This is a genomic window from Streptomyces sp. NPDC091289, assembly GCF_044757365.1.
Classification (GTDB): Bacteria; Actinomycetota; Actinomycetes; order Streptomycetales; family Streptomycetaceae; genus Streptomyces.
The window spans coordinates 1-54675 of sequence record NZ_JBIVUT010000019.1 but is presented as its reverse complement, the minus strand read 5'-3'; the positions used below and the strand labels follow the sequence as shown (position 1 = coordinate 54675).

57 protein-coding genes, 1 tRNA gene and 1 riboswitch (1 of these 59 only partly in view) are annotated in these 54675 nt (G+C 68.4%); of the genes, 26 read left to right on the top strand and 32 right to left on the bottom strand.

Features of this window, described 5'->3' with window-relative positions; all coding sequences use genetic code 11:
• From ACIQPT_RS24895 to ACIQPT_RS24875, 5 genes are all read left to right on the top strand, one after another.
• A protein-coding gene (locus ACIQPT_RS24895) for an SEC-C domain-containing protein (protein WP_401158598.1) crosses the window boundary here: on the top strand, positions 1-394 show its final stretch. Its footprint begins 611 nt before the window's first position; only the last 394 of its 1005 coding nucleotides appear in the window; its start codon lies beyond the left edge, outside the window; it ends in the stop codon at positions 392-394.
• 222 nt (positions 395-616) lie between these two features.
• Positions 617-2146 carry an ATP-binding protein gene (locus ACIQPT_RS24890; protein ID WP_401158596.1) on the top strand — a complete coding sequence of 510 codons (1530 nt, stop codon included), beginning with the start codon at positions 617-619 and terminating at the stop codon, positions 2144-2146.
• Between the two features lie 66 nt (positions 2147-2212).
• The gene (locus ACIQPT_RS24885) at positions 2213-5167 is read left to right on the top strand and encodes a Z1 domain-containing protein (RefSeq protein ID WP_401158594.1); all 2955 of its coding nucleotides are present in this window, start codon (positions 2213-2215) and stop codon (positions 5165-5167) included.
• A 45-nt stretch (positions 5168-5212) separates the two neighbouring features.
• A complete protein-coding gene (locus ACIQPT_RS24880; protein WP_401158592.1) occupies positions 5213-6151 on the top strand; it encodes a NaeI family type II restriction endonuclease in 939 nt (312 codons plus the stop codon).
• 6 nt (positions 6152-6157) lie between these two features.
• The gene (locus ACIQPT_RS24875) at positions 6158-6616 is read left to right on the top strand and encodes a very short patch repair endonuclease (protein WP_401158591.1); all 459 of its coding nucleotides are present in this window, start codon (positions 6158-6160) and stop codon (positions 6614-6616) included.
• Here the strand turns inward: ACIQPT_RS24875 and ACIQPT_RS24870 are convergent.
• Positions 6551-7852 (bottom strand): DNA cytosine methyltransferase, encoded by a 1302-nt coding sequence (locus ACIQPT_RS24870; protein WP_401158589.1) that lies wholly within the window; start codon positions 7850-7852, stop codon positions 6551-6553. The two genes, ACIQPT_RS24875 and ACIQPT_RS24870, sit on opposite strands and share 66 nt — an antisense overlap.
• Before the next feature lie 98 nt (positions 7853-7950).
• Positions 7951-8604, bottom strand: a complete 654-nt coding sequence (locus ACIQPT_RS24865; protein WP_401158587.1) for an HNH endonuclease — start codon at positions 8602-8604, stop codon at positions 7951-7953.
• 199 nt (positions 8605-8803) lie between these two features.
• Between ACIQPT_RS24865 and ACIQPT_RS24860 the strand changes: the two genes are divergently transcribed.
• Positions 8804-9895 carry a DNA cytosine methyltransferase gene (locus ACIQPT_RS24860; protein ID WP_401158584.1) on the top strand — a complete coding sequence of 364 codons (1092 nt, stop codon included), beginning with the start codon at positions 8804-8806 and terminating at the stop codon, positions 9893-9895.
• Here the strand turns inward: ACIQPT_RS24860 and ACIQPT_RS24855 are convergent.
• The 4 genes from ACIQPT_RS24855 to ACIQPT_RS24840 all read right to left on the bottom strand — a co-directional run bounded on the left by ACIQPT_RS24855 (position 9781) and on the right by ACIQPT_RS24840 (position 14556).
• Complete coding sequence (locus ACIQPT_RS24855) at positions 9781-10548, bottom strand: protein NO VEIN domain-containing protein (protein ID WP_401158582.1); 768 nt, start codon at positions 10546-10548, stop codon at positions 9781-9783. The two genes, ACIQPT_RS24860 and ACIQPT_RS24855, sit on opposite strands and share 115 nt — an antisense overlap.
• On the bottom strand, positions 10529-12364 hold the full coding sequence (locus ACIQPT_RS24850) for a DEAD/DEAH box helicase (protein ID WP_401158581.1): 1836 nt from the start codon (positions 12362-12364) through the stop codon (positions 10529-10531). Before ACIQPT_RS24850 ends, ACIQPT_RS24855 begins: the two co-directional genes overlap by 20 nt.
• Positions 12361-13788, bottom strand: a complete 1428-nt coding sequence (locus tag ACIQPT_RS24845) for a transcriptional regulator (protein WP_401158579.1) — start codon at positions 13786-13788, stop codon at positions 12361-12363. Before ACIQPT_RS24845 ends, ACIQPT_RS24850 begins: the two co-directional genes overlap by 4 nt.
• A gap of 96 nt (positions 13789-13884) precedes the next feature.
• Positions 13885-14556, bottom strand: a complete 672-nt coding sequence (locus ACIQPT_RS24840) for a hypothetical protein (RefSeq protein WP_401158577.1) — start codon at positions 14554-14556, stop codon at positions 13885-13887.
• Positions 14557-14792: 236 nt separating this feature from the next.
• Here ACIQPT_RS24840 and ACIQPT_RS24835 point away from each other — a divergent pair, with 236 nt between their 5' ends.
• Entirely contained in the window at positions 14793-15614 is an 822-nt protein-coding gene (locus ACIQPT_RS24835) for a helix-turn-helix domain-containing protein (protein WP_401158575.1), read from the top strand.
• A gap of 12 nt (positions 15615-15626) precedes the next feature.
• Here the strand turns inward: ACIQPT_RS24835 and ACIQPT_RS24830 are convergent, their stop codons facing one another.
• Positions 15627-16208 carry an ATP-binding protein gene (locus ACIQPT_RS24830; protein WP_401158573.1) on the bottom strand — a complete coding sequence of 194 codons (582 nt, stop codon included), beginning with the start codon at positions 16206-16208 and terminating at the stop codon, positions 15627-15629.
• A gap of 252 nt (positions 16209-16460) precedes the next feature.
• Between ACIQPT_RS24830 and ACIQPT_RS24825 the strand changes: the two genes are divergently transcribed.
• Together ACIQPT_RS24825 and ACIQPT_RS24820 are read left to right on the top strand one after the other, a co-directional pair.
• A complete protein-coding gene (locus tag ACIQPT_RS24825; RefSeq protein ID WP_401158571.1) occupies positions 16461-17309 on the top strand; it encodes a helix-turn-helix domain-containing protein in 849 nt (282 codons plus the stop codon).
• Positions 17310-17312: 3 nt separating this feature from the next.
• Positions 17313-17519, top strand: a complete 207-nt coding sequence (locus ACIQPT_RS24820; protein ID WP_401158569.1) for a DUF397 domain-containing protein — start codon at positions 17313-17315, stop codon at positions 17517-17519.
• Between the two features lie 156 nt (positions 17520-17675).
• Here the strand turns inward: ACIQPT_RS24820 and ACIQPT_RS24815 are convergent, their stop codons facing one another.
• The 3 genes from ACIQPT_RS24815 to ACIQPT_RS24805 all read right to left on the bottom strand — a co-directional run bounded on the left by ACIQPT_RS24815 (position 17676) and on the right by ACIQPT_RS24805 (position 20916).
• Positions 17676-18524 (bottom strand): helix-turn-helix domain-containing protein, encoded by an 849-nt coding sequence (locus ACIQPT_RS24815; protein WP_401158567.1) that lies wholly within the window; start codon positions 18522-18524, stop codon positions 17676-17678.
• A 26-nt stretch (positions 18525-18550) separates the two neighbouring features.
• Positions 18551-19303: a DUF6879 family protein gene (locus tag ACIQPT_RS24810; RefSeq protein ID WP_401158565.1), complete on the bottom strand. Its 753-nt coding sequence runs from the start codon at positions 19301-19303 to the stop codon at positions 18551-18553.
• A gap of 242 nt (positions 19304-19545) precedes the next feature.
• Positions 19546-20916 (bottom strand): hypothetical protein, encoded by a 1371-nt coding sequence (locus tag ACIQPT_RS24805; RefSeq protein ID WP_401158834.1) that lies wholly within the window; start codon positions 20914-20916, stop codon positions 19546-19548.
• Between the two features lie 194 nt (positions 20917-21110).
• Between ACIQPT_RS24805 and ACIQPT_RS24800 the strand changes: the two genes are divergently transcribed.
• The 4 genes from ACIQPT_RS24800 (at position 21111) to ACIQPT_RS24785 (ending at position 23147) form a co-directional block, all read left to right on the top strand.
• A complete protein-coding gene (locus ACIQPT_RS24800; RefSeq protein WP_401158564.1) occupies positions 21111-21458 on the top strand; it encodes a hypothetical protein in 348 nt (115 codons plus the stop codon).
• A gap of 238 nt (positions 21459-21696) precedes the next feature.
• Positions 21697-21939 carry a DUF397 domain-containing protein gene (locus ACIQPT_RS24795; protein WP_401158562.1) on the top strand — a complete coding sequence of 81 codons (243 nt, stop codon included), beginning with the start codon at positions 21697-21699 and terminating at the stop codon, positions 21937-21939.
• Between the two features lie 90 nt (positions 21940-22029).
• Entirely contained in the window at positions 22030-22479 is a 450-nt protein-coding gene (locus ACIQPT_RS24790; RefSeq protein WP_401158560.1) for a hypothetical protein, read from the top strand.
• A 50-nt stretch (positions 22480-22529) separates the two neighbouring features.
• A complete protein-coding gene (locus ACIQPT_RS24785; protein WP_401158559.1) occupies positions 22530-23147 on the top strand; it encodes a hypothetical protein in 618 nt (205 codons plus the stop codon).
• Between the two features lie 34 nt (positions 23148-23181).
• Here ACIQPT_RS24785 and ACIQPT_RS24780 read toward each other — a convergent pair whose 3' ends face one another.
• The 4 genes from ACIQPT_RS24780 to ACIQPT_RS24765 form a co-directional block, all read right to left on the bottom strand.
• Positions 23182-23796, bottom strand: a complete 615-nt coding sequence (locus tag ACIQPT_RS24780; RefSeq protein ID WP_401158558.1) for a DUF3995 domain-containing protein — start codon at positions 23794-23796, stop codon at positions 23182-23184.
• Positions 23797-24060: 264 nt separating this feature from the next.
• Positions 24061-24567, bottom strand: coding sequence for a hypothetical protein (locus tag ACIQPT_RS24775; protein WP_401158557.1), 507 nt, complete (start codon positions 24565-24567; stop codon positions 24061-24063).
• Positions 24560-26389, bottom strand: a complete 1830-nt coding sequence (locus ACIQPT_RS24770; RefSeq protein ID WP_401158556.1) for an alpha/beta hydrolase — start codon at positions 26387-26389, stop codon at positions 24560-24562. Before ACIQPT_RS24770 ends, ACIQPT_RS24775 begins: the two co-directional genes overlap by 8 nt.
• 8 nt (positions 26390-26397) lie before the next feature.
• Complete coding sequence (locus ACIQPT_RS24765) at positions 26398-26853, bottom strand: hypothetical protein (RefSeq protein WP_401158555.1); 456 nt, start codon at positions 26851-26853, stop codon at positions 26398-26400.
• Positions 26854-27080: 227 nt separating this feature from the next.
• Between ACIQPT_RS24765 and ACIQPT_RS24760 the strand changes: the two genes are divergently transcribed.
• Complete coding sequence (locus tag ACIQPT_RS24760) at positions 27081-28037, top strand: endonuclease/exonuclease/phosphatase family protein (RefSeq protein ID WP_401158832.1); 957 nt, start codon at positions 27081-27083, stop codon at positions 28035-28037.
• Positions 28038-28105: 68 nt separating this feature from the next.
• Here the strand turns inward: ACIQPT_RS24760 and ACIQPT_RS24755 are convergent, their stop codons facing one another.
• On the bottom strand, positions 28106-28612 hold the full coding sequence (locus ACIQPT_RS24755) for a nucleotidyltransferase domain-containing protein (RefSeq protein ID WP_401158553.1): 507 nt from the start codon (positions 28610-28612) through the stop codon (positions 28106-28108).
• Positions 28613-28864: 252 nt separating this feature from the next.
• On the opposite strand from ACIQPT_RS24755, the gene ACIQPT_RS24750 reads away from it, so the two are divergent.
• Positions 28865-29416, top strand: a complete 552-nt coding sequence (locus ACIQPT_RS24750) for a hypothetical protein (protein ID WP_401158551.1) — start codon at positions 28865-28867, stop codon at positions 29414-29416.
• 310 nt (positions 29417-29726) lie between these two features.
• Positions 29727-30149: an Ig-like domain-containing protein gene (locus ACIQPT_RS24745; protein WP_401158550.1), complete on the top strand. Its 423-nt coding sequence runs from the start codon at positions 29727-29729 to the stop codon at positions 30147-30149.
• Here ACIQPT_RS24745 and ACIQPT_RS24740 read toward each other — a convergent pair.
• From ACIQPT_RS24740 to ACIQPT_RS24730, 3 genes are all read right to left on the bottom strand, one after another.
• A complete protein-coding gene (locus ACIQPT_RS24740; protein WP_401158548.1) occupies positions 30146-30742 on the bottom strand; it encodes a hypothetical protein in 597 nt (198 codons plus the stop codon). The genes ACIQPT_RS24745 and ACIQPT_RS24740 overlap by 4 nt on opposite strands.
• 30 nt (positions 30743-30772) lie before the next feature.
• Entirely contained in the window at positions 30773-31288 is a 516-nt protein-coding gene (locus ACIQPT_RS24735; RefSeq protein WP_401158546.1) for a hypothetical protein, read from the bottom strand.
• Positions 31289-31464: 176 nt separating this feature from the next.
• Entirely contained in the window at positions 31465-32295 is an 831-nt protein-coding gene (locus tag ACIQPT_RS24730) for an alpha/beta fold hydrolase (protein WP_401158544.1), read from the bottom strand.
• Between the two features lie 122 nt (positions 32296-32417).
• Between ACIQPT_RS24730 and ACIQPT_RS24725 the strand changes: the two genes are divergently transcribed.
• Positions 32418-32732: a hypothetical protein gene (locus ACIQPT_RS24725; protein ID WP_401158542.1), complete on the top strand. Its 315-nt coding sequence runs from the start codon at positions 32418-32420 to the stop codon at positions 32730-32732.
• Positions 32733-32936: 204 nt separating this feature from the next.
• On the opposite strand, the gene ACIQPT_RS24720 is transcribed toward ACIQPT_RS24725, so the two are convergent.
• Positions 32937-34451: a DUF445 family protein gene (locus ACIQPT_RS24720; protein WP_401158541.1), complete on the bottom strand. Its 1515-nt coding sequence runs from the start codon at positions 34449-34451 to the stop codon at positions 32937-32939.
• Positions 34452-34593: 142 nt separating this feature from the next.
• On the opposite strand from ACIQPT_RS24720, the gene ACIQPT_RS24715 reads away from it, so the two are divergent.
• Complete coding sequence (locus ACIQPT_RS24715) at positions 34594-35841, top strand: SGNH/GDSL hydrolase family protein (RefSeq protein ID WP_401158539.1); 1248 nt, start codon at positions 34594-34596, stop codon at positions 35839-35841.
• A gap of 103 nt (positions 35842-35944) precedes the next feature.
• Here ACIQPT_RS24715 and ACIQPT_RS24710 read toward each other — a convergent pair whose 3' ends face one another.
• The 4 genes from ACIQPT_RS24710 to ACIQPT_RS24695 form a co-directional block, all read right to left on the bottom strand.
• Positions 35945-36655, bottom strand: a complete 711-nt coding sequence (locus tag ACIQPT_RS24710; protein ID WP_401158831.1) for a DUF1707 domain-containing protein — start codon at positions 36653-36655, stop codon at positions 35945-35947.
• A 151-nt stretch (positions 36656-36806) separates the two neighbouring features.
• Positions 36807-37874 carry an ATP-binding cassette domain-containing protein gene (locus ACIQPT_RS24705; RefSeq protein ID WP_401158537.1) on the bottom strand — a complete coding sequence of 356 codons (1068 nt, stop codon included), beginning with the start codon at positions 37872-37874 and terminating at the stop codon, positions 36807-36809.
• A gap of 50 nt (positions 37875-37924) precedes the next feature.
• Positions 37925-38803, bottom strand: a complete 879-nt coding sequence (locus tag ACIQPT_RS24700) for an ABC transporter permease (protein WP_401158535.1) — start codon at positions 38801-38803, stop codon at positions 37925-37927.
• Positions 38796-39596 (bottom strand): ABC transporter permease, encoded by an 801-nt coding sequence (locus ACIQPT_RS24695; protein ID WP_401158533.1) that lies wholly within the window; start codon positions 39594-39596, stop codon positions 38796-38798. The genes ACIQPT_RS24700 and ACIQPT_RS24695 overlap by 8 nt, the downstream gene beginning before the upstream one ends.
• A gap of 196 nt (positions 39597-39792) precedes the next feature.
• On the opposite strand from ACIQPT_RS24695, the gene ACIQPT_RS24690 reads away from it, so the two are divergent.
• The gene (locus ACIQPT_RS24690; RefSeq protein WP_401158531.1) at positions 39793-42165 is read left to right on the top strand and encodes a transglycosylase domain-containing protein; all 2373 of its coding nucleotides are present in this window, start codon (positions 39793-39795) and stop codon (positions 42163-42165) included.
• A 23-nt stretch (positions 42166-42188) separates the two neighbouring features.
• On the opposite strand, the gene ACIQPT_RS24685 is transcribed toward ACIQPT_RS24690, so the two are convergent.
• The 3 genes from ACIQPT_RS24685 to ACIQPT_RS24675 all read right to left on the bottom strand — a co-directional run bounded on the left by ACIQPT_RS24685 (position 42189) and on the right by ACIQPT_RS24675 (position 43398).
• A complete protein-coding gene (locus tag ACIQPT_RS24685; protein ID WP_018488630.1) occupies positions 42189-42509 on the bottom strand; it encodes a multidrug efflux SMR transporter in 321 nt (106 codons plus the stop codon).
• A 38-nt stretch (positions 42510-42547) separates the two neighbouring features.
• Positions 42548-42606: riboswitch (guanidine-III (ykkC-III) riboswitch) on the bottom strand.
• 65 nt (positions 42607-42671) lie between these two features.
• The gene (locus tag ACIQPT_RS24680; RefSeq protein ID WP_042498713.1) at positions 42672-42974 is read right to left on the bottom strand and encodes a co-chaperone GroES; all 303 of its coding nucleotides are present in this window, start codon (positions 42972-42974) and stop codon (positions 42672-42674) included.
• 103 nt (positions 42975-43077) lie between these two features.
• Complete coding sequence (locus ACIQPT_RS24675; RefSeq protein WP_401158528.1) at positions 43078-43398, bottom strand: DUF3618 domain-containing protein; 321 nt, start codon at positions 43396-43398, stop codon at positions 43078-43080.
• 142 nt (positions 43399-43540) lie between these two features.
• On the opposite strand from ACIQPT_RS24675, the gene bcp reads away from it, so the two are divergent.
• From bcp to ACIQPT_RS24655, 4 genes are all read left to right on the top strand, one after another.
• The gene (bcp, locus tag ACIQPT_RS24670) at positions 43541-44008 is read left to right on the top strand and encodes a thioredoxin-dependent thiol peroxidase (protein ID WP_401158526.1); all 468 of its coding nucleotides are present in this window, start codon (positions 43541-43543) and stop codon (positions 44006-44008) included.
• Between the two features lie 212 nt (positions 44009-44220).
• Positions 44221-45717 (top strand): glycine betaine/L-proline transporter ProP, encoded by a 1497-nt coding sequence (proP, locus tag ACIQPT_RS24665; RefSeq protein WP_401158524.1) that lies wholly within the window; start codon positions 44221-44223, stop codon positions 45715-45717.
• 113 nt (positions 45718-45830) lie between these two features.
• Positions 45831-46835: an HNH endonuclease gene (locus ACIQPT_RS24660; protein WP_401158522.1), complete on the top strand. Its 1005-nt coding sequence runs from the start codon at positions 45831-45833 to the stop codon at positions 46833-46835.
• A gap of 45 nt (positions 46836-46880) precedes the next feature.
• Positions 46881-46967 (top strand) — tRNA-Leu (locus tag ACIQPT_RS24655).
• 60 nt (positions 46968-47027) lie between these two features.
• Here the strand turns inward: ACIQPT_RS24655 and rdgB are convergent.
• The 4 genes from rdgB to ACIQPT_RS24635 form a co-directional block, all read right to left on the bottom strand.
• A complete protein-coding gene (gene rdgB, locus ACIQPT_RS24650) occupies positions 47028-47630 on the bottom strand; it encodes an RdgB/HAM1 family non-canonical purine NTP pyrophosphatase (RefSeq protein ID WP_401158520.1) in 603 nt (200 codons plus the stop codon).
• 43 nt (positions 47631-47673) lie between these two features.
• Positions 47674-48063, bottom strand: coding sequence for a hypothetical protein (locus ACIQPT_RS24645; protein ID WP_401158518.1), 390 nt, complete (start codon positions 48061-48063; stop codon positions 47674-47676).
• 123 nt (positions 48064-48186) lie between these two features.
• Complete coding sequence (gene rph / locus ACIQPT_RS24640; RefSeq protein ID WP_401158517.1) at positions 48187-48924, bottom strand: ribonuclease PH; 738 nt, start codon at positions 48922-48924, stop codon at positions 48187-48189.
• Positions 48925-49085: 161 nt separating this feature from the next.
• Positions 49086-49376 carry a glucose PTS transporter subunit EIIB gene (locus tag ACIQPT_RS24635; protein ID WP_078625861.1) on the bottom strand — a complete coding sequence of 97 codons (291 nt, stop codon included), beginning with the start codon at positions 49374-49376 and terminating at the stop codon, positions 49086-49088.
• Positions 49377-49539: 163 nt separating this feature from the next.
• Between ACIQPT_RS24635 and ACIQPT_RS24630 the strand changes: the two genes are divergently transcribed.
• Together ACIQPT_RS24630 and ACIQPT_RS24625 are read left to right on the top strand one after the other, a co-directional pair.
• Positions 49540-50799: a PTS transporter subunit EIIC gene (locus tag ACIQPT_RS24630; RefSeq protein WP_401158516.1), complete on the top strand. Its 1260-nt coding sequence runs from the start codon at positions 49540-49542 to the stop codon at positions 50797-50799.
• A gap of 289 nt (positions 50800-51088) precedes the next feature.
• On the top strand, positions 51089-52354 hold the full coding sequence (locus ACIQPT_RS24625) for a PTS transporter subunit EIIC (RefSeq protein WP_401158514.1): 1266 nt from the start codon (positions 51089-51091) through the stop codon (positions 52352-52354).
• Positions 52355-52466: 112 nt separating this feature from the next.
• On the opposite strand, the gene ACIQPT_RS24620 is transcribed toward ACIQPT_RS24625, so the two are convergent.
• Together ACIQPT_RS24620 and ACIQPT_RS24615 are read right to left on the bottom strand one after the other, a co-directional pair.
• Complete coding sequence (locus ACIQPT_RS24620) at positions 52467-52976, bottom strand: GNAT family N-acetyltransferase (RefSeq protein ID WP_401158512.1); 510 nt, start codon at positions 52974-52976, stop codon at positions 52467-52469.
• A gap of 43 nt (positions 52977-53019) precedes the next feature.
• A complete protein-coding gene (locus tag ACIQPT_RS24615) occupies positions 53020-53772 on the bottom strand; it encodes an MBL fold metallo-hydrolase (RefSeq protein WP_401158510.1) in 753 nt (250 codons plus the stop codon).
• Positions 53773-53996: 224 nt separating this feature from the next.
• On the opposite strand from ACIQPT_RS24615, the gene ACIQPT_RS24610 reads away from it, so the two are divergent.
• Positions 53997-54530, top strand: a complete 534-nt coding sequence (locus ACIQPT_RS24610; RefSeq protein WP_401158507.1) for a type II toxin-antitoxin system PemK/MazF family toxin — start codon at positions 53997-53999, stop codon at positions 54528-54530.
• Positions 54531-54675: the final 145 nt, after the last annotated feature.

Below are 54675 nucleotides of genomic sequence, written 5' to 3'. Positions count from 1 at the left end.
CGCGGAGCTGGGCACCTACCGCACGGCCCTCTCGCGCCCGTTCCCGGTGGCCGTCCTGCACTGGCCCGCGCAGGAACTCCGCGAACTCCTGACGGCGTACCCGGCGTTGACCGAGGAGTACGTGGACCGCGCGACCCACCTGTCCCGCCTGGAGACCGCACTCCGCGACCTCCACGCCACGGGCACCCCGAACCTGGGCATCGTCACGGGCACGGTCCCCTCGTACGAGGCCTTCGCCGCCTCGGAAGCCGCCTCCCCGGCCGACCCGGGCCTCCTCCCCCAGTACGCCACCACCCTCGCCGCCCGAGGCCGCGCCACCCCTTGGCCCCCGTCGCGCACGGCCGCCTGCTGGTGCGGGTCGGGGGAGGCTTATGGGGGGTGCCACGGGGGGTGAGCCGCCCGGCACTTCGGCCGGATCTCAAGGCCCGGGACCACGCACGACGGATGCGGGGTTCCGGGCCGAGCCGTCCGAGGACCCGCCGACGGCAGGCCGGACGAAGCAGTTCACGCAACGATTCCCGAACGTCCGAGCCTTTCCCATACGATCACATTTCAACAATCGTCCCAGGGCCGACGTCCCCACACGGGCCCCGTCGCAGTGTGCGAGGAAATCTTCATGCCGCCCTATCAGCCCTCCGCGGACTGGCAGTACGAGATCCCGACGTCGGGGAGCAAGCGCCTGCCACCCGCGGCCCGTTACGTCGAGTCGCTGACGCACCAGGGATACGGCTTCGAGGCGGCCGTCGCCGACCTCGTCGACAACTCCATCGACGCGGGCGCCCGTAACGTCGTGGTCAGCTTCCTCAGGGACGACGCGCGGCTCGTGGGGCTGCTCGTGGTGGACGACGGCTCCGGCATGAACGACGAGGCGCTCGACACCGCCATGACGGTCGGCGGACGCCAGGAGTACGGGGACAGCGCGCTCGGCCACTTCGGCGCCGGTCTCAAGGCGGCCTCGCTGTCGCACGCCGACTCCCTCACCGTGATCAGCCGCACCAAGCGCAGTCCGTCGACCGGACGCCGCTGGCTGACGGCCCGTGCGCGGGCCGACTTCACGTGCGACATCGTGGACCCCCGCTACTGTCAGGCGCTCGTCGACCGCTACGACGGCCTGATCGAATGGCACGGCACGATCGTCCGTTGGGACCGGGTCCGGGCCTTCGAGACGATCACCACCGGTCAGGCCGACCGTTTCCTGAACGACGCCATCGAGAAGCTGGAGACCCACCTTGGGCTCCACCTCCATCGCTTCCTGGCCCGCGACGACTTCAACGTCGACATCGTCGTCGAGGATGTGACGACGCGGGAGGAGCTCGATCACCGGGGCGTCGAGCCGATCGACCCGTTCGGCTACCGGGTCTCCGGCCGGCCCGGCTACCCACGCACCTTCACCGCCCCGGTGGAGGGTGTCGGCGAGGTCGCGCTGACCGCCCACATCTGGCAGCCGAAGTCGCCGTTGGTGAGCTTCCGGGGCATCGGCCCGCTCGCCGAGCGCCAGGGGTTCTACCTCTACCGCAACGACCGGCTCGTCCAGGCGGGCGGCTGGAACAACACCCGCAGCCCCGAGGGCCACCTCGCCCTCGCCCGTATCGCCGTCGATCTGCCCGCCGAGGCGAACGACGTCTTCAGCCTCACGGTCAAGAAGGACGGCGTGACCGTCACCCCGGCCTTCGCCCGCGGCCTGGAACAGGCGACGGACGGCGCCGGGAACGACTTCGCGGCCTACGTCAAGGAAGCGGTGGCGACGTACCGGGAAGCGGCCCGGCGCGCCACCGAGCCCCAGCGCAAGGCGGTCCTCCCGGCGGGCAAGGGTCTGGACCCACGGCTGAAGCGGACACTGCGCGACGAACTGCCCGAGCTGGAGGGCGAGGACCCGATCACGTTCCGCTGGGACAGCCTGCACTCCGACCTGTTCTTCGAACTCGACCGCGAGGAACGGGTGGTGAAGCTCAACAAGGAGTACCGCCAGGTCTTCAACGGCGGGCGCCGGGGCGGCCTGAACGACGCCCCGGTGGTGAAGAGCATGCTCTACCTCATGGTCAACGAGATCTTCCAGAAGGAACGGGTCCGGGCCACCCACCTCGACAACATCGCCCTGTGGAACAGCGTCCTGGTGACGGCCGCGCGCTGCGAACTCGCGCGCTGACCGCTTCCCGTCCGAGCCGCACCCGCGCCCCCGCCCCCGCCCTCGCCCGAGGAAGAGATCCGCCATATGTCCGACCACCTGCTCCATCTCCACGGAGACGTTCTCGCCGCGATGCGCCGGGGGCCCAGGAACTTCGCCAAGCTGGCCTTCGCCCTCTCCGAGGACGACGAACCGGCCGACACGGAGCTGGGCGGCTTCCGGGACCGCATCACGGGCGCGGGCCCCGGCGACGAACTGACGGCGCTGTGGAACCGGACGCTGACCGGCTGGGATCTGGCGGAGCGGGCGGACTGGTCGACGGCCCCGTCCCGTACGGACGAGCGGCGCGCGGACGCCTACGACCGCCTCGGCTTCGACGCCGGCCTGCGCAAGGTGCTGGACCACGCGGTCCCGGTCTTCAAGGAGCCCGGCCCCACGATCATCAGCACCACGCCGACGTCGTGGTACTCCCGCGACACGGCCGCGGTCCGGTCCTTCTACTGGACCGCGTACGAACAACTTTTGCGCCGCAAGGGCTGGTCGGACGCCGCGGTGGCCGGGCTCGACGAGGCGAGCCACGCCGTGGTCGAACGGCTCGCGGACCCGACGCGCCCCGACGCCTACGGCGCCCGGGGCCTGGTCGTCGGTTACGTCCAGTCCGGCAAGACCGCCAACTTCACGGGCGTCACGGCCAAGGCGATCGACGCGGGCTACCGCCTCGTCATCGTCCTCGGCGGCACCCTGAACCTGTTGCGCGGACAGACCCAGCGTCGCCTGGACATGGAGCTGATCGGCCAGGAGAACATCCTGCGCGGCGCGGACCCCTCCGACCCGGAGGCCCTGATCGGCGTCGACTACCAGGACGACGAGGACTGGCCGGGGAAGTTCGTGAGCCACCACGGCCGCCCGTCCACGCTCGGTGCCTTCGACATCGAGCGCCTCACCACCCGGGACGACGACTACAAGAGCCTGGCCACCGGGATCCGCGCCCTCGAATTCGACAAGCAGGTCCGCACCCAGCCGCTGTACGCGCCGGACAACCTCCACCGCGCGGCCGCCCGGGTGATGGTGGTGAAGAAGAACAAGTCCGTCCTGAGCAAGCTCATCAAGGACCTCAAGAAGATCGGCGGCCCGCTGCTCTCCGAGATCCCGACGCTGATCATCGACGACGAGTCGGACCAGGCGTCCGTCAACACGACGGACCCGAAGAAGTGGGAGGAGGGCAAGGTCACCCGTACGGCGATCAACGGCCAGATCTCCCAGTTGCTCGGACTCCTCCCCCGCGCCCAGTACGTCGGGTACACCGCGACGCCGTTCGCCAACGTCTTCGTCGACCCGGGCGACGGCGACGACATCTTCCCGCGCGACTTCCTCATCTCCCTGCCGCGCCCGACCGGTTACATGGGCGTCCAGGACTTCCACGACCTGGACCGCACCGACGAGTCGGCCGTCGGGAGCGCCGAGCAGGCGCACGTACGCGGCATCTACGACGACGCCCACGGCGACCGGCTCGCGGAGGCCCTCGACGCCTTCGTCCTCACGGGCGCCCTCAAGCTGTACCGCGCGGCCCACGGCGTCCCCGAGAGCCACTTCCGGCACCACACGATGCTGGTCCACGAGTCCGTACGCATGGCCGAACACGCGGCCCTCGCCCTGCGGATCAGCTCGCTGTGGCACCGGGCCGCCTACACGAGCCACGAGGGCCATGCCCGCCTGGCGGCCCTCTTCACCTCGGACTTCCAGCCCTTCGCCGACGACGGACTGCCCACGCCCGCGTCGTACGAGGAACTGCGGCCGCACGTCTCCCGCGCCCGCCAGCTGATCAACTCGGGCGGAACGCCGGTGCTCGTCGTCAACGGCGACACCGAACGCGACTACGACCAGCCCGACCTGGACTTCGACCGCACCCCGAACGTCTGGAAGATCCTCGTCGGCGGTACGAAGCTCTCGCGCGGCTTCACGGTCGAGGGCCTGACGGTGACGTACTACCGCCGCAGGACCCAGCAGGCCGACACCCTGATGCAGATGGGCCGCTGGTTCGGATTCCGCCCCGGCTACCGCGATCTGGTACGCCTCTACATCGGCCGCGCGGAACCGGCGGGCAGAACCAGAACGGTCGACCTGTACGAGGCGTTCGAGGCGATCTGCCGCGACGAGGAGACGTTCCGCGCCCAGCTCACCCGCTACGCCACCCTGATCGACGGCAAGCCCCAGGTGACCCCGGCCCAGATCCCGCCCCTGGTCTCCCAGCACCTCTCCTGGCTGAAGCCGTCCGCCCGCAACAAGATGTTCAACGCGGAACTGGTGGAGATCCGCTCCCCGGGCGAATGGGTCGAACCGACGGCGTACCCGACGGCCCCGGCGGACCTGCGCCACAACGCGGAGGTGTGGCGGCCGGTGCTGGCGTCGCTGGATCCCGACCCCCGAGTCTTCGTCACCCTGTCCGACGGAGACCAGGGCAGTTACACCCGCTATCCGGCCAGAACGGCCGTACTCAGCCACAGTCGCTTGCTCGGCATCATGCGGGAACTAGCCTGGGGCAGGCCCGATCTGCTCGCCCCGCACCTGGAGTACCTGAGCGATGCCAGCGACGCCGGCTGCGCGACAGACGACTGGGTTCTGATCCTTCCCCAGACCTCCGGCGTCACCAGTGTCCGGGCGGAGATGCCGGGTACCGAGCCGCTCACTCTCGTACAGCGCAAGCGCAATGCGCTGGGAGTGTTCAACCGCATCTCCGGTGTCTCTCACCGTCAGTCCGCTGAACGGATCGCCGGCCGGCGGCCGCTCTGTGACGACGACCCGTTCGCCACCCAGCTCCACCAGCCACGGCGAGGGGCGCTGCTTCTCTACCCAACGGTGGACCCCTCGCTCGGAGCCCCGGCGAACCTGGTCACGCATGGAGCCATCGATCCGGCCAAGGTGGTGATGGCAGCAGCGTTGATCCCCGCTGCTGGATCCCAGGGCAAGCAGGAGACCGGTGTCCGGTTCCGGGCCATCGACTCATCGCGGCCGGGTGAGGCTGTCATCAACACCGTGAGATAACAGTCCAGACGCCAAGGAGATACCCAGCACAGCAGGAGCGGCAGCATGGCGAAACTCGTTCTTCCCGATCTGGGAGAAGCCTGCACAAACCCGAAGAAGTCTCTGCATCCGCTTGTCTCGCCAGAAGAGGACACAGAGCTCCAGTCGGTGCTGGGCTGGTTCCACAGTCATCCTGTCGCCGAGCTGTACACGGAGGCGATCAGGAACGCGATCGACTACGTGCTCGACGGCGGGCGCACAGGACGCTTCGACCTGATGTTGCCGACAGTCCATTCCGGTGAGCGCGCTTCGGTCGGCGCGAAGCTGGAGTACGAAGTCCTGCGGGTCTTCGGCCTGCCCAAGGTCAAGCCGCTGGACACGCTGGTCAACGACGTCCCTGTGGACATCAAGGCCACCATCACGAGCAATTGGACTATTCCCTCAGAGGCTCACTGCCAGTTGTGTCTCTGCACGCAGATACAGCTGTCGAAGAACCGGCACCGGACTCTGCTGGTCCGCACACACACCTCCTGGCTTCAGCACGGGGAGAACAAAGACGGAAAGCGAGGCCTGGCGGCCCAGGCGCGCGACCAGTGGAGCGTCCCGGTATACGACTGGACGCCGCTTCCGGTTAATCCACTCCGCTATCTCACCGAGGAACAGGCTGCCGAGGTTCTTGCCGAACGGCCCGGGCAGGTAAGACGTCTGGTCAAGATGTTTCAGTATCTTGAAGGCCACGTCATTCCGCGTAACGTTATTCTGACCGTCGGGGCAGGGAAACACGACCCGATGCGACGCGCGAGACAAGCCCGTGATTCCGCCAGGCAAGCGGGCCTGGACCTCCTGTGCGGCGATTCAACGGAATGGCGCGATGCGGCGGCGGCTCGCGGCTACACGATCCGTCCGGGAGAGTGGATCGCGTTGCGGCGCGAGGAGCAGACTCAGGATCAGCATTCCGCTTCAGCGACCCCCGAGGCGGCCCCCAACGAAACCGAGGAGGAATGACCCCTGTTGTCCACGCCAGATGAATGGACACCCCCAGAGGGTTCATGGGCGTCGTCGGCCGCACGACGGCGGAACATGCAGGCGATCCGGAGCAGGGACACGAAGCCGGAACGCCTGATCCGCAGGCTCGTTCACGCGAACGGCCTGCGCTATCGGGTGGCCGCAAGGCCCTTGCCGGGCCTTTGCCGGACCGCTGACCTGGTCTTCCGTCCGGCGAAGGTGGCCGTATTCATCGACGGCTGTTATTGGCACGGCTGCCCGGAACACTACGTTTCCCCCAAGACCAACCCGGGTTACTGGTCAGAGAAGGTAGCCAGGAACGTAGCCCGTGACCGGGACACTGACGAACGGCTCGCCGCTGCCGGCTGGCTCGTCCTGCGGTTCTGGGAGCATCAGAGCTCAGACGCCTGCGCCCTGTCGATCATCAGAGCTGTCCGCGAGCGACGGACCGACCTGCCCGGGTAGCGGTTTCTGCAGCGGTGCGGCATTCAGCGCGTCTCGCTCGTCGGCCGCGCGCAGCACATCCGCGATGGCCTGGCCTACGGCGGCGGCGACAGGCGGCGGGAAGGCGTTTCCGACCTGCCGGTACTGGGCGGTCTTTCCGCCCGTGAACTCCCAGTCCGCCGGGAACCCTTGAATAATTGCCGCTTGCTCCACGGTCAGCATGGGGCCCTTCTCTCCGAACAGATCGCGCCCCTGACTCTTCTTCGCTACTCCTTGTTCGTGATTGTTCGCCACGCCCATACCGGAGACTCCGAGAGTGTCCCAGGCGGCCTTGGCCCTGCTGGGGCCGAGGTCAGCACCACCGTGCTTCTTAGACCCTCCGACCAGAGTCGGAGCGATTCCCCCGTCCTTCTTCTCCAGGGCGGCCTTGGATGCCTTCCGCAACCATCGATCGAGTGACTTACGAGCCAGTTCCCCTACCTTCCCATCCACCGAAAGATAGGGGTCATAACGCTCCTGCATACTCTTCTTCAAAGCATCAAATACACTGCACACGCCACCCGCAGGGGTGGGCCAAACGAACTTGATATCACCCAGCACATCTTTGCGGATAGCTACAAGTACTGCTCGCGGACGCAATTGAGGTACACCGAAGTCGCTAGCTTCCAGGACTTCCCATTCACAGATTTCGTAGCCCATGCCAGCGAAATCTTCCTCAATCCCTGTTTCCGGCCTCTTCGCCCGGCCGCCCGCAAGGCGCGCCTCAATATAGGTCCGGTAGTCCACAAACTTTGCGTCCTTGATCCCACGGACGTTTTCAATCATCACCGCTTTAGGGTGCAGCTCGTCAACCAGTGCCAGCATCCGCGGGAAGAGATCCCTCTCATCATCCTTCCCCAGTTGCTTCCCAGCATGCGAGAAAGGGGGGCAGGGAACGCCACCCGCAAGGAGGTCAAGGTCGCCGCGCCGCAGCTGCCGCCCAAGGAATTTGACCGGCTTCTTGAGACTGGAGTCGGGGTGCTCGTCTGACGGAATAGGACGGAAATTATTGACGTCATCAGAAATGACATCGCAGTATTGCCGCTCCCAGCTCCAGTTCCGCAGGTGCTTGATGTTCCATTCCAGCGTCTCCACGGCATGCTTGTCGATCTCGACGAGCGCGAGATGCTTGAAACCTGCCTGGTGGAGGCCGATGGCCTGTCCGCCGGCCCCTGCGCAGATCTCGATGGAGATGAGCGGACGATCTTTAGGGGCCACGGGGCGCCTCCTGGTGCGACTGATACAGACACGCAAGTGTCGCATCCGCCAGTGACACCAGGGGCCCCCATAGACGAGCCCCGTCCCTTGCGACCCGTTCAGCTCTCCATCAGGCCCCGCAGGTCGTTCTTCATCTCATCCCTGAGCACAGCAGGCAGCTGCCTGTACATACCCCAGGCACGGTCTACAGGCCGCAGGGGCCTGGCATCAGCCCCCATCCACTCCAGCAGTTCGCGCTTCTGCGCGAGCGGAAGCGCCTTGATCCGGGTCCACACCTGGCCAGCATCCATCTGCACGCCAGTGAGGTTCTTGACCAGCTCGTTACACCGGGCGCACTCGGTGAGGAGGTCCTCAGCTCCTGCGGAGCTGCCCGAAGCGTGCGGATTCACATGCCCGAGAGTGAGCCGGGCCGCGGAACCCGGTTCGCCCGGATAGGCCTCGGCCGCACCGACCCCACAGCGCCGGCACCGGTGAAGATCCCGCTCAAGCACGAACCGCCTCGTCTTCGCGCTGATCTGCCGCAGACCGGCCGCCCGGTGCTCCTTCTCCCAGACCGGTGCCCCGATCGCCTCAAGGAAGAGCTGGTCAGGCTGAAGACTGGGCTTGTCGAGATTCGTCCTGATCACCCAGCCAGCGGGCCGGAGATCGCGCATCCTGCGGTCGACCTGCTCAGCGCCAGTGATCGCGATACGCAGCGCCGCCTTCGAGAAGGTGTTGCCGACGCCGACCTCGTCCCGCAGCCAGAGGGCCACCCGGACCCTCGTACCAAGCGCTCCGTCGCGCCAGTCCAGACCATCAGATGCCACTAGATATCCACCTAATCAATTCGAACGTACGAATGAAACATGACTCTTTCGAGTGGCGAGATTACCTTGCCGCCACTTGCCGCGGCAAGTGGCGGCAAGCTCGTGCTGAACAGAGCTCTGCTCGTCACCCGAAGATCGGAACCACATGACCAGGACTGCTGACCCAGGCCTGCCGCCTGCCGCGACCAGCTGCGTCGAAATCTGCGCCGGAGCAGGAGGCCAGGCCTTGGGACTCCACCGTGCGGGCTTCGAGCACACGGCTCTCGTCGAGCTGGACCCTGACGCGGCACAGACGCTCCGGTTGAACCGGCCCAGCTGGAACGTCGCTCAATCCGATGTCCGTGACATCTCCGCGAAAGACCTCGCCATGAACGGCCAAGAGGTCGGATTGCTGGCAGCAGGAGTGCCGTGTCCGCCCTTCTCGCTGGCGGGTGAGCAGCTGGGGCCCGCGGACGAACGGGACCTGTTCCCCGACCTGCTCCGGCTCGCCGCTGAGCTTCGCCCACGTGCGGTGATGGTGGAGAACGTCAAGGGCATCCTTCAGGCGAAGTTCGCCGGCTATCGCGCGGAAGTGATCAGCGTACTGACCCGCCTGGGCTACACGGCCGACTGGCGGCTCCTGCGCGCCTGCGACTACGAGGTTCCACAGTTGCGGCCCCGTGCTGTCCTGGTGGCGATGCGCCCGGATGTGTTCCAGCGGTTCCGCTGGCCCTCCCCGACCAGCAGCGCCGAGACAGCGCCCGCGGTGGGCAGCGTCCTCTACGAGTCGATGGCTTCCGACGGCTGGGAACTGGCCCGGCAGTGGGCCGACGGTGCGATGACCATCGCACCGACCCTCTGCGGAGGCTCCCGCAAGCATGGAGGCGCTGACCTCGGGCCGTCTCGCGCCAGAAAGGCATGGGCACAGCTCGGTGTGAACGGATCCAGCGTCGCCGATGAACCCCCGCAGCCGGGGGCGGCGCTTCCCGTCCGGCTCACCATTCGGCATATGGCCTTGCTGCAGGGGTTCCCAGACGACTGGCATTTCGCCGGGAACAAGACCTCCGTCTACCGCCAGGTGGGCAATGCCTTCCCGCCGCCTGTGGCGGAAGCGGTAGGCCGAAGCCTGGCCGCCGCCCTTGATCAGACCGCCACCGCTTCGCGATCCTGCATGCCCCAGACCCCACGGCTGCCACATGACCCGCCGGGCAGCACGCTCTTCCCGCCTTCCATGATCAAGCCGGGCTTCAATGCCTGAGGCGGCACGACCAGCCGTGCTGACTCCCACCTGCCGCAAGATGACCGGTCATACGGAACCGCCGAGCTCAGCCACGACCGGCTGACGGTGGCGACGCTCAGCGCGGCCCCGCGCTCGCCTACAAGGACAGCGCCCATGATCCATCCAGGGTCAGCGCTCATCACCTCACTTTCATGACGAGTCAGGTGGACGACGAGGCGGGTCGGATCCGTCGTCGCCTTCACTTCAAGATGTATTTGCTCGTCAGACGGGGTCAGGGCGCCGATGTCGTAGCCAAAGGCATCTGACACCGCTGAAACGTGCTCCACCGCCGTCATGCCCTCTTCCCGCAGAAGCGCAAGCAGGCATCTCTCCCCCGCGGAGCCGATCGCTTTCCTCCTTTCGTCATCAGCCGCATTCCATAAGACGCGGGGAACGAGGGCGCTGTTCAGCGGAAGGCGTTCCCCGACATCTACGACCGGACGGCCTGCTGCGGTGATCAGATCCGTTCGGCGCAGCCATTCCAGACCCTCGGCGTACTGAACAGGGGTGAGATCCGCGTAGCGAGGGTGATGGGTGAAGAGCGTGCGCACCCGGGGAACGTCGGCAACCCGCAGATACTTCAGCCAGCGCAGGGCCGCCTCGCGGGTGCCGTCACCGGGCAGCGACGGCATCGACATGCCTCAGCAGCGCTCGCACGTCCGCCATGTCCATACCTCCAGCGACCGGAGCCTCCTCCTGGAGGTCAGCGAGCTGCTGGACAGATGGGTCATCAAGGATCCTGCCCATGAACTCCAGCTTCTGTTCGAGGCGCAGAGCGACCACCTCATCTACCGTTCCGCGCGAAGCCAGCACCGTGACGTTGGTTTCCGTGCCTGGCGCGAGCCCGAGCCGGTGGATACGGTCCAGGCTCTGCAGGAACCGGCCCGCCATGAAATCCCGGTCCACGTAGACCGCGTCGTGGCAGACATGGTGAAGGCTGATTCCCTCCCCCAGGGTTGCCGGGTTGGACAGCAGCACCGAACAGTCAGGGTCCTCACGGAAGCGGCGGATCTCCTCCGCCCGGTCGGGAGTTCCTCCGTGCACCACGGCCGGCTGGTAGCCCGCGAACATCCGCTCCATGGTGCTGAGGCTGCGTACGAACGTCGTCCAGACCAGCGTCTTCCGCCCTTGCTCAGCGTTGGCCGCGACGATGCTGAGCGCCTCCTGGTACTTCGGGGACAACTCGTAGCTGGGGAGGTCTCTCATCAGGGTGTAGAGAGAGTCCCCGTGCGGGACATCCAGCGGGGGCACCTGATAGGTCAGCGGTTCGTACCGGCTGGTGCCCTCAGCGAGCAGTGCGGGACTCGTCGCCGCCATCAGAAGCCGCAGCATGGCCTTGCCCAGGGCGTCGAAGTCATCGCGCGCCGCTTCGGCGCGAGCCGAATACCGCCCCACAAGTGCGTCGTAGATCTCCTGATGCAGGCTGGGCATGTCGACGTACCGGATCTTCGGGTCGAAGGGCGGCAGTCCGAGTTCCGATTTCGTGGTGCGGGTGAACAGCGGGCGCAGCACCTGGCTCGCGTACGCCAGGTCGCCGCCGGCCACAGCGCCTGTGACGACGCGGCGACCGTGTCCAGGCCAGACGAAGGAGAGCAGGTTCTCCAGGTCCCGGGCGCCGTTGGGCGCCGGTGTACCTGTCAGGATGAGGCGGCGCCTGCTGAGCGGGCCGAGCGCCATGCAGGCGGAACCGTAGATGCCCCGCGTTCCCAGCTTCATGCGGTGCGCCTCGTCCAGGATCACCATGGACGGCGTCGCTCGCAGCCAGGAAGCCAGCGCTGCCAGCGAACGGTCGAGCCGCTCATAGTTGATCACCATGATCTCCGCGGTGGCATCGGGGCTGCTGCCCATCACGCCGAAACGGAGCGGCTCCTTGAAGCAGACAGAGTTCTCGAACTCCCATGATTCATAAGCCGATTTAGGGCTCACAACAAGCAGCCTGAAGGCTTCTCCGCGCTCTCGCATCGCGGCGAAGACCGCCAGCCCCACCCGGGTCTTGCCGGCCCCCGGCACACTGAAGTTCGCCCCGTGGCGGAGGGACAGCAGCCGGGCGATGTCACGCTGCTGGAAGTCAGTGAGGGGCGCGTCCCACTCGGCTCCGAGAAGTCCCGCGATCTCCTCCTGAGTGACGGTCTGGCGGGAGCCGTCGTCGTCCCCCTCCAGCTGACGCTGGGCCGCGTCCGCATCATCCAGAACCCCACCGACCAGCTGGGCGAGTTCGTCGTCCCACTCGACGTCCTCAGGCGACGGCCAGGTCCCGAGTTCGCCAATGCCGACCAGGAACGCCTCAAGCTCGATTTCCGCGGACAGCGGGCTCCGCTGCCCGCCGCCGGGGAACCGGGCAGTCAGCTGGGCAAGGTCAGACTGGCGCCCCTCTTGAGCGCGGAGGACCGCCCGCGTGCGGGTTACGTCGAAGGCGATCCGCAAAGACGGTTCTCCCTGGCCTGTCACGCCCCGTCCTCCTTGCGTGCTGCGTCGAGCAGCCAGGTGACCCCGTCCCCGGGTTCCTTGATACTGCGGGCCGCCTCCGCTGCCAGCTTGCCCAGGCTCTCGCGCAGCTTGAGTACCGCTTCGTCGAAGATCTCCTCGTCAAGGCTCCGTGACGCGCGGGAGAGAACCAGGTCGGTGATGCACTGATCGATATCGTGGCAGGCATCCACAATCCGGTCAGGCGCTGCCTGCTTCCTCTTCCGGACCCGGGCGTCCTTTCCCGCAGGTTCCAGCGCCTCTTCAACCGCCGCTTTCACCGCCGTGATGGTTCTGGCAGCCTCGCTGACCTGTTCCAGCGATGCACTGTCGCCAGCAGCCTCCACCGCCTTCACCCTGAGAACGGAGTCGGTGAGCGCCCGCGCCTCAGCGACCTTGGGGTCGGCGGCGCGGACCGTACGGTTCAGCCCCGGGATCGCCACCGTCGCGGCAGGAGCGGCAGCCGGCGCCTGAGACCTGACGGCCTCGGGGAGACGGGTATCGAGGTACCGCGACTTGAAGTCCGGTTCGATAAGCCGCACATCAGTCTTCGAGAATCCGAGAATGATCGCGGTCAGCCGGCTCTCCTTCATCAGGTCAGCCTTCTCCTGGCTGGACGCCGACTCCTTCACCCATCGCCGGTGAAGCTCCTTGAGCTTCTCCTGGTGATCCTCGAAGTCGAGCAGGCGCAGCTGCGCACCGCCGGTAATGCTTCGCTCGACCAGGTCGTTGAGTGTCGCGAGAATCCACTGGTCCTGCTCGCAGACGCGCGCGGTGGTCCGGAATTCCCGGGCGATGTCGGCTACCGTGCGGCCGAGACTGAGCTGCTCCTGGATAGCCAGCAGGCGGTTGATGTAGGAGTAGTCCCGCCGATGGTCCTTACGCAGCTGAAGCGCCAGCTCGACCCGGTTGATGTCATCCCACGTGCAGGAGGACGGAAGAACTCCGACGCGGATGTTGGGTTCGCCCAGGTCCTTGAGCGCGGCGCGCCGGGTGTTGCCGTTAACGAGGATGCCGTCCCGCGTAATGAGCCCGGGGTCGTTCTGTTTGAAATCGCGAAGGCTCTCCAGGAGGGTGTCGAAGTCAGGATCCTGCTTGGACGGGTCGGACGGAAGCGCCCTCAGCAAGTAGTGGAGGTAGTCCTGGCTGTCCGTGCTGAACGCATCCTCGTCCAGGCCTCGGTCTCGAACCGGGTCGTGGCTACGCTGGGCACGGATCCGGTGCGTTCCCGGGTTGTAGTACAGCGCGCTCACCGGCATATCGATAACTTCAACCTGAATCGGCTGGCCCCGCCATTCGATACGGAGCGTCTCCTGAACGCCGCCGGCATCTTGGAGCTCCTTCAGGCGGTGCTCCACCAGATCTTGGTTCTCGGCGGCCAGTGGCGGGCGCCCGAAGTCTTTACTCATCGTCAGTTCTCCTTCAGTGCTGAGAGAAAGCAGCTCAGGCGCCGGCCAGTGCGGCAGCATCGGCCGTTCGCCATCCGTCACGTACGGGTGGGCCGGCTAGGACAGAGCCTCACGGAACTTGGCCCGCGACTCAGCCGGAAGCGTCCGATAGACGGCCCAAAGCTCTTCAGCGGCGCTGAACTCGCGCTTGTCCTGGTCGATCCAGCGCAGGAGAAGGCCACGTTCCAGTGATCCGAGGCGGGTCGCGCGGCCGAGAATCGCGCTCAGATCGGCTGCCTGTCCCCGGCCACCGACACGGCACCGGTTGCATTCCGCGACCAACTCGACCAGCTCGCCGCCGGCCGGCTGCTTCACCGCCCTCCGGGCGATGTCCAGCTGCGCGGCTTCGTAGCTGCCGGCGTACGTCTCTCCGGGGGCGATTCCGCAGGACCGGCACAGGTGTCCGTCACGTGCCAGGACGTCCCGGCGCTGCGTCTGCGTGATGGAGGCTGCGGACTTCGCCGCCTTGCCCGGTTCCCAGACCGGCAGCCCCTGTTTCACGAAGCGCTGCTCGTGCTGCCCCAGGGCCGCGTCCTCACGGTTGGTGTCGATCTGCCAGCCGTGGTCACGAAGGTCGCGCACCCGGCGGTCAGCCTGGCTCACACCCGGAAACGCGCCCTTTACGTCCTCCTTCGTGAAGACGTTGCCCTCGCCTACGACAGTCACCAGCCACAAGGCTGCGCGCTTCATGGTGCCGAACTTGGCGTCCGTCCACGACGGCAGAGTCATCCGGGTCTCCTCGCTTCAGACTTCAGGTACTCAGCAGGCTTCAAGGCCGCAGCGGTTGTCCGCGACGGTCTTTGTGGGAAACACCCTCGTCGTTGAGGGCTCCCAAGCGCCAGCCCTGAGGAGGTTTCGAGGGCGGATGGAAAACCCGCTGCGCTTCCCCGGCTACGTCCCAGCACGGAGAATCACAATGACCTGTTTGATTGCTGGCCCAGCTCGCACCCCTTGAGGAGCAGAGGTTGCCGAAGAAAACCCACAAGTGGAAAGAGCTGCCCGGCTGGGTTCCTCTCGCTCACCGCGCTTTCGTTCTGCGGTTGCGAGAGCTACGCGAGGTCAGCGACCGGACACAGGCGCAGATCGCTCAAGACATCTACCTGGCTCCCACATCGCTCTCGAACCACTTCAACGGCGGCCGGATCCCCGAAGCCAGGCATGTCGAAAAGCTCTACAAGATCCTCCGCGACGAGGCGGCCATGGCATCAAGGCCTATGCCCTGCTCATTGGCCTCGCTGCTGGAACTCCGCACCAAAGCCCTGGTGAAGCACTGCGACTGCTGCTCCGCCCGTTCGCCCGAAGGCACTGCTGCCGTCCCTGAGCCCCAGCCGACGGCGGCGGGTTCGCCGGCCCCCAAGCGCATTCGCCGCCGACCGCGCCGACTTCGCGTCCGGCTCACGACTCGGCACCGCGGCATTCCGCGGGCACCGGCACAAGCAGAGGTGCCGGTCCCCCTCCGAGAGGGGGACCGGCACCTCACCACACCTGCTGATGCCGCCTGGCCTGAGATCAGGACGCTCGCCGAGACCCTGGCTACCGGCCGGTCGAGAGACGCCGACATCATGATGTGGAGCGCCGCGACCACGCTGTCTGCCCGCAATGTCCAGGTCTTCGTCGCTCAATGCCGAGCGGTCGGCCTGGAGGAAGCAGCCGATCAAGTGATCACGAACGCGGCCCGGCGCGACGCACAGGCGGTACTCAATATCGCGTCCGCACTCCACAACAGCGAGCAGTACGCAGACGTCGGCCTCCTGCTTGCTGCGGCGGCTCAGGAAGAGCCGTCCTGACTCCCCCTCACGTCAGGCTGCCTCGGCTTCGTAGTGCATCTGAGCACGGCCAAGGGCACCATCCGGGTCCCCTCCCTGGACAGCAAGCCAATGGAGCAGGTCGGTGATGACGTCGGTGACCGTCTCGTCAAGCGCAGCGGGATCGAGTCCCGGCGTGCCGCTGGGCTGGCGGTACGCCGACAGCGCCGCGGCCGCACGTCCTATGCGGCCCTCGCGCTCCGCCGGCTTCAAGGAGAGCTCACACCAGATGACTTTCCCGGTTGCCGTGCGGGCCGAACCCCAGTCGTGCGCCATCGCGGCGATGAGGTGCAGGCCTCTGCCGCACTCATCGCTGTCCGCACAGGCCTCAGCCAAAGGAGTCGGCAGAGCACGGCTCCGGTCGTGGACCTCAAGCCGGACACGCCCCTCCCTCAGTTCAAGCACGAGAGAGGCGGCAACGTCCCGGCCAACATGCTTGATGACGTTGGCCCCCAGCTCGGTTGCGACGAGCTCGGCCTCCTCCGTGACGGCTAACGCACCCCAGCATCCGAGCTGAGATCTCACCGCCCGCCGCAGCTCGGAAAGCTGGGCCGGCGCCGCTTCGAACGGCACCACATACCGAGGACATGCTTCCTTGCTCTCACAGCAGCACATGCCGACTCTCCCCTCGCGCCATGACGGAGCTGCGCCCACCGCATCCGGACGGCGACGCTGCGTAGCGCTCCGATGGAGAGTATGACAGCGAGAAGTCTCACCATGTAACTTCTCACGCTCCTCGATCGAGTGAATCAACCGTGCCTAACCTCGCCTGGCTTTAGCCTTGTTGCACGCCCAGACCGCAATGCGCAGCTAGGGAAAGAGCCTTCGATGCCCGTCAGAACGACCACCACGCGTCGCCGTCAGCTCGGCGCGATGATGCGGAAGCTGCGAGCGAGCAAAGGCATGACCCTTGAGGAAGCCGGCCGGCTCGTGGGCGTATCGAAAGCCACCGTCAGTCGGTACGAAACGCAGGAGGGCCCCGTGAAGTGGCCCATCGTCGACGCCCTGTGCCGGCAGTACGACGCGACGGAAGCCGAGCGATGCACGGTCGTAGCTCTCGCCAAGGACGCGAAACAGCAGGGCTGGTGGGGGCCGTTCAGCGACTCCATCCCCGCCGACATGAACCTTCTCCTCACGCTTGAGGACGAGGCCGTGCGCGAGGATCACTTCTCCTGCATGTACGTACCAGGGCTCCTGCAAACGCGGGGATACAGCACCGCGATCCAGCAGGCCAATGAGATGCGCTTGGCGCCAGAGGAAGTCGAACGGCTCGTCGACATCCGCATGAGGCGCCAGGAGATCCTTACCCGTGAACGCCCTCCTCATCTCTGGGCCATCCTGGACGAGTCAGTCATTCGACGGGTAGTCGGGTCGCCCGCGATCATGCGAGAGCAGCTCGGCCAGCTCCTCCGGGCGAACGAGTCGCCCGGTATCACTCTCCAGGTCCTCCCGTTCTCCAAGGGGGCACACGCGGCGGCCCTGGGAAGCTTCGTCATCCTGGGAGGGGTGGAACCCTCGCTTGATGTCGTCTACGTAGACCTTCATGTCGGCTCCGTTTTCATGGAGAAGATCCACGAACTCGACCGGTACCGCCTCGCGTTCGACTACCTGCGCGCACAGGCATTGGACATGGCCGCGTCATCAGCCATGATCGAACGTGTCTGCAAGGAGATCTGAAGAATGCCTTCCACCTCGTCCAGCAAAATCCCGAGCTGGTTCAAGTCCTCCTACAGCGGGGGCAATGCCACCGAGTGCGTAGAGGCCGCTCGCCTCAGCAACTCGACTGCGATACGCGACTCAAAAGCCACGGGGGCGGGCTCTCTGCTCTTCCAGCCGGGCTCATGGGCATCGTTCGTGTCGGCCCTTCAGGACGGGCACCTCTGCTGAGCCCTCTCGGTGAGAGTTGCTGCTCGCCGAGGCCGAGGGACCCTGGGACTCCGACGTAGCCGCCACCGTGCGGCTGATGTCCGCACCCGTTCCGTGACGCGGATTCCCCCGAGGCGAGGCAGCCCTCACCCCAGGCGCGCTTCCCCCTGGCAGCCCCTACGCGACAACTGCCTGCCGGGCCCGAGCGATGACGTGTTGTGCCTCGGCGCCGAACACCGCGGACGCACGCAGGGACTCCCAGACACGCCGGTACAGGGCGACGGTATCGGAGCCGTCCAGCCAGAGTTCCGCGTGCCAGTCTTCCGTGATCACCAGCTGCTCACCGACGACCCAGAACGCGTTGGCGGGAGGAATACGCAGAGCGGCGTTCAACGGCACGATCCCCAGCTGGACGGTATCCATGCCGACGACGCCCAGCAGTCGGTCCATCTGCCCCGCCAGAACCTCCGGAGGACACACCTGCGCCCGCAGCGCGCCTTCCCACATCAGGAGGTTGAGACGCCGCCCGGGCTCGTACAGCCAACGCTGGCGGTCCATGCGGGCCCGTACCGCGTCCTCGGTGTCGCGGGGTGAGTTCTGGAGCGTCGCGTAGCCCTCGAACACGTGCCGCGCGTAGTCCGGGGTCTGCAGCATTCCGTTGACGGCGAAGGAGTCCCACACGTGCAGTACGCGGGCAGCCGCCGTCACCGCGTTCCACGTCTCCTGCACCGGGCGGTGCCCGGACGACAGCTGTCGCCGCCAGGACCGGATGTGCGACTCGAAGCCCTTCAGCCGTCCGTGCAGCTCGTCATACACCCCGGAGTGCCCGGTGGCGTCGGCCCATGCCCGGAGGTCTTCCGCTGTGGGTGTCTGACGTCCGTTCTCCAGCTTGCTCACTTTGCTCTGCGCCCAGCCGAGGGAGGCACTCAGGGCGGTCCCGGTGAGAGGGCCGTGAGGGCTCTCCGTCCGAAGTGCTCGGAGCCGTCGCCCCAAATCCTCACGAGCCTTCTGGAAGTCAGTACTCACCGGTACGCGTCTGTTCCCTCTGTTACTTACTCGCTGCCGCTCAGCTTCGCCGCGAACTCTTTGTAGGGCACCGCGTGATGCCAAGCCGTGTCACGGATGACGGAGTACCGGACGATTTCCGCCGGCTCGGTGATCAACTCGACATCCGAGAGGTTGTCATCGTCGTCGAACCGCAGTCTTGCGGCAAGCCGACTGTCAAACAACCAGAAGTCCTCGGACGGCAGTTGGAGGCGGTCGGCGTCTGTGCGCCATAGGGTCCGGATGCCCTCCCCCAGAGCGCTGTTCCGCTTGGCGTTGTTCAGGAGGTAGAGCTGCCCCGTGGTCGGTGGCTGATCTACGATCCGCACCCGTTCGACACGTTTGCCCCGCGCGGTCTGGGACCGGATCAGCTCGCAGTACGGATCGTTCATGTCCCATTCGACGCCGCCGGTCTCGACGAACTGACGGTAGGTGTCCGTGGCTTCATCGCTGGCGAAGCGCCGCCGGGTTTCCAGCCGCCAGGCCGAGTGGCTGAACGTACGGAACAGATCCTCGAACGCGTCCAGGTCGACGATCCGAGCCTGCCGGGTCGTGTCCTTCGGCGTCCAGTCAACCAGCAGTTCACGTGGCACGACCACCGCCACCTCGCCCTCGGACAGATGCCGGAGCTGGGAGATATCGGCGGCATCGGTCAACGGCGGACCGTGAACGATGACCTCTCCGCTCTCCGCGTCCTCATGGACCGAAGGGCATCCCGTACCACCACTGCCCGTGCCGTTGAACCGTAACTGCCGTGCCATCACAGCCGCCTCTCACCTCGAAGGGTGCTCCGTCCGCTGATCCAAGGTTGTCCGCCGGCCCGCGTGAATGTCGAGGGATCACCGTGCCGCTCACGAGAATATTCGCGAATAGCGGCCGTGGCCGTCGAACCGGTCGTCCGACCATGAACGGCATGACCGAGCCGACCAGGTACAGCACCTCTACCGCAGAGCTTTCCACGCGCGTGGAAACCGATCCGCCGCATCCGCAGCCGGCAGGAGATCTACCCCTTCATCCCCGCCACCTGCCGCGACCGCTCCTGGAGTTCACGCGCCGCCCGGAGCTTGCCGTACGGCGCGATGCGCTTGCGCATCGTCGCGAAGTGCTCGTCGCCGCGCGCCGAGGAAAGGCCCACGTAGTCGTCGAGGAAAGCGCCCCACGTGGTGCAGGCCTCCTCGATGTGGCCGAACTCGAACTGCCGTTGGGCCATGACCGCGTTGGCGTGGAGACGCCCCTGCCTCTCCTGCTTGGGCTGGGCGCGGAGCGAGGTCTTCAAGGCCACGATGGAGCCCGGCAGGTCACGTGTCTCGTACAGGACGTGGGCGACGTGGAACTGGTAGGCGGCCTGGTCGTATCCGCCGATCGACTCCCGCCGCGAATCGGCCTTCGAAAGCGCCGCCTCCGCCTCGCGCAGCCTCCCGAAGGCCTGACGGCGGTCGCCGACCATCGAGGAGGCGTGGGCCTGCTGCCCGCGGAGGAAGGCCACCAGGCGGGGGCCGGCGTCCGGTGCCGCCTCGGCTGCCGAGTCCGCCAGTTCCAGGGCTTTCTGGCCGTACCGAAGGTTGGACGCCTGGAGGCTCATGCCGCGCAGCGTGCGGCAGTACGTCACGTGGTCGGATGCTTCTTGGGCGAGGCGCAGCGCCTTTGCGTAGTACTGCTGACCGAGGCCGTGAGCCCGCTCGTACATGGCCATCCAGCCGGTGAGGTAGGTCAGGTCGGACGCGGCGGAGAGCATCTCGCGTCGAACCGGTCCGGTGGCGGAAGCGCGCAGGTACGGCGCGACGGTGTTGACGAGGAACGCGGCAGCCATCGGACGAGCGTGTCCGGCGCCGAGTTCATCGAGGATGTCCGCGATGCGGTCCGTCATCGTGCGGACGGTCGCCACCTCTGCCTCACCGATGCGCCCGGTCGGCCGGACCGAACGCTCCCGTTCCTCGGCGTAGGCCTCGCCTGCGAAGAGAGGGACGGCGAGGGCAGCAGAGTACAGGCCTGTTGCGAGAACTCCGCGCCGCGAAGGATCCATGTCAGCCCTTCCGAGGTCCAAGAGGGAGTCTGCGGTGTCCGCGGAGTCCACCGCCGGGCCCGGATTCGGTGAGCGCAGCCCTGCTTCGGCATAGGTCACCGGACGGCCGAGCTTCCGTTCGAGCACTTCGACGATCACCGGCCGGACCTGTGCTCGCGGCTGCGTCCCGCTCAGCCAGTGCGAAACGGCGGACTGGTCGTACTTCAACGCCATGCCCGCTTCACCGGCCGTGCGATTCACGGCGTTCGCGAGCTGCGTCCTGGACCATCCGGCCTGTTCAAGAAGGTTCTCAAGGCCTGAGTTGCGGTCGCTCCCAGGTGCCACGGGCACACCAACTCCCCGGAAATTCATGGCTTTCACGGTTACGCCTGCCTTCCACGGTACCGGGATGAGCACTGCGCGCAGTTACCTCTACACAGAACGCGATCGAAAGCGGCCATGAGCGGAGATGCCTGGTGACCGATGCGATGAAGACAAGCAGCGCTCCCGGCGCTGGCCGCCCCAGTGCGGCAGCGGCAGGTGGGGAGGCGGACGCGGAGCACGAGGTGCGACGCGTACTCGCCCTCCGGCTCGGCACGACCACCCGCGCGGAGCTCGACGATGCGGTGGTCTGCTTGCGCGGCCGGGTGGCCGCCTTCACCGGCGGCCTGTCCGCCGGGGTCGAAGACATGAACGGGGCTGACCGTGGCTTCCTCCTGGAGGTCGCCCACCTCCTCGACAACCCTCCGGCTCCGCAGGCCCTGTCCCATGAGGTCTACTCCCACGTCCGGGCGCTGGCCCGGGTACTCCGGAAGCTCGCCGCCATGAACAGGGCCGACGTTGCGGGGCTCGCGGTCTCCCCCCGACTGCCCCTTCCCGTACGGCCGGTTCCGGGCCGAGGCACCGGGCGATGAGTGAACGAGCCCGGCAGATCGCCTACATCGTCTGCCTTGCCGCCATCGGCTCGTCGATCGTCGCGGCGGTGTTGTTCGAGCGGTGACGCCGTCGGCGTAGGCGCGAGCAGGCCCACCCGTGTGGGCCGCAGACTCCCGCCCGGCTGTCTCCATGGACGGTCGGCAGCCGGGCGGGGCCAGGAGCACGACGGTGCGGAGACCGAATCTCCGCGACATCAGCACCGAAAGGGACTCTCCCATGAACGGAAACCTCTACGCACTGCCGATCCCCCCGGCCGATTCCTTCGCCACCTACTGCGGCGGCAACGCCGGCGGGTCCAACGAGACCTGCGTGAGCCTCGCCGCCATCCCCGGCGCGGAAGCCTCTTTCGTCATCCGTGACAGCAAGCCCGAGGGTGCGGGCAAGGAGCTGCGCTTCACCGAGGCCGAGCTCGACGACTTCGCCACCGGGTGGGTCAGGACGAGGGGTCTGACGCTCTAACCTGGCTCCCTTCCTGAGCACCAAGCACCACGCAGTGGGCCGGACCGGACATGCTCCGGGCCGGCCCGTCTCCCCTAGCGAAGGGCGCAGATGACCTGGTCAGGACACTGGCACGGATACGGTCCATGGACCGGCAGCAGGGACGCGTACGGCCAGGAGGCCCTACGCCGTCCGGGTGCGGAACTGAACTCCGAACACACCCGCGCGTTCGCCGCCTCGACGCTGCCGCCCCTCATGACCGGGCACTGGCTCATGCGGCAGAACCAGACCGCGGTGGAGCGCACCTGGACCCGTGCGGTGGGTGCCGTCACGTGGCTGAAGAGTACGTACGAGGCGAATCCCCCTGCGGAGAGGGACGACGGCGGCCGCGCCTACGTCCCCCTCGAACACAAGATCGCGTACGCCATGGACTGCCTTCCCCGAGGGGTCGACGTCTGCTGGGTGCACTACACGAAGTCCCAGAGCCTGATCTCGTTCTCGGTGGTGTGCTGCCTCAACCACCACCATCCCGGCCTCCCCTGCCCTCTCCCGCCCCCCTGACCGAGGAATAGTCAGTCCTGGTCCGATGGTGGTTGTGACAGGGTGCTCGCATGTCCAGCGCCATCGCGTACCCGATCTTCCGTACTACGGACCCGATGCTGGCCCTGCGTGTTGCGCGTCAGCTCGTGGCAGTGAGCGACGTGCGGCACGCGGAGGTGTCGGTGGACATCGAGCTCCGCACCGTGCCGGAAGTGTTGCGGATACGCGAATCGCTGCCGGATGCCTGGTTCCGGAAAGAGGATGTCGAGAACTGGCAGCGGGATCCTTCCGACCCGACGGGTTTGCACTCCGGTGTCCACGCGCCCGAGCTCTCCAGCGATCCGGTCCATCTCTCCTCCCACCTGCCGCTTTGGGCATCGACGGAACTCCGGACCGTCGGCAGCATCGAGGAAGACTTCACCGACTTGGTCGGGCCGAACATCGGCGAGATCCAGTGGTCCAGCCTGGAGTGGCCCGACGTACAGGATCGCGAAATCTATCGCGAAGCCAACAATGCCCGCGTTTCGCTGCTACTCAACTCCCGCAGCCTGGACCTGGACGAACGCTCCGGTGACCACACGGTCCTCGTCCACGTGCGCCGCGGAAACCGCGACGGGTCGGAGGCACGACACGCCTCGTGGCTGGCGAAACAGATCGGCCAGGCCGTCATCGGCCCGCCGCAGGAGTAGCCCGGATCGGGTCCAGCCCCCCTGATCGCCCCTATCAACCAATCCCGGTGGCTACCGAGACCAAGGACAGAAGCAACGCGCTCAGCGCCCCCGCAGCCCCGCAAAGCCTCACCTCACGCCGGCCATCGTGTCGGCAGACATAGCGCGCGTCGGCGGCGGCAAAGGCCAGGCCGCCGGCAATGAACCACGGTCCCCACAGACAGAGATACCAGCCGGTCAGCCCGACCAGATCAGGCGCCACAGCGCGCGCCCCAGCCTCAACCAACACTCCGTGGATCACAAACTGACATCCATGCCAGACGAGCAGCACGGTCGCGCCGCCGCCGCAGAACACCGTGAGCCGCCCCGTCCACTTGCCACGACGGCGCATCAGAGCGATACCGATCAACGCTCCGAAGAGCTTCAGAAAACCGGTTACCCACAGGACTGCCAGGAACCACGTCACCCGGTCATGAGCAAGCTTCACCAGCGGCGGAGCCACCGTCGTCTGCAGACCGAAGGTGCCCCCCAATGCCCAGACGAAGCTGGGCGCCGCGAACAGGAACCCCCATGCCGCAACGGCGACCCCTGGCCAACCAACGCGACGGAGGCGAAGCGCGAGGCTCGGGGCGGGATGCACCTCTTCGTCTGGAGCACGCTTGTTCGTCACAACTCCACCAGCACTGAACCTTGATGACAGTGCGTCGCTCGTGCGAACGATCACGCTCCCCCACGCGGCGGAGTCACATCTGATCGCGCCGGCGGCTGACGATCAGCAAAGCTCCGGAGTCCTTCGGAGATCATTTATGTGGCGTGCGAGGGGCAGCCGTGCCAGAAGCGGCCGTCGATCACAACGGCGACCTCGGCCCGGGTGAAGGCGATGCCGATCATGCGCCGGGGTTCACCCTCGCCCTGCCTCCACACCGACTGAACCTCAGGACGTGGATTCAGACTCAGGACGGAAGCAAGCCGATTGAACGGTAACCTCGAGTTGGGCCGGATCGTCGCTCTGCTTGCCATGGAAACGGGCGTCTACAGAGAATTTCCCATCGGCCGAGTCGGCGACAATTTGCGGACTTCTTGCCTGACTGTCATCCGGGCCGTCTTTTACAATCTTCCACCCCTTCTTTGGCAGCTGGCTTCGCAATCTGTCCATCGCCTCTCCCAGATCCTTGGCGGGAGGCCCATAGACGCCCCAGGGGTGGTGTGCCCGATAAGCCCCCTCCTTGCACGGAGAGATCATGGCGCCCGATTCAGTCATTTTCGCCTTCAACGAAAGGATTTCCAGGATCGAGCTCGAAACCTTCTCAACCTCATCCTGCACCTCGGAACTGACACGGACCGGAGCATCGGTTCCATTTTCATTCATCTCAGAACACCCCGAAATAATCAAGCAAAAGAGGACTACGCAGGCTGCAGCCTTGCGTGTCTTGCTAGTCATGCTGGACTCTTTCATATTTACCCGCAATCACGGCCGCTTGGTTTCTGAGGCTGACCGATTCAGGATCCCAGAAGCCACCGTGATCACCCGAGTCGCTCTTCATGATGTTCCCTCCGAAGCTTTCGTCGGTGGGGATCGTCAGGTTGTCGCCGAGTCCGAACAAGCGACCCCCCTGACGCACTACCTGGTCGTCCCAGGAGCCACCCATGGCCCACACGTGCTTGGCACCGATCCCCAGGTCCGCCGCGTGGTCGGCCTGCATGCCGGGACTGCCGACGGCGATCACATCATCAGCGATGCGCGGGGTCGGTCCGAAATCCCCGACCGGGCCGATATCGGACTGGGCGGCAACGCCCACAACCGTCGTTCCATAGCTGTGCCCAATAAGCGTTGCATGGCCCGGGTTTCCGGAGTTGGTTTCGTGCGCGGCCCTGTTTCCTTCCATGAAGCTGCGCAGCGTCGGGCCGGCATCTTCCGCATACGACCCGCGAGTGGCTTCGCCAGCAACCTTGTCCGGAGCGTCGTAGTCGAGCCAAGTAATAGTGGAAAACCTCTTGTCTGGAGCCATTTTTCCGCTTTCGGCCCACAGAATCTCGCTTCTACCCAGGTCACCGAGGTTGGCACCCTCAGCAATCTTTTCGATGTTGGCCTTAGTCCCCGGCACGTATACGGCCGTATGGTCTGCGGTATCAGGATTCCCGTTCGCCAGGATGATTTTTCCGTCAGAGTGGCCCACAGGGTCGTAGCCGAGCAGATATGCCTCCGGGAGGCCGCGCAGGCCGGTCCGGTCGAAGCGGTCCTGGATCTGGTCCATCCCTTTAAGGTAACCTTCTAGTTCCTTTTTCCTGTCGCTGTACTTGTCATCCCACTCCACGTACTCGTCGGTGTGCACCCTGACCGGTCCTCTGCCGGTTTTGACGTACCTGTACTTCGCCGGCGCCTCGGGGATAGCCTTCAGGGCCAGTTCAAACTCGCTGCGCTTCTCCACGAAGACCTTGCGGTTGGCCTCGTCACGTGTCTCGGCGGGCAACCCGTCCAGCGCACCGACCGCTGCGGCGTTCAGCGCGAGGTGAGCCGACTGCTCCTCCGCGCTGAGCCCCTTCCACCACGCAGCGTTGTCCTTCGGGCTGCCGTCCTTCGGCGGCTCCGGCAGGGAGTTGAGGTAGTCCTTGCCCGCCTCGCGGACACCTCCCAGGTCCGACCGTGTGTCGGCCCAGTCGCGCTTGGAGACGACCAGGTCGTCGTCAGCCTTCAGCGCGCGCAGCTTCGGTGCCCACTTGGCGTCCGCGTCGGTCGCCTCCTCCAGCGCGTCGGCGATCCGGTTCGCGTACCCCATCGCTTTGCCGTAGTTCGGATTCGGGTGGATGTTCATCGCCTGACGTTCCAGGGCATCGGACGTCGGGCTGCCCCCGGCACTCCCGGTCACCGTGCCGCCGTCGGCCATCTTCTCCTCGCCAGGCTTCTTGCCCGCCGGGTAGGACACCGATCCGTCGGAACCTACCGTGCAGCCATCGGCGTGGGCATCCTCGATCGCCGTCTCCAGCCTTCTCTTGGCGACCGCCATATCAAAGGCGAATCCATTCAGTGCGGTACTGATCAGACCGCACTCGACCTGCATGTAGTGAAAGTTCTCCGACAGATTACGAAGCTCTCCCAGGGCGGCAGTCGCCGCCTTGCCCTCCAACTGCTTCCGCACGCCCGCGCAGACCTGGTTGTCGATGGTGTCCTTTGCCGCACTGGCCATCTCACCGGTGGCCCGGTAGCCGTCCGCGGCGCCCTCGTACTCCGAGGGCTTGAGGGCCTTCAGCGTCGCAAGATCCATGGTCGCCGTCACTTCGCCTTCGGGTGGCCGCCAACGGCCTCGGTGTCCTGGTACTGCGCCTTGAGCCTGTTCAGCTCAGCCATGACCGCCTGGTCGGTCTTCGAAAGATCGTGTCCCGACCTCTCCAGAAGGCCGCCCAGTGCATCACAGCGACTGCTCACATCACCGATGTACTTCTTCCACGAGCCGTATATCTCCTTCTGCGCCGCCGCGCTCCGGCACCCGGCGGTGTCGTCCAGTCCCGTCTGTCCATCGCCGAGCTTCGTCAACGCCTTGCCGATGCCGCCCTTGAGGCCGGTGACACCTTCGCCGGCCTTCACCCATGCCTTCTTGTCGGATTTCAGATCCGCAGAAGCCTCGCCGCCCGAGGTTCCACCCTCCGAAGGGGCCTGATTCAGCTGCATGCTCGCCGGCCCATTCGCCGCGACATCAGCTTTGATCTGCTCCCATTCGTCCCACGCCACCGTAAAGACTCTCCCCGTCTTCCCCGATATTCCCGTTTCCCGTAGTCCCGTTCCCGGGCTCCTCGGGTCGAGACGACATCGTCTCCGGCTTCTGCGGGGCAAATCAAATTCGGTCCTGTCATCCGTGGCCGGAACCTGTTTGGTCTGGTCGGTCGTCCTCTGGAGCGGGATCGATCGGATGGGACGACATGGTGGAGCGGGCAGAACCTGGTGCGGCGTCGGCGGAGATGTCGATGGCGCCTGGTGCGGGTGGCGGTCGGCGGGGGTGGGTGATCGCCGGGGTTGCCGTGGTCGTGGCCGGGGTGCTGGCGTTCCATCGGGCCGTACCCAACTGGCCCGGAAGGGCCGGGAGTCTACTGGAGTCCTTCCTGCCCTGGGTCGGAGTCCTCGTCGTCGTGCTGTTGATCGGTGCTCTGGTCCGGCGGTCCGCCGTCGCGCTGGTGGCGCTGCTTCTGCCCGTGGCGGTCTGGGTGCACCTCTTCGGGGGGCTGCTCCTGCCCGCCGCGGCGGGCGACGGGCCGGGGCTCGTCGTCGTACAGCACAACGTCAGTGATGAGAACCGCGATCCGGCGGGGACCGCCCGTGCGCTGATCGAGGCCGGGGCCGATCTCGTCGCGCTGGAGGAGCTGGTGGCCCCGCAGTTGGCGGTGTACGAGAAGGTCCTCGCTCCGGACTATCCGCATCACGTCGTGCGCGGCACCGTCGGGCTCTGGTCCAAGTACCCGATCAGCGGCGGGCGGTTGGTGGACATCAAGCCCCCGGACATCGAGGAGGGGTGGAGCCGTGGCGTGCGCGCCGTGGTGCACTCGCCGTACGGGGAGGTCGCCGCGTACGTCGCCCATCTGCCCTCCGTACGGGTCGGGGCCGGCGGGCTCGCCTCCGAGCGGAGGGACGAGAGCGCCGCGCTGCTGGGGCGCGCCATCGCGGCCGACGGCGTCGAGACCGTCATTCTGCTCGGGGATCTCAACGGGGCTGTGGAGGACCGGGGGTTGAGTCCTCTCACCTCGCGGCTGAACGTCGCCGAGCGCGGGTTCGCCCTCAGTTTCCCGGCCTCCTTCCCTCTGGCCCGGATCGACCAGGTCATGGCCCGCTCCGCCACCGTCGGCCACATCCGGACCCTGCCCGCCACCGGCAGCGACCATCTGCCCGTCGCCGCCCGTGTCGTTCTGCCGGACCGTCGATGAGATCACCGGCAGGTGCGCCCCGCCTGCCGGTCTCCGACACGACGCAGCAGGGGCGGCCGGCTGGCCGGCTACAGGTCCTCGAGCCAGGGGTGCCCCGGATGTACGCGGGCGAGCAGCTCGGCCAGGGTCTCGCGCTGGGCCCGGGTCAGGTGCGGGACGGTCGCGTCGAAGTCTCTCCGGTCCTTGTCGCGGGCGTGCTTGGCCTTGAACAGGAGGACCAGTTCCGGTGCCAGATACGGGATGCCGTCGTGATCGTGATGGATGATCTCGCCGTACGGGAGCCGGATCCTCTCGTCTCGTCGGCAGATCCAGACGTCGCCGTCGTGCGGTTCCCGGAACACGTCGAGCAGATAGAGCCCGGTGGCCGGGTCGCGGAGCCACGTCTGATGTACGGCGGCCAACGCCTCCGGCGGGGCGTCCTCCCAGATCCGGCCGCTGCCCGCCGCGTCGAAGACGTATCCGGGGAAGTGGCGGCGGACCTCGGGAAAGCTCGCGTCCGGAATCCCGATCTCGATGTCCCCGTGCTCACGCGTCTGTTCGCCGAGGAACAGGTCCACCGCCCAGCCCGCGGCCACGTACCAGGGTCTGCTGATCCCGGCCAGCCGCTGCGCGACCTCGCTCGGCGTCCAACTCGATGACCACCGGGCGTGGAGGGATTCGATCTCGTCCGGTGACAGTTCGACGCCACCGCCGGCAATTGCTCGCTCACCACGAAAAGCTATCAGCGGACCCGGGCGTCTCGGCTGCGGCCCGGAGCGGGCCGGATGAGGTCAGCCTGCTGCGGAAGCGGTCGTCCTCTTGCTCCGACCTCAGTAGCATCACCCTCCATGATTGCTCTGGTCGTCACCATCGCCCTGGCCTTCGTCGGGTACGTCGCGGCCTACCTGAACGGGTTGCGGCTCGCCCAGCGCCATGAGCGGCTCGCGCGGGTCAATCGGCAACTCAGCGACTTCTACGGGCCGTTGTTCGCCATCACCGAGGCCAACAGCCGCGCCTTCGAGGCCTTCGCCCAGCGCAATGTCCGTCCCGACGGACGCTCTCCCTTCGACCACGAGGACCCGCCCACCGAGGACGAGCTCGCCGAGTGGCGGCTGTGGGTCACGACCGTCTTCCTGCCGAACATCCGGACCATGCGCGACCTCGTGGTGACCCACGCCGATCTGCTGCGCGAAGCGGAGATGCCGCCACTTCTGCTGAAGTTGTGTGCGCATGTGTCCGGTTACGAGATCACGGCCGCCCGCTGGGAGCAGGGGCGGTACGACCAGCACCTGTCCGTCGTGTCGTTCCCGAGCCAGGACCTCGCCGCCTACGCACGGGACGGGTTCACCGCCTTGAAGAAGGCGCAGGCCCAGTTACTGGGGCAGCGGCACGCCGGGTGAGGTCTCGCCTCCGGCTCCCGTGCTGATCGCGGCCGCCCTTCATGCGGGAGATGCGGGAGACGGTAGCGGCCTTCCCTGCCCCTCGGCCGCACCTCTCCCGACCGTTCCCGCACGCTTTGTACACGCTCTCATCACAATTCCGCTTCGCTTCCCGTATGCCCCTGCTCTACGCCCGGGCGCACTGCGAACATCGGCTCCTCCACCGCACAGAGTTCGGCCTTGGGGGCGACACATGCAGACGAGGAAGCAGGCACGGCGACCGAGGCGCGGGGCCCTCCGGATACGGATATCGGCCGGAGCGGGCGCGCTCGTGCTGGTCCTGACAGGGTGCGGGGACGAGGGCGCCGCGTCGGCCGGTTCGCCGCCCTCCGTGAAGCGGGCGCTGGCGCTCATGGACGACGAGCAGACCGTGGACGCGGGCAACAGCCTGGACGTGGACGTCCTGGACAACGACTCCATCACCCTGGAGAGCGGAGAACGAGCGGCACTGCTCGACGCCTACGACGCGGTCGAACTGACCCTGAGCATCGACACCGCACCCGGCCATGGTTCCGCTTCGGTGTCCGGGCCCACGGTCACGTACACCGCCAGGGACGGGTACTCCGGTGAGGACGAGCTGACGTACCAGGTCCTCGTGAAGGGCACCGAGGTCCCCGCCGCCTCCGCCGTCGTCCGCATCACCGTCTCCCCGCCCGAACCCGGACCCGGACCCACGCCGACGGGCGCACCCTAGGCACCCGCTCCTGGTCTTCTCAGCTTGCGGCTTCCGGCGCGGTCCTTCGCGATGTTCCGTATCTTCCTGGTGCTGCCCGACTCGGCGAGCAGGGTCAGTACCGCCGACGACGTCGACCTCTCGGCGAGGACGCGCTGCATCCAGTTCGTGGCCTCCGCCAACTCGGCGGGGCTCGGCACATGACCGTCCTTGATGGACAGGTGGAGCAGCCAGTCGCGCATGCGGCGGTGAATGAACTCGCGATTGCCTTCCGCCGTGATCCGGTCGATCTCCGGCAGGATCCCTGCCGACCACTGCCGGAAGTCCTCAGGGCCGGTCGCCTCCACCGCCATCCGGTCCACGAGGTCGACCACCGCCGTCTTGGAGATCGACACGACGGGATCGCGCAGGATCGTGGCCACCATCGCGCGGTCCCTGTCCCTGTCCCTGTCCCGGTCCCTGTCCCGGTCGCGGCTTCGTGCGGAAGCGGTTGCCGAGACGACACGTCGGTACGCGGAACATCGGACGTGCTCGTCCGCGACGGCATCGTCGACGTCCACGTCGACAATGCCGTCGCGGACGAGCAACTCGGTCAGATCGGAACGCAGGGTCATCGCACGCCGTTCTTGCCGGGCCGGCCGGGGTCAGCGGTAGTCGTCGGGGTGGTCCTGCATCCAGGTGTTGATGCCGTCACGGGTGCCGACGATCTCGGAGAAGTGCTTCTCCAGATGCGCTTCGGACCGGTCGTCGCCCAGTTTGCCGAACAGGGCCTTCATATCGGCGAGCGGCTTCTTGAAGTGGCCGGGGCCCTTGCCGTCCGCCCGCATCGACTCGTCCAGCTCGGTGAGTTCCCGGGTCACCCGGCCGAGGAAGTAGGCGCAGTCGCCCGCGCCCGGGGTGCAGGTCTCGTCGAGCGTCGCCTGGAGCGTCGCGAAGGCGTCGCGGACCCGTGCGGGGGCGGGTGAGGGGATGGCGGTGTCCTCCGCCTCGCCGGCCTCGCGCTCGGCCCGGTCCGCGTTCTCGGCGTTCTCCGCGTTCTCGGCGATCCGGGCGAGGTCCGTGTCCTGGCCGGAGCCCGCCGACGTGCTCGGCACGTCCGCGCCGGGGCCGCCGCCGCTCGACGCCTGGGTGCAGGACACCAGGGCCGCGGCCACGACCACGGCAAGTGCGCCTGCGCGCAGCCCCGTTCGGGCCGGGCGGTGAGCGTCGGTACGGGCATCCGTACGGGCATCCGTAACGGTGGTCGTGCCAGCGGTCGTGCGGGCAGCATTTCGGAACAGCATGAGACCCCCCTCGTGCGAAGGGTCCAGACCTTACACCGGCCCTCAGCCGGAGCTCACGCCAGGAAGGCCGCCATCTCCCCGTACACCGCAGCCGAGTTGTCCAGGTGGGCGTCGTGGCCCGCGCCCGGGATGACGCCGATCCGCGTCGTGGGGTGCCGGGCCCGCATCCGGTCGGCCTCGTCCGGCTTCATCGCGCCGTTCTCGCCCCGTACCACCAGCACCGGGCAGCGCACCCGGTCCCAGCCGTCCCAGTAGTGCCGTTGCGCGTTCTCCTGGACGGTGGCCACCATCACGTCCCGGTCGACACGGGGGTGCAGGCCGCCGGGGCCGGGCACGAGGCCCGCAGCCCAGGCGCGGCCCGCCGGTCCGCCGCCGAAGAACGCCTCGGCCGTCTCCGTGCCGGGGAACGGCACCGGCCAGGAGTCCAGCCAGCGCCCGATCTGCTCCGGCAGTTCCGGGCTCGGGCCCGCCGGGCCCGCCTCGATCAGGACCAGCGCCCGGCACACCTCCGGGTGGGCCGCCGCCGTCAGCAGCGCGGTGAGGCCGCCCATCGACTGGCCCACCAGCACCGTGTCCTCCCCGGCCAGGCCGAACCGGCGCGCGACGGCGAGGACATCGCGGACGTGCGCCGCCCGCGTCACGTCCCCGGGGCGGCGGGTGCTCGCCCCGCTGCCCCGGGCGTCGAAGGCGATCACCCGGTGCGTGGGCGCGAACCGGGCCGCCAGCTCCTCCCACTCGCCGCAGTGGCCTGCCAGCCCGTGCAGCAGGAGCAGGGGCGGGCCTTCGCCGCCGTGGTCGGTGCAGAAGAGGCGTACGGGACCGGGACCGGCACCGCCCGCTGCTCCGCCGTCCTCGACCGTCACCGTGGTCGTGACCGCTCCCACCCGGAACCCCCGTCTTCCCGTCGCTCCCCGTACGGTCGTCCCGCTCGGCGGCACCGTCGCCCCGAACGCTAGCCTCGGGCTGACGAGCCAACCACGGATATACCGACGGCTTACAGGAAGCGATGGTGGCGGCGATGGCGAAGGTTCCGGCAGCGGCGGTGGCGGCGGGCGGGCTCATCGGGGGCTACGGCGTCGCCCGGTGGACCGGGAAGCGACCGCTCGGCGGCGTCGCGCTCGCCGCCGCCGGGTCCCTCGCCGCGTACGCGTGGAACCGCCAGGCCGGGCCGCGTGCCGCCGCCGGGCTGACCGTCGCCTATGTCGCCGCCTTCGCCGGATCGCACCCGCTCGCCAAGAAGGTCGGCGCCTGGCCCGCCGTGTTCACCGTCGCGGGCGGCGTGGCCGCCACGTCCTGGGCCGTCACCCGCCGGGCTGTCTGAGGACACCCGCGCCGTTCTCGCGGGCCGGGCACGGCACGGCAACGGCACGAAAAAGAGTCCGGCCCGGCACGAGAAGAATCCGGCGCGGTCCTGAACGCCCGTCGCCCCACGCCCGTACTACCGGGCAACTCCCCCGCGTGAGCCGGGTGCGTACCCGTACACGACAGGACGGGTACGCACCCGGAGCAGTGCCGGAGCCCTTCCTCAGCCGCCCAGCGCGTGCGACACCGTGTAGATCGCCAGGCCCGCCAGCGCGCCGACCACCGTGCCGTTGATCCGGATGAACTGGAGGTCGCGGCCGATGTGCGCCTCGATCTTCTTCGAGGTCTGGTCCGCGTCCCAGCTCGCGACCGTCTCGCTGATCAGCGAGGTGATCTCCGCGCGGTACGTCGTCACCACGTACACCGCCGCGTCCTCCAGCCAGCCGTCCAGCTTGCCCTGGAGCCGTGCGTCGCTCGCCAGCCGCGCTCCCAGCGACATCAGCGAGGCGCGTGCCCGCAGCCGCAGTTCGCTGCGCTCGTCCTCCGCCGCCGAGAGGACCATCGTGCGGACGGAGGACCAGGCCGAGGCGATGACGTCCTGGACCTCGCTCCGGCCCAGGATCTCCGACTTCAGCCGCTCCACGCGGGCCCGGGTGTCGGCGTCGCTCTGGAGGTCGGCCGCGAAGTCGTTCAGGAACGTGTCGATGGAGCCGCGTGCCGGGTGCTCCGGCATGTCCCGCATCTCCGTGACGAATCGCAGCAGTTCCTTGTAGACCCGCTCGCCCACCCGCTTGTCCACGAACCGCGGGGTCCAGCCGGGGGCCCCGCCCTGCACCGCGTTCATCACCGAGTCGCCGTGCTCCACCAGCCAGTCGTGCGCCCGTACGCAGACGAGGTCGACGACCTTGCGGTGGCCGCCGTCCGTGACGACCTTCTCCAGCATCTTGCCGAGGCTCGGGCCGACTTCCGCCGCGTCGGCGCGCCGGGTGATGGCCTCGCCGACCACCGCCTGCACGTCGGAGTCCCGAAGGACCGTCAGCGCACCGCGCAGGGCCGTCGCCAGCTCGGCGGTGACCCGGTCCGCGTGGGCCGGCTCCGCGAGCCACACTCCGAGCCTCCGGCCGACCCCCAGGGCGTGAATTCGGTCACGAATGACGTCTCCGGAGAGAAAGTTCTCGCCAACGAAGGAACCGAGGGACTGTCCCAGCTGATCCTTCTTGTTGGGGATAATGGCTGTGTGCGGAATGGGCAGGCCCAACGGTCGCCGGAAGAGCGCCGTGACGGCGAACCAGTCCGCCAACGCACCCACCATCCCCGCCTCGGCAGCCGCCGCAACGTAGCCCGGCCAGCCCCCCACGCCTGAGTTCTCCGCCCAGGTGGCCAGGACGTAGACGACCGCGACGAGCAGAAGGAGGCCGGTGGCCGTGAGTTTCATGCGCCGTACGCCGCGCTGTTTCTCCTCGTCGGCGGCGGTGTACGCGAACGAGGCCAGCGGGCCCGCGACGCGCGGTGGCGCCCCGGGGGTCCCGAATCTCCCGGGGCCGCCGGACCCCTCGGATCTCCCGGGCCCGGCCTCCAGCTCCACCGCCCGCTTCGAGGGTTCCCGCGACGGCTCCTGCGACGGATCCCGTGACGGCTCCTGCGCCTGCTCCGGCTCCTGCGATTGCTCCGGCCTCTGCACCGCGTCCCCGTCCTCGTCCTCGCCCTGCCCCTGCTCGCCGGATCCGGTCCGTTCCATCCGCTCCACCCGTCCGCGTACGCCTCGCCCCCGTGACGTACGCATTGTCCCTACCTCCCCTACTCCCGGGCCGCACGTCGAGTTCCCGACGGCCTGTCGCATCATGGGACCAGCACGACCATCACAAGGAGAATCACCGCACATGCCCAGGCGCCAGGGGTATGCCCTGCTCATCGCCCTCGTGGCGGGCACCGCCGTGCTCGCCGCCGCCGTCGCCTTCGGTACGACGCTGCTCTCCGGCCCCCGGTCGACGCCGCTCCCGCCCGCCGAGACCCACGCCGCGGCCCGCAACCCGGTCGACCCCGCCGCCTCGGGCGGCACCTGGGTCGCCACCTGGACCGCCGCGCCCGTGCGCGCCGAACCGGGCACCGAGGACGGACTCCCCGGGCGCACCATCCGTAACGTCGTGCACACCAGCATCGGCGGGGACGTCGCCCGCATCACACTGTCGAACCTTTTCGGCGCGGCCCCCCTGGTCGTCGACCAGGCCACCGTCAACACCCGGCCGGTGACCTTCAAGGGCGGCGCCGCCGTCACGATCGCGGCGGGCGGACGGGTCGTCAGCGACCCGGTCGTGGTGCCCGTGGCCCCCGACTCCGACCTCCAGGTCAGCTTCCGCACCCCGCAGGGGGGCGGACCGGTGACCTACCACCCGTACACCCACCAGACCTCGTACCTGATCGACGAGCGCGGCACCTGGAGCACCCCCCACTGGCGCTATCTGACCGCCGTGGACGTCCGCAGCGAGGGGGCGCTCGGCGCGGTCGTCGCCCTCGGGGACTCCCTGACCGCGGGCAGCGGCTCCACCACCGACGCCAACGCCCGCTGGCCCGACGTCCTCGCCGACCGGCTGGGCGGCCGGTACGGGGTCGCCAACGCGGGCATCGCGGGCAACCGGGTCGTGGGCATCGGCCGCGGCACCGGGGGCCAGTCGGGCACCGACCGGCTCGACCGGGACGTCCTGTCGGTCGCCGGGGCCCGGACGGTCGTCGTGGCGCTCGGCATCAACGACGTACAGCAGACCCCCCAGGAGGCCGACCCGCAGCGCATCGTGGACAGCCTGCGCGCCCTCACCGACCGGGCGCACGCCCGCGGGCTCACGGTCGTCGGCGCGACGCTGACCCCGTTCGAGGGCTACGCCACCTGGACGCCCCAGCGCGACGCCGTACGCCACGCGGTCAACGAGCAGATCCGGGCGGGCACGGTCTTCGACGCGTACGTCGACTTCGACGCGGCGGTCCGCGATCCCGCCGCGCCGAACCGGCTCCTCGCCCCGTACGACTCCGGCGACCATCTGCACCTCAACGACGACGGGTACCGCGCGCTCGGCGACCGGCTGGACCTGAAGTCCCTGGACCGGGCCGGCACGCCCCGGTCCGACGCGCTGTGAGCCGCTGAGAAGAGCCGCCGGGGAGACGCCCGCCCGTACGTACGTACACGTACGTGCGCGGCGCGCGGCCCCGCCTCGCCCGGCCGCCCGGCCGCCCGGCCCCTCAGAGTTCCTTGCGGCCGCCGCCCTGCCCGCCGTCCGGGCCCTCCAGCCCGCGCCGGCGGTGCGCCTCCCGTTCCGCTTCCTCGGCCTCCTTCAGCCGGCGGCGCTCCGCCTTCGTCCGCTTGCGGTCCACGCCGACGCCGCCCATCAGGGCGAAGCCGGTGATCCGTACGTACGGGGCGTCCGGGGCGGGCTCGCCCTCCTCGTTGGAGCCCTCCCCGAAGCCGCCCATGATGCCGATGCCTCTGACGTCGACGTTCAGCTCCGGCGGTGCGGTCACATGGATACCGCCCATGATGGTGATGCAGCGGATGACGGTCTCGCGGCCCTCGAAGTTCGCCTCGCGCAGATCGATCTCGCCGCCGCCCCACATCGCGAACGCGGTGAACGCCCGGCCGACCGTCCAGCGGCCCTTCCGGTTGAACCCGCCCCAGAAGGCGAACGCCCCCTTCGAGGTGGCGTTGCCGCCGATCCGCGCGGGCCAGTTCGCGGCGGAGCCCCGCAGCGGGGCGGGTGCGGACGAGCCCACCGGAGCGACCGCCGAGCCCGGTGCCGGAAGGTCCTGGACGAGCGGCTCCAACTCCCCGTGCGTACGGGCCTTGTAGGCCTTTTCGAGGCGCTGGTCGAACTCGTCCATATCCAGTCGGCCCTCGGCCACGGCTTCGCGGAGCAGTTCCGCGATCCGCTCACGCTCGGCATCGGAGGCGCGCATTTCCGGACGTTCACTTGTCATACCGCGCAGCCTATTGAACGCAGCCGTTCCCGGCACAGACCCGCAGGCCCACGACCTGCGCGCGCCGCCCCGGGAGGATCACCGGGAGACACCCGGGAGAGCGCCGGGGAGGCACCCGGGAGCGTGTCCGTCACGGCGCGGACGCGTACATCCTCGCGATCACGGCCTCGATGTCCGGCTCCCGCACCGACAGGTCGACCAGCGGGTACTCCGCGGCGATCCGCGCCACCAGCGGGGCCGCCGACGCGGCGGCGGGGAACGCCAGCCACTGGCGCGGGCCCTCCACCTTGACCGTCCGCACGGCCGGTGCCCCGTCCGCGCCCCGCGGCTCCAGCACGATCGGGGGGAGTTCGCTCTCCAGGTCCACCACGAGCATGCGCTCGCTCTCCCCCACCTCGTGGAGGCCCGCCAGCGAACCGTCGTACATCAGCCGGCCGTGGTCGATCACCATCACCCGGCCGCACAGCTGCTCGATGTCGGTGAGGTCGTGCGTCGTCAGCAGGACCGTCGTCCCGCGCTCGGCGTTCAGCTCCTTCAGGAACTGCCGCACCTTGGCCTTGGAGATCACATCCAGGCCGATCGTCGGCTCGTCCAGATACAGCACCTCCGGATCGTGCAGCAGCGCCGCCGCGACGTCGCCGCGCATCCGCTGCCCCAGCGAGAGCTGCCGTACGGGGACGTCCAACAGCTCGCCCAGGTCGAGGAGTTCGATGCAGCGGTCCAGGTTCTCCCGGTAACGCCGGTCGGGGATGCGGTACATGCGGTGCATCAGCCGGTACGAGTCGCGCAGCGGCAGGTCCCACCAGAGGGTCGTCCGCTGGCCGAAGACCACGCCGATGCGGTGCGCCAGGCGCGTACGTTCGCGGGACGGATCGATGCCCGCGACGCGCAGCCGGCCGCCGCTCGGGGTGAGGATGCCCGTCAGCATCTTGATCGTGGTCGACTTGCCGGCCCCGTTCGGGCCGATGTAGCCGACCATCTCGCCGCGCGCGACCTGGAAGCTGATGCCGTCCACGGCCCGGACCTCGTGCCGCTCCCTGCGCAGCAGGCCGGCCTTCCGGCGGACCTGGAAGACCTTCTCGACGCCGTCGAGCGTGATGAAGCCGTCGTCACCGCCCCTGCCGGAGCCCCCGCCGTCACCACCCCTGCCGAGGCCGCCGAAGCCGTCGAAGCCGCCGAAGCCGTCGCCGTCGCTCATGTCCGTACCCTCCCGCGCAGACCCGTCCGCCATGTCCAACTCCCGTTTCCTCAACTGCCCGTGCTCCGGTACGCCCGCAGCCCCGCCCGCCACGCGAGGCCCGCCAGGACCCAGCAGGCCGCCGCCACCAGCGGCGGCAGGAACGCCACCCACTGCGGCAGGTCGATCGGATACTCCCGGCCGAGCACGTACAGCGCGGGCAGCCAGCTGACGAAGGCCAGCGGCACCACGAACGTCACCCCGCGCACGAGGTCCTTCGCGAAGATCGTGGGCGGGTACTGGAGCAGCGTCGTCCCGCCGTACGTGAAGGAGTTCTGCACCTCCGAGGCGTCCTGCGCGACGAACTGGAACGCCGCCCCGACGACGAAGACCGCCCCGAAGATCGCCGCACCGCTCACCACCATCATCGGCAGCATCAGCACCTTCAGCGGCGTCCAGGCGATGTCCAGCGACACGAGCGCGTAGCCCAGCACCAGCAGACCCTGCGTGATCCGCCCCAGCCGGCGCAGCGCGAACCGGTCCGCCGCGACCTGCGCGAGCACCGGCACCGGCCGCACCAGCAGGGTGTCGAGCGTCCCGTCCCGTACCCGGCGGCCCACCCGGTCCATCGACCCCAGCAACAGATCGCAGAGCCCGAACGCGGTGGCCGACACCCCGTACAGCAGGGCGATCTCCGGCAGCGAGTAGCCGCCCAGCGCGTCGACGTGCGTGAACATCAGCAGGATCGTCACGAAGTCGAAGGCCGTCACCGCGAAGTCCCCGAACACGGTCATGGCGAACGAGGCCCGGTACGCCATCGTCGAGCGCACCCACATCGCCATGATCAGGCCGTACGCCCGGACGCCCTCCAGCAGCCGGGGGCGCTCCTCGAACGCGAAGCCGGCCGGTTCCCGGTCCTCGTCGGCCCGCACCAGCACCTTCTCAGCCACCCTGCACCACCACCCTCCTGGTCGCCACGGTCTGCAGCAGACGGCCCGCCAGCAGCAGCGCCACCGCCCAGCCGCCCTGGAACGCGTACATCTCCACCAGCCCCCACCCCGTGTGCTTGCCGAGGAACACATCGGCCGGCACCTGGAGCAGCGAGGACCACGGCAGCGCCCGCGCCACCTCGCCCAGCAGCCCGGGGAACAGGTTCAGCGGCAGCAGCATCCCGGAGAAGAAGAGCCCGGCCAGCGACACGATCCGCATCGCGCCCGCCCCGTCCATCAGCCAGAACGCCGACAGCGCGACCAGATAGCGCAGCGCGAAACTGACCACCACGCCCAGGAACACCGAGACGAAGAACGCCGGCCAGGTCCACAGCGAGCCGGGGAGCGCCAGATCGAAGGCGAGCGCCCCCAGGAACATCGGCACGACACCGCGCCCCAGCAGATGGAACGCCGCCCGGCCCAGGTCGCCCGCCAGCCACCACAGCTGGAGGTCGATCGGGCGGTACAGGTCGACGGCGACGTCACCCGTGCGGATCCGCTCCACCAGCTCGTCCTCGAAGCCGCCGCCCATCATGGCGCAGGCCATCAACAGGGCCTGGCCGAGCCAGACGTACGTCAGCGCCTCGGAGGTGTCGTACCCGCCGAGCTGCGGACGCGCGTCCCACAGGGCGATATAGGTGTACGCCACGATGAAACCGAAGACCGTGTTGGTGAACACGCCCGCGGCCGTGGCCGTCCGGTACGTGGCATAGCGCCGGAACGCACCCCCCGCCACCACCGCATAGAGCCGCACGCCGTCCCCTCTCCCCCGCCGCCACCGGCTCCCGACACCAAAGCGTCCGACCTTAGTCCACGCGTGACGGCCGCCGCGAACGTATTAGGCGCGCGAAAGGACGACCGGAGGAGGGAACAACTCAGGCAGAACCGAGGGTTTCCCGGCGAAACGGGCACTATGGGAGAACTGACCACGCCCGAGGAGCCCCACGGACATGAGCGACGAGTCACAGCACTGGGCCCCCCGCGACCCCTCGGACGCGGCGGCCGCACCCGGCAGCGACCGGGGAGGGCCGCCCGGCCCCGGCAAGGAGAAGAAGAGGAAGCGCGCCCGGCGCACCGGCTGGCGGCGCGCCGTCCCCACCTGGCGGATGACCCTCGGCACCGTGCTGGGCCTGGGCCTCCTCCTCGTCGGCGGGTTCTTCGCCGCGTACCAGCTCGTCGACATCCCGGCCGCCAACGCCGCGGCCACCGCCCAGTCCAACGTCTACCTCTACAACGACGGCAGCGTCATCGCCCGTGACGGCGACGTGAACCGCGAGAAGGTCAAGCTCTCCCAGGTCCCCGTCACCGTCCAGCACGCGGTACTGGCCGCCGAGGACCGCGACTTCTACTCCGAACGCGCCGTGGACGTGAAGGCGATGGTCCGGGCCGGCTGGAACACCGTGACCGGCAAGGGCAAGCAGGGCGGCTCGACGATCACCCAGCAGTACGTGAAGAACTACTACCTCGGCCAGGAACGGACCGTCCTGCGCAAGGCCAAGGAGTTCATCATCGCGGTCAAGCTCAACCGCGAGGAGACCAAGGACCAGATCTTCGAGGGCTACCTCAACACCAGCTACTTCGGGCGCAACGCGTACGGCATCCAGGCCGCCGCCCAGGCGTACTACAGCAAGAACGTCGAGGACCTCACCACCGCCGAGGGCGCGTACCTCGCCTCCCTCCTCAACGCCCCCAGCGCCTACGACGTCGTCGCCCACCCCGACAACAAGCCGGCGGCCCAGCACCGCTGGAACTACGTCCTGGACGGCATGGTCAAGGAGGACTGGCTCGAAGCCGCCGAACGGGCGACGACGCGGTTCCCCACCCCCGGCGAGGCCAGACCGTCGACCGGCCTCTCCGGCCAGCGCGGTTACATCGTGCAGGCCGTCGAGGAGTACCTGGACCGGCGCGGCATCCTCGACGAGAAGACCCTCGCCACCGGCGGCTACCGCATCACCACCACCCTCGACAAGGCCAAGCAGGACGCCTTCGTCAAGGCCGTCGACACCAACGTGACGGCCAAGACCAGCGCCGACCGCGAGGCCGACCGCAACGTCCGCGTCGGCGGGGCCTCGATCGTCCCCGACACCGGCGAGGTCGTCGCCCTGTACGGCGGCATCGACTACACCAAGCAGTACGTCAGCAACGCCACCCGCCGCGACTACCAGGTCGGCTCCGTCTTCAAACCGTTCGTCCTCACCTCCGCCCTCGTCAACGGCTCCACCACCCAGGACGGCCGCCCCATCACGCCCAACACCGTCTACGACGGCACCAACGAACGCACGGTCGTCGGCACGCAGGGCGCCACCGACTACTCCCCCGCCAACGAGGACGACGTCGACTACGGCGACATCACCGTGCGCACCGCCACCGACAAGTCCGTCAACTCCGTCTACGCGCAGATGGCCCAGGACGTCGGCCCCCAGAAGGTCCGGGACACCGCCGTCGCCCTCGGCATCCCCACCGACACCCCCGACCTCACCGCCTCCCCCTCCATCGCGCTCGGCCCCGCCAACGCCAGCGTCCTCGACATGGCCGAGGCCTACGCCACCCTCGCCGACCACGGCCGGCACGGCCCGTACGTCCTCGTCGGCAAGATCACCAAGGACGGCACCGAGGTCGAGCTGCCCGAGCGCACGACCGACCAGGCCGTCAGCCGCGAGGCCGCCGACACCACCACCGCCGTCCTGCGCAGCGTCGTGGAGGGCGGCACCGGCACGGCGGCCCAGGCGGTGGGCCGCCCCGCCGTGGGCAAGACCGGCACCGCGGAGGAGGACCGGGCCGCCTGGTTCGCCGGATACACCCCGGACCTCGCGACCGTCGTCGCCGTGATGGGCCAGAACCCGGACACCGGCGCCCAGACCCCGCTGTACGGGGCCCTCGGCCTGCCCCGCGTCAACGGCGGCGGCGCCCCCGCCGAGACCTGGGCCGCCTATACGGAAGCGGCGCTGCGCTCCTCCCCGGCCAAGGACTTCGACCTGCAGACGGCTCCGGGCTCCGACGAGGAGGACGAACCCCTGCTCGACGAGGACCCCGACGGGAACCCCGACGAGAACTCCGCCGGGACCGCGGACCCGTCCTCCTCGTCCGGCCCCACCACCGCCCCCTCCGGCACCACACCGAGCAGCCCGGCCGACAGCTCCCCGAACCCACCCGGCACGGACACCGGCGGGACGGACACCGGCGGGACGGATGGCGCCTCCGGCACCACCGGCACCACCGGGGACAGCGGAGGTGACGACGGGGGCGGCGGGGGCAGCGGTGGCTTCATCGAAGGCGTACGCGGCCCCGGCTTCCCCGGCTTCCCCGGCGACCAACAGGTATGACCGCGGACCCGCCCTCGGGGGCCTCAGTGCCCGGAGGTCGCCTTCAGGCCGACCACGGCCACCAGCAGCAGACAGACGAAGAAGATCCGGGCCGCGGTCACCGGCTCGTTCAGCACGACCATGCCCAGGATCGCCGCACCGGCCGCGCCGATACCGACCCACACGCCGTACGCCGTACCGATCGGCAGCGTCTTCGCCGCATGCGACAGCAGCACCATGCTGGCCACGATCCCGAGGCCGGTGAACACGCTCGGCCACAGCCGCGTGAACCCCTCGGTGTACTTCATCCCGATCGACCAGCCCACTTCGAGCAGACCGGCGATGATCAACAGAACCCACGCCATGACGGCACCTCCGACGACACAACCACGTGAACAGAACGGGTGCGTCGTCTTTGCCAGCCCGGTACGGCGCGTCTCGTCGGGGTGGTCCCACCGTAGCAAAAAACGGGGAAAGGGCCTGGTGACACCGGTCACCAGGCCCTGAACAGCCTCTGCTGCGCGGTCCTACAGATACAGCCCGGTCGAATCCACCGAACCCTCGAACCGGTCGGCGGCCACCGCGTGCAGATCACGCTCCCGCATCAGGACGTACGCCACGCCCCGCACCTCGACCTCGGCACGGTCCTCGGGGTCGTACAGCACCCGGTCGCCGGGCTCCACCGTCCGTACGTTCTGCCCGACCGCGACGACGACGGCCCAGGCCAGGCGCCGGCCCACCGCGGCCGTCGCCGGGATCAGGATGCCGCCGCCGGAGCGCCGCTCGCCCTCGGACGCGTCGTTCCGCACCAGCACCCGGTCGTGCAGCATCCGGATGGGCAGCTTGTCGTCGTGGGTGTTGTCGCCGTGGGTGTTCTCGCTCACGCCCGCAACCTACCTGGCGCGCCCCGGACCGTACGCCTCCGGGTTCCGCTCACGCGCGGCGGCGACGCCTCGACACGGTGAGCAACCCCACCACACCGACCACCAGCAGCGCCGCGGGAATCACCCGCTCCAGCCGCGGAGAACCGTCCTCCGCGACGAACTGCGCCTTCACCTCCGACACCGAACGGTTCACCGCGACGAAGGCACGGCCGGCCGTCCGGTCCACGGACTGGGCCGCCTTCGCCTTGGCGTCGGTGATGATCGTCTTCGGGTGTACCCGCACCCCGATCTCATCGAGCACCACCGCGAGCTGCTTGCGCCTGCTGATGATGTCCGCCTCGATCTGCGCAGGGGTCCTGGCATCCGACACTGCGCCGCCTCCGTGGTCGTCGTCCGGTAAACCTTCGTCTGGGCCTTCGTCGACAGTCTGTCAGCTCGAACCTCCGCACACCCGGCGGCACCCCTATTACCCTCGGTCCCGTCCGACCCGTGCACCACCCGAGGAGAACCACATGAGCGAGCGACTGAAGCCCGGCGACACCGCTCCCGCCTTCACCCTTCCCGACGCCGACGGCAACGAGGTGTCGCTCGCGGACCACAAGGGCCGCAAGGTCATCGTGTACTTCTACCCGGCCGCGCTTACCCCCGGATGCACCAAGCAGGCCTGCGACTTCACGGACAACCTCGACCTCCTGGCGAGCGCCGGGTACGACGTCATCGGCGTCTCCCCCGACAAGCCGGAGAAGCTCGCGAAGTTCCGCGACACGGAGAACCTCAAGGTCACCCTGGTGGGCGACCCGGCCAAGGATACTTTGGAGGCGTACGGCGCCTTCGGCGAGAAGAAGCTCTACGGCAAAGTGGTGACGGGCGTGATCCGTTCGACCGTCGTCGTCGACGAGGACGGCAAGGTCGAGCACGCGTTCTACAACGTGAAGGCGACCGGCCACGTGGCAAAGATCATCAGGGATCTGGGCATCTGACAGGACGTCCGGCACCCATCCGGCCCGGGGCTCCGGCCCCGGGCACCCCTCACACGATTCCGGCGACCCCGGCGATTCCCGAGCGGCGGCCGACCGGAGATCGTGTTCAGATCGTGTGAGGGAGATCGCATCGGCCCACGAAGTCGGTTTGCGACCGCCATGACTGCGCAGAAGCCTTTTCTGGATAGCCACTCCGAGGAAAGGACCCGGCCATGGCGGCCCCCGACCCCCACCAGGCGGCCGACCCCGCAGCGGTCAAACGCCACCCCACGCTCTTCCGGGCCATCCGGAAACGGCGGAATCCCCGGCTGCGCCGTACGGACATCACGGTCACGGACGACGCCGCGGTCAAGCGGGCCGTGAAGGCCGCCTCGCTGGGTAACGCCATGGAGTGGTTCGACTTCGGGATCTACTCCTACCTGGCCGTCACGATCGGGCATGTGTTCTTCCCGTCCGGGAACGACACCACCCAGCTTCTCTCCTCCTTCGCGACCTTCGCGGTGGCCTTCCTCGTACGGCCGCTCGGCGGCATGTTCTTCGGCCCGATGGGCGACAAGGTCGGCCGCAAGAAGGTCCTCGCGCTGACGATGATCCTGATGGCGGTCGGCACGTTCGCGATCGGCCTGATCCCCTCGCACGAAACGATCGGCGTCTGGGCCGCGGTCCTGCTGATCTTCTTCCGGATGCTCCAGGGCTTCTCGACGGGTGGTGAGTACGGCGGCGCGTCGACGTTCATCGCGGAGTACGCCCCCGACAAGCGGCGCGGCTTCTTCGGCAGCTTCCTGGAGTTCGGCACCCTGGCCGGTTACGTCGGCGCCGCAGGCCTCGTCACCACCCTGTACGCCCTGCTGACCGACGCACAGATGGAAGCGTGGGGATGGAGGATCCCGTTCCTCGTCGCGGGCCCGCTGGGTCTGGTCGGCCTCTACCTGCGACTGCGCCTGGACGAGACCCCGGCCTTCCAGAAGCTGGAGGGCGGCATCGCGCACGCGAGCGAGGCGGCGGACGGCGTCGAGTCCACGGCCAAGGGCGACCTGGCGAAGATCTTCCGGCAGTACTGGCGGACGCTGATCCTCTGCATCTGCCTGGTCGGCGCGTACAACATCACCGACTACATGCTGCTGTCGTACATGCCGACGTACCTCTCCGACGAGCTCGGTTACAGCGAGACGCACGGGCTGCTGATCCTGCTGGCGGTGATGGTCTTCCTGATGACGATCATCAGCCAGATCGGCAAGCTCTCCGACCGCTTCGGCCGCAAACCGCTGCTGATGACCGGGATGCTGGGCTTCCTCTTCCTCTCGCTCCCCGCGTTCCTCCTCATCCGGGTGGACGGCATCCTCCCGATCACGATCGGCATGCTGCTGCTGGGCCTCTCCCTGGTCTGCATGCTCGGCACGATGTCGGCGGCGCTGCCGGCCCTGTTCCCGACGAACGTCCGCTACGGGTCCCTGTCGGTCGGCTACAACCTCTCCGCGTCGATCTTCGGCGGCACGACCCCGCTGGTGATCACGGCCCTGATCAGCTGGACCGGCTCCAACCTGATGCCCGCGTACTACGCGATGGCGGCGGCCCTGGTCGGCGTGATCGCGGTCGCCTGCATGACGGAGACCGCCCAACAGCCGCTGATCGGCTCCCCACCGTCGGTCGAGACGGACGAGGAAGCGGCGGAACTGGTGCACGCGCAGGCGCCGGACCCGAAGTTCTGACCTCGTTGCGTCCTGCGCACCCCTCCAGATTCCGGATTACGGACGTGACCATCCGATAAACGGGTCGTTACTCCGTACGAGGCTGCGAACGTGCGGCCGGATCGGAGGGGGACATGGCGGACAGCCCGTACACGCGTGAGCGGCTGGCGGAGGCGGTGGCCGTATCGACGAACTGGACAGACCTGCTTCGCCGCCTGGGGCTGCCGGAGAACGGCGGCAGGCGGCGCACGCTCCAGCAGCGGACTGCGCAGTTCGGTCTGGACACTTCACACTTCAAGCAGCGCAGCCCCTGGAAGAAGTACCCGGACTCGGCGATCGCGGCAGCGGTGAAGACCTCAGGCTCGCTGCGCGAGGTCGTCACCGCGCTCGGTGCTCCACCGGCCAGCGGCACGCTCTCACATATCGGCCGCCGCATCGCCGCCGCCGGAATCGACGTCAGCCACTTCCCCGGCTTCAACCGCACCCAGATGGATCTTCCCTTCACCACCGACGAGTTACGGGAGGCAGCAGCTTCGGCCGAGAGCATCCGGGGCACTGCTCGCGTTCTGGGAATGCCCGATGACGGTCGATCCCGCTCCGCGTTGGCGAGCCTGCTGCGGAGGCGTGGCGTCGACACCTCGCATTTCCGCAACGCGCGCCTGGCGATACCCGAAGAGTCCCTGAGGCGTGCGGTCCCCCGGTGTACGAGCTACGCGGACGTCATGCGGTCTCTGGGCCTCGAAGTCAACGACACCAACCATCGCCGCGTGCGGCGCAAGACCGTTCAGCTGAAGCTGGACACGGGCCATTTCACCCGCCGTTCCTGGACAGCAGAGCGAGTGCCCCCACCCCGCGCGGTCGCGCCGACCACACTCGTCGTCAGACCCCCCGGATCCACTCGCGTCCACCGGGAACGGCTTCACCGCGCCCTGCAGGAGGTCAGCGTTGCGTACCGCTGCGTCTCCTGCGGCAACCCAGGCGAATGGCAGGGACAGCCCTTCACGCTCCAGATCGACCACATCAACGGTGACTGGCTGGACAACCGGGCGGAAAACCTGCGCTATCTGTGCCCCAACTGTCACGCGCTGACCGAAACGTGGTGCCGCAAGGCACATCGCACGAAGCCGAACGCCAGATAAGCCACGGGGCTGACGGCGCGTCCCCTTGTAGACTGCCGCAGACGCGCGCGAGTGCTGGAATCGGCAGACAGGCTGGTTTTAGGTACCAGTGTCCTTAGTGGCGTGAGGGTTCGAGTCCCTCCTCGCGCACCAGCCCGAGAGGCCTGACCCGCATGTCATTCGGGTCAGGCCTCTCGGGGTTCTTGCGGAGCGCTACCCCACCAGCTCCCGCACCACCGGCACCAACGCCCGGAACGCCTTCCCCCGGTGGCTGATCGCGTTCTTCTCCGCCGGGGTCAGCTCCGCGCAGGTGCGGGTCTCGCCCTCCGGCTGGAGGATCGGGTCGTAGCCGAAGCCGTTCGTACCCGACGGGGTGTGGCGCAGGGTGCCGTTCAGGCGGCCCTCGACCACGCGTTCCGTGCCGTCGGGGAGGGCCAGGGCCGCGGCGCAGGCGAAGTAGGCGCCGCGGTGTTCGTCGGCGATGTCGCCGAGTTGGGCCAGGAGCAGGTTCAGGTTGGCCTGGTCGTCGCCGTGGGTGCCGGACCAGCGGGCGGAGAAGATGCCGGGGGCGCCGCCGAGGACGTCCACGCAGAGGCCGGAGTCGTCGGCGACCGCCGGGAGGCCGGTGGCGCGGGCCAGGGCGTGGGCCTTGAGGAGCGCGTTCTCGGCGAAGGTGACGCCGGTTTCCTTGACGTCGGGGATGTCGGGGTACGCGTCGGCGCCGACGAGGTCGAGGTCGAGTCCCGCGTCGGCGAGGATGGCGTGGAGTTCGGTGATTTTCCCGGCGTTGCGGGTGGCGAGGATCAGGCGCTTCATGGGGCCATTGTCGCCGGTCGCCGTCGGCCCGGGGGCGCTCCCCCTACGGCGTGCAGACCTTGCCGATCTCCGTCGCCGCGTCCGTCACCGGGGTGATGTCGGGGGTGGCGTCGCCGGCCTCGATGGACTTGCGGACGTTGGTGACGCCCGCCTGGAGGTCGTCGACGGCCTTGGAGAGTTCGGCGTCGTCCGTGGTGTCGTCGAGCTTCTTGAGCTCGCGGTCGATCTCGTCCAGCGACTCGGAGGCCTGGGTGATGTCCTCGGAGGCGTTGGAGACGGCCTGCTGGAGCTTGCCGACGCTGGTCGCGATGGCGTCGGCGGTGCGGACGCAGTCGAGCGCCTTGTCGAGGCCGGCGCAGCCCACGGCCGTGGTCAGCGTCAGCAGGGTGGCGGCGGTGGCGAGTGCGAGGCGTTGGTGGCGGCGCGAGGCCATGGTGCGGTCCCTCCCCGGGGGTCGATACGTGGACGGACGCACGGTTCGACCCGTGCGTCCGTATCCGTAACGACGCTCTGTGGTGCGTATTTGGTTGCTTCTTTACCCGGGGAGGGCGAGTCGCTACGCGTTCTGCGTGGTGGCGAGTGCGTCACGCTGGAGTGCGGCGAGGTCGACGCAGCCGGCGGTGGCGAGGTCGAGGAGCGCGCCGAGTTCCTTGCGGTCGAAGGGCGCGCCCTCGGCGGTGCCCTGGACCTCGACGAAGCGGCCGTCGCCGGTGCAGACGACGTTCATGTCGGTCTCGGCGCGGACGTCCTCCTCGTAGCAGAGGTCCAGCAGCGGGGTGCCGTCGACGATGCCGACGCTGATGGCGGCGACGGTGTCGGTGAGCGGCTTGCGGCCGGCCTTGACGATCTTCTTGCCCTGGGCCCAGGTGACGGCGTCGGCGAGGGCGACGTAGGCGCCGGTGATGGCGGCCGTACGGGTGCCGCCGTCGGCCTGGAGGACGTCGCAGTCCAGGACGATGGTGTTCTCGCCGAGGGCCTTGTAGTCGATGACGGCGCGGAGCGAACGGCCGATCAGGCGGCTGATCTCGTGGGTGCGTCCACCGATCTTGCCGCGTACGGCTTCGCGGTCGCCACGGGTGTTGGTGGAGCGGGGCAGCATGGAGTACTCGGCGGTGACCCAGCCTTCACCGCTGCCCTTCCGCCAGCGCGGGACGCCTTCGGTGACGGAGGCGGTGCAGAAGACTTTGGTGTCGCCGAAGGAGATGAGGACTGAGCCCTCGGCGTGCTTGCTCCAGCCGCGTTCGATGGTGACGGGGCGGAGCTGTTCGGGGGTGCGGCCGTCGATGCGAGACATGGGCCCGACTTTATCCGCTGACGGGGGTGGCTCCGTTCGGGTGCGGTGGGCGGCCGTCCGGGGGACCTGGCGGGCGGGGCATGGTCCGGGTACGGCGCGGGCCCCGCACCGGGTCGGGTGCGGGGCCTGCTCAGGCGCGGGGCCGGCGAGGTGTCAGCCGGTCACATCATGTCTTCGATGTCGGCGGCGATGGGGTCCGCGTCGGTGCCGATGACGACCTGGATCGCGGTGCCCATCTTGACGACGCCGTGGGCGCCGGCGGCCTTGAGGGCGGCTTCGTCGACCTTGCTGGGGTCGTGGACCTCGGTGCGAAGGCGGGTGATGCAGCCTTCGATCTCGTCGATGTTGTCGATACCGCCGAGCCCGGCGACGATCTTCTCAGCCTTGGTGGCCATGTCCTTCTCCCTGGTTTCGCGCGCAGACGGCCGCCCGCTGCGGGTCCGTTTCGTCACGGTAACGCACGGTTGGCCCAACTTCGCGGGCGGGTAACCGGACGATCCCGAAAGATGACGATCACCGGCGCCCTGCCTTCGGGACGGACCCCGGACCGTGACGCAACTGGTCTACACCAGTTTGCAACGACCGCCAAACGTGAAGTGTTCCGGGAGGACGCCCATGAGTTCGAGCGCCGCTGCGGCACCGCAGCAAAAATGGTGGAACGGACTGGTCCAGGGCCTGCAGAAGGTCGGGCGGAGCCTTCAGCTCCCGGTGGCCGTCCTCCCCGCCGCCGGTCTGCTCGTCAGCCTCGGCAACCTGTTCGCCTCCTATCTGCACGGCGCGTTCTGGGACAAGACCTCCGCGGTCCTGCTCAACGGCGGCACCGCGATCCTCAACGGCGAGCTGGGCCTGCCGCTGCTGTTCTGCATCGGCGTGGCCATCGGCTTCGCGAAGAAGGCGGACGGCTCCACCGCACTGGCGGCCGTCGTCGGCTTCCTCGTCTACCGGGGAGTGCTGACCGCCTTCCCCATGGACGGCACCGTGACCGACGAGCTGCCGGCCGGTGAGCCGCAGAACCCCGGAGTGCTGGGCGGCATCCTCATCGGACTGCTGACCGCCGTCGTCTGGCAGCGCTACCACCGCACCAAGCTGGTGGACTGGCTCGGCTTCTTCAACGGCCGCCGCCTGGTCCCGATCCTGATGGCGTTCCTCTGCGTCATCCTCGGCGTGCTCTTCGGGCTGCTGTGGCAGCCGGTGGGTGACGGGCTGACCTGGTTCTCCAAGCAGCTGATCGACCTCGGCTCCTGGGGCGCGGCGATCTTCGGCTTCGCGAACCGGCTGCTGATCCCGGTCGGCATGCACCAGTTCCTGAACACCTTCTTCTGGTTCCAGGCGGGCGAGTTCACGGGAGCCAACGGCGCGACCGTCCAGGGCGACATCACCCGGTTCTTCGCCGGGGACCCGTCGGCCGGCCAGTTCACCTCGGGCTTCTTCCCGATCATGATGTTCGGTCTGCCCGCCGCGGCCCTCGCCATCACCCACACCGCACGGCCCGAGCGCCGCAAGGAGGTGGGCGGTCTGATGTTCTCGGTGGCGCTGACCTCGTTCATCACCGGGGTGACCGAGCCGATCGAGTTCTCGTTCATGTTCGTCGCACCGCTGCTGTACGGCGTGCACGCGGTGCTCACCGGGGCCTCGATGGGCATCACCTGGCTGCTGGGGGTGCATGCCGGGTTCACCTTCTCGGCCGGGTTGATCGACTACGTCGTCAACTGGCATCTCGATACGAAACCCTGGCTGATCCTCCCGATCGGCGCGTGCTTCGCGGTCGTCTACTACGTGATCTTCCGCTTCGCGATCACCAAGTTCGACCTCAAGACACCGGGGCGCGAACCGGAGGAGATCGAGAAGGAGATCGAGAGGGACCTCACCAAGTAGCGGGGAGCAGCAGTACAGCGGGGTAAGACCCGGCAGAACCAGGCGCACGCAAGGCCCTCGGACCATCCGGTCCGGGGGCCTTCGCCATGCCACCGAACTTGTCACCGAACGTGCCGGATCTGCTACTGCGAATAAGTAGGAAATTGCAGGTTCCTTATCTAACCCTCACCGTGCTAAAACTGGTCTACACCACTGAGTGGTCCAGACCACGGCTGTCTGCCGCGTCTGTCGAGTCGCCGCCTCCCCGCATCGATGACCTGGGCGGCACCGTGTCCCATGGAGGAAGTTGATGACCACGGCTGAGACCGCACCCGCGGCCCAGAAGAAGAAGGGCGCCGGCGTGATGGCCGTCATGCAGCGCATCGGCCGCAGCCTCATGCTGCCGGTCGCCGTGCTGCCGGCCGCCGCGCTCCTGGTCCGCCTCGGCAATGACGACATGCTGGGCCGCGACTCGTTCCCGACCTTCATCACGAAGCTCGCCGGCTACATGGCCGCGGGCGGTGGCGCCATCCTCGACAACATGGCGCTGCTGTTCGCCGTCGGCATCGCCATCGGCTTCGCGAAGAAGTCGGACGGCTCCACCGCACTGGCCGCCGTCACCGGTTACCTGGTCTTCCAGAAGGTGCTCGCCACCTTCACGGACGGCAACCTGCCGCAGGTCGCCACCGTGGTCGAGAACAAGATCGTGATGGTCGACGCCCCCGTCAACGCCGGTGTCCTCGGCGGTGTCGTGATGGGCATCGTCGTCGCCCTGCTCTACCAGAAGTTCTACCGGACGAAGCTGCCCGACTGGGCCGGCTTCTTCAGCGGCCGCCGTCTGGTCCCGATCCTCTCCGCCTTCGCGGGTCTGCTCATCGGTATCGTCTTCGGTCTGATCTGGCCGGTCCTCGGCGCCGGTCTGCACAACTTCGGTGAGTGGCTCGTCGGCTCCGGCGCGGTCGGCGCGGGCATCTTCGGTGTCGCCAACCGTGCGCTGATCCCGGTCGGCATGCACCACCTGCTGAACTCCTTCCCGTGGTTCCAGGCGGGCGAGTACGACGGTGCCCACGGTGACATCGCCCGCTTCCTGGCCGGTGACCCCAACGCCGGACAGTTCATGACCGGCTTCTTCCCGATCATGATGTTCGCCCTCCCGGCGGCCTGCCTCGCGATCGTCCACTGTGCCCGCCCGGAGCGCCGCAAGGTCGTCGGCGGCATGATGTTCTCCCTCGCGCTGACCTCGTTCGTCACCGGTGTGACCGAGCCGATCGAGTTCACGTTCATGTTCATCGCCCCGGTGCTGTACGCGATCCACGCGGTGCTGACCGGTGTGTCGATGGCCCTGACCTGGGCGCTCGGCATGAAGGACGGCTTCGGCTTCTCGGCCGGTCTGGTCGACTTCCTGCTGAACCTCGGCATCGCGTCGAAGCCCTGGCTGCTGGTCCTGGTCGGCCTCTGCTTCGCGGTGATCTACTACGCGGTCTTCCGCTTCGCGATCGTCAAGTTCAACCTCCCGACCCCGGGCCGGGAGTCGGACGAGGAGCTCGCCGAGCTGCAGAAGGCCGAGGCGAAGTAGCCTCCGCCACGCCCGTACGTACGCCCGTACGTACGCCGGAGCCCCCGCCTTCCGAAGATGTCTTTCGGGAGTGCGGGGGCTCCGGCGTGTGTACCTGCCTCGTACGGTCGCGTCATCCCTGCCGTACGGGTACGGGCACGTCCAGCCGGTAGATCTGGCGGGAGCCGCCCTCCGGGCCCGGTTCGGCCGGCTCGCCGGGGTGGAAGCCGAGCCGCTCGTAGAAGACGCGGGCCCCGCTCTCCACGGCCCCGGGGTGGTCGGGGCCGAACGTGATCACCTCGACGGTGCCGGGCCCCTTCACGTACCGGCGCATCGCCTCCGCCATCAGCAGCCGGCCCACGCCCGCGCCCCGGCAGCGCTCGGCGGTGACGAGCCAGTGCACGTGGTACGTGGGCGGTTCGGCGCCGAACAGCAGGCCGCCGACCGGGGCGGACGCGTCGGCGGGCGTGTCGGCGGGCTCCGTGGGCTCGGCGACCAGCGCCGTCCCGTCACGGATGTGGGCATGCACCGCACGGTGGAAGCCCGGCTCCCCGACCATCGGCCCGAACCAGTGCTCGACCTGGGACGCCAGGGCCAGGAAGCCGTCGAGATCGCCCTCCCGGGCGGGTCTGATCGTGATCATCCCGGGAGTCTCGCAGAGCGGGCCACGGCTCGGCGGCCCGCTCTCAGAACTCGTACACCGCTCCCGGGGCGGCCAGTTCCACCGGGCCCGGGTAGACCGCACGGGCGTCGGCGGCGTTGCGGTCGGCGTCGGTCCACGGCGGGATGTGGGTGAGGACGAGCCGGCGCACTCCGGCGCGGGCCGCCGCCTCGCCGGCCTCGCGGCCGTTGAGGTGCAGGTCCGGGATGTCCTCCTTGCCGTCGACGAACGACGCCTCGCAGAGGAACAGGTCCGCGTCCCGGGCCAGGTCCTCCAGCGCTTCGCAGGTCCCCGTGTCGCCGGAGTAGGCGAGGGTGGAGCCGCCGTGCTCGACCCGGATGCCGAAGGTGTCGACGGGGTGGCAGAGCTTCTCCGTACGGACCGAGAAGGGGCCGATCTCGAAGGACCCCGACTTGAGGGTGTGGAAGTCGAAGACCTCGCTCATCGCCCGGTCGGAGGGGGTGTCGCCGTGGGCGGCGGTCAGGCGCTGCTCGGTGCCCTCGGGGCCGTAGACCGGGAGGGGGACGGGGCGCGCGCCGTCGTGCCGGTAGTAGCGCACGACGAAATACGCGCACATGTCGATGCAGTGGTCGGCGTGCAGATGGCTGAGGAAGATCGCGTCGAGGTCGTAGAGACCGACGTGGCGCTGCAGCTCGCCGAGGGCGCCGTTGCCCAGGTCGAGGAGCAGCCGGAAGCCGTCGGCCTCTACGAGGTAGCTCGAGCATGCCGAACCCATGGACGGGAACGAGCCGGAGCAGCCGACGACGGTGAGCTTCATGGAGCGTGAACCTCCGAGACGTGGGAACGGGGAGGGTTCGTGCGATTCCGCCGGAGCTTCGTGGGGTTCCTGCGGTTGCTGCGGTTCCTGCTGGACGGGTTTTGCGGTTTGTCGAGCGTAAGGCGCGAAACTCCACGTCGCTCCTCCGCTGCCCTCCGTTGTGGGGGAACTCACCTGCTCTGTCACCGGTTCGATGGAAGCGCGCCCACGGGTACGGTCGGCGGATGGACACGTTCTGGTGGGTGGCGCTGGTCGCCGTGGTTCTACTCGCGCTCGTCGCCGCGGTGGTGGACGGGCGGGGGCGCTCGGACCGCGGGCCCCGCTCGCGGCGGCCCCGGCAGCCGGTGGGGTCGGCCCGGCCGCCGTCCCGGCCGTCCCGCCCGTCGCGGCCCTCGTCCCGGCCTTCGGGTCCGGAGGGGGCCGGGGACGGGCGTACGCCGCGGGCCGGTGAGGTGTGGTGGGCCGATGTGCCGTACGAGGACGGGCCCGGGTCGAAGGACCGGCCGTGTCTGGTGATCTCGGTACGGGGGCGGGGCCGGGGGCGCACGGCGCTGGTCGCCAAGATCACCAGCAAGCATCACGAGGAGCGGCCCGGGGTGATCGCGCTGCCCGCGGGGACGGTGGGGGATCAGCGGGGGCGGCAGAGTTTCCTGGAGACGGATGAGCTGCGGGAGGTGCGGGTCGCCGGGTTCCGGCGGCGGGTGGGGGCGGTGGATCCGGAGCTGTGGGAGCGCGTGCGGAAGCTGGGGGCGGGGTGAGGGGCGGGGCCCTTTGGGGGGGCGGCCCCCGGCCCCCCGCCCCCCCCCCCCGCGGGGGGGGGGTATTCAACAGAAAACCCCCACCCGCGCGGGAGTTAGGCCGCCGGCACACACCCCCACCGGCGGAACGACGCGTTTATATGGG

What these genes read in the sequence shown, in the direction of transcription:
- ACIQPT_RS24810 (WP_401158565.1), bottom strand. Translation starts at nt 19,303, where the DNA reads ATGGCACGGCAGTTACGGTTCAACGGCACGGGCAGTGGTGGTACGGGA.
- proP (WP_401158524.1), top strand. Translation starts at nt 44,221, where the DNA reads ATGGCGGCCCCCGACCCCCACCAGGCGGCCGACCCCGCAGCGGTCAAA.
- ACIQPT_RS24795 (WP_401158562.1), top strand. Translation starts at nt 21,697, where the DNA reads ATGAACGGAAACCTCTACGCACTGCCGATCCCCCCGGCCGATTCCTTC.
- ACIQPT_RS24610 (WP_401158507.1), top strand. Translation starts at nt 53,997, where the DNA reads ATGGACACGTTCTGGTGGGTGGCGCTGGTCGCCGTGGTTCTACTCGCG.
- ACIQPT_RS24885 (WP_401158594.1), top strand. Translation starts at nt 2,213, where the DNA reads ATGTCCGACCACCTGCTCCATCTCCACGGAGACGTTCTCGCCGCGATG.
- ACIQPT_RS24855 (WP_401158582.1), bottom strand. Translation starts at nt 10,548, where the DNA reads ATGCCGTCGCTGCCCGGTGACGGCACCCGCGAGGCGGCCCTGCGCTGG.
- ACIQPT_RS24740 (WP_401158548.1), bottom strand. Translation starts at nt 30,742, where the DNA reads ATGACCCTGCGTTCCGATCTGACCGAGTTGCTCGTCCGCGACGGCATT.
- ACIQPT_RS24715 (WP_401158539.1), top strand. Translation starts at nt 34,594, where the DNA reads ATGCCCAGGCGCCAGGGGTATGCCCTGCTCATCGCCCTCGTGGCGGGC.
- ACIQPT_RS24845 (WP_401158579.1), bottom strand. Translation starts at nt 13,788, where the DNA reads ATGAGTAAAGACTTCGGGCGCCCGCCACTGGCCGCCGAGAACCAAGAT.
- ACIQPT_RS24770 (WP_401158556.1), bottom strand. Translation starts at nt 26,389, where the DNA reads ATGGATCTTGCGACGCTGAAGGCCCTCAAGCCCTCGGAGTACGAGGGC.
- ACIQPT_RS24720 (WP_401158541.1), bottom strand. Translation starts at nt 34,451, where the DNA reads ATGGAACGGACCGGATCCGGCGAGCAGGGGCAGGGCGAGGACGAGGAC.
- ACIQPT_RS24680 (WP_042498713.1), bottom strand. Translation starts at nt 42,974, where the DNA reads ATGCTGCACGACCGGGTGCTGGTGCGGAACGACGCGTCCGAGGGCGAG.
- ACIQPT_RS24840 (WP_401158577.1), bottom strand. Translation starts at nt 14,556, where the DNA reads ATGACTCTGCCGTCGTGGACGGACGCCAAGTTCGGCACCATGAAGCGC.
- ACIQPT_RS24625 (WP_401158514.1), top strand. Translation starts at nt 51,089, where the DNA reads ATGACCACGGCTGAGACCGCACCCGCGGCCCAGAAGAAGAAGGGCGCC.
- rdgB (WP_401158520.1), bottom strand. Translation starts at nt 47,630, where the DNA reads ATGAAGCGCCTGATCCTCGCCACCCGCAACGCCGGGAAAATCACCGAA.
- ACIQPT_RS24785 (WP_401158559.1), top strand. Translation starts at nt 22,530, where the DNA reads ATGTCCAGCGCCATCGCGTACCCGATCTTCCGTACTACGGACCCGATG.
- ACIQPT_RS24805 (WP_401158834.1), bottom strand. Translation starts at nt 20,916, where the DNA reads ATGAATTTCCGGGGAGTTGGTGTGCCCGTGGCACCTGGGAGCGACCGC.
- ACIQPT_RS24775 (WP_401158557.1), bottom strand. Translation starts at nt 24,567, where the DNA reads ATGACTAGCAAGACACGCAAGGCTGCAGCCTGCGTAGTCCTCTTTTGC.
- ACIQPT_RS24860 (WP_401158584.1), top strand. Translation starts at nt 8,804, where the DNA reads ATGACCAGGACTGCTGACCCAGGCCTGCCGCCTGCCGCGACCAGCTGC.
- ACIQPT_RS24615 (WP_401158510.1), bottom strand. Translation starts at nt 53,772, where the DNA reads ATGAAGCTCACCGTCGTCGGCTGCTCCGGCTCGTTCCCGTCCATGGGT.
- ACIQPT_RS24820 (WP_401158569.1), top strand. Translation starts at nt 17,313, where the DNA reads ATGCCTTCCACCTCGTCCAGCAAAATCCCGAGCTGGTTCAAGTCCTCC.
- ACIQPT_RS24645 (WP_401158518.1), bottom strand. Translation starts at nt 48,063, where the DNA reads ATGGCCTCGCGCCGCCACCAACGCCTCGCACTCGCCACCGCCGCCACC.
- ACIQPT_RS24660 (WP_401158522.1), top strand. Translation starts at nt 45,831, where the DNA reads ATGGCGGACAGCCCGTACACGCGTGAGCGGCTGGCGGAGGCGGTGGCC.
- ACIQPT_RS24685 (WP_018488630.1), bottom strand. Translation starts at nt 42,509, where the DNA reads ATGGCGTGGGTTCTGTTGATCATCGCCGGTCTGCTCGAAGTGGGCTGG.
- ACIQPT_RS24750 (WP_401158551.1), top strand. Translation starts at nt 28,865, where the DNA reads ATGATTGCTCTGGTCGTCACCATCGCCCTGGCCTTCGTCGGGTACGTC.
- ACIQPT_RS24890 (WP_401158596.1), top strand. Translation starts at nt 617, where the DNA reads ATGCCGCCCTATCAGCCCTCCGCGGACTGGCAGTACGAGATCCCGACG.
- ACIQPT_RS24690 (WP_401158531.1), top strand. Translation starts at nt 39,793, where the DNA reads ATGAGCGACGAGTCACAGCACTGGGCCCCCCGCGACCCCTCGGACGCG.
- ACIQPT_RS24790 (WP_401158560.1), top strand. Translation starts at nt 22,030, where the DNA reads ATGACCTGGTCAGGACACTGGCACGGATACGGTCCATGGACCGGCAGC.
- ACIQPT_RS24620 (WP_401158512.1), bottom strand. Translation starts at nt 52,976, where the DNA reads ATGATCACGATCAGACCCGCCCGGGAGGGCGATCTCGACGGCTTCCTG.
- bcp (WP_401158526.1), top strand. Translation starts at nt 43,541, where the DNA reads ATGAGCGAGCGACTGAAGCCCGGCGACACCGCTCCCGCCTTCACCCTT.
- ACIQPT_RS24725 (WP_401158542.1), top strand. Translation starts at nt 32,418, where the DNA reads ATGGTGGCGGCGATGGCGAAGGTTCCGGCAGCGGCGGTGGCGGCGGGC.
- ACIQPT_RS24630 (WP_401158516.1), top strand. Translation starts at nt 49,540, where the DNA reads ATGAGTTCGAGCGCCGCTGCGGCACCGCAGCAAAAATGGTGGAACGGA.
- rph (WP_401158517.1), bottom strand. Translation starts at nt 48,924, where the DNA reads ATGTCTCGCATCGACGGCCGCACCCCCGAACAGCTCCGCCCCGTCACC.
- ACIQPT_RS24880 (WP_401158592.1), top strand. Translation starts at nt 5,213, where the DNA reads ATGGCGAAACTCGTTCTTCCCGATCTGGGAGAAGCCTGCACAAACCCG.
- ACIQPT_RS24705 (WP_401158537.1), bottom strand. Translation starts at nt 37,874, where the DNA reads ATGAGCGACGGCGACGGCTTCGGCGGCTTCGACGGCTTCGGCGGCCTC.
- ACIQPT_RS24825 (WP_401158571.1), top strand. Translation starts at nt 16,461, where the DNA reads ATGCCCGTCAGAACGACCACCACGCGTCGCCGTCAGCTCGGCGCGATG.
- ACIQPT_RS24710 (WP_401158831.1), bottom strand. Translation starts at nt 36,655, where the DNA reads ATGCGCGCCTCCGATGCCGAGCGTGAGCGGATCGCGGAACTGCTCCGC.
- ACIQPT_RS24760 (WP_401158832.1), top strand. Translation starts at nt 27,081, where the DNA reads ATGTCGATGGCGCCTGGTGCGGGTGGCGGTCGGCGGGGGTGGGTGATC.